The sequence below is a fragment of the Candidatus Magnetobacterium casense genome, from assembly GCF_000714715.1.
GTDB classification, from domain to species: Bacteria; Nitrospirota; Thermodesulfovibrionia; order Thermodesulfovibrionales; family Magnetobacteriaceae; genus Magnetobacterium; species Magnetobacterium casense.
In genome coordinates, this window is the sequence record NZ_JMFO01000025.1 from 1 (window position 1) to 45154 (window position 45154).

Sequence of the window (45154 nt, forward strand, 5' to 3'; positions counted from 1 at the left end):
CTGATGGTATATCTTGTATTTTTAGCAAAATCCACATTATCTTTTCTCAGATTTTGGCATCGTTTTTAGAGATTCTATCAAAAGACTTGTCGTAGGGTAATTATAGACAACTTTGGCTACAAACGCTCTGCCAATTGCATACCTCTCCTTGAGTTTACGACCTATGCATTGACTGTCTACCCACCACATATGTCTTTCTATCTGAACTATCTCCAGGATTGTAACTAACTGCTTTTGTTTCTTGGTTATTGGATCGGTAAGTATTTCTTCCAACTCTGGGAACAGTACCCGTTGTATATTTCCTGCTAACCATGATATACTCTCTAATAACATTATGTTCTCCTTTTAATCTATTATATTTAGGTGTTATATTATAGCACAAAGAGAACTAAAAAAGGTTTAGTTTAGGAGTTTTGCAAGAGGCTCCTATAACTGCCTTACCGCCTATATCAACACCAGATACTTCAAGACGAGTAGCATCTTCCAGATCATCCGTTGTTTTTCCATAAGGAGCTACGTAATAGTCAGCGCCCGTGAGAGTTTCAGCTCGTGAAAAAGCGTAAAGCCTTTCAAATATTTCTACCGCTGCAAGAGCAAAGGCATATGCACCTTGTTCAGTAGTGTCTGTCTCATTTCTCCAGGCCAAACGGGTTTGGTTATTGGGAGGATGCCAAATAGCCACAACTTTGTTGCTAGCAGTTTTGTTGTTGACAAAAAATCTTTTAGGAGTTTTATGGTGTCTGTTAAGACATACCCTGGCTGCTTCAGCATAAGCATTTGCTAATGGCTCTGTTACTCCACGGTGCCGTATTGACAAGTTTTCAAAAGGCAAAAAAGGAAACATTTAATCTACCTCCAATTTATATACCATGTAAAACATGGTTTTTGCCACCTTCTATACTATATGATCAACAGTTTGGTAAAAACAAGAGAATTTTTGTTCACATGTGAAGTGTTGTTCACATATTAATGGTTGCATATGACATTTCCTGTCTTTACACACGCTATTTACCTCAAGATATTTGGCCAAAAGTATAGGGCGTTTTGGGGTGCATAAGTTTTTCATGGGTATCAGGTAATCATTAGTTAACTACACGGTATAGTTGCTTTAATATTTTGGGATGCAATACTTTATTACCATGAAAAGGGATTATTATCCTATGTGAATTTTTAACATAAACCCTGTGAGCAGCTTTACTTCTTATCATTTTATATCCGTTGTTAAACAGCAAGCTCTCTGCCTCCTATGCATTTAAACGTGGCAATTTAGGCAATAGATACCTCCAATAATGTTGTAGTAAGTTGTCTCTTTTCTTCATCCGTTAATGTTTCAAGATAAAGTTCAACTGCCTCTTTTATGTTGAACATTGTTTCTTCAAATGTCTCACCCTGGGTATGACAACCTTCTAGTTCAGGGCAATAGGCATAATAACCAAAATCATCTTTCTCTATTACAATACTGATCTTATATGACATCTCTTACTCCATTAAACAGATGGTTTTTGATTTGACAATGGCAAAAATAAAGGTAGTTCTGCACAAATAGTATGACCGCAGACCCAACCCTTATTAGGCGAGAGTCAAAACATTGAAAATTACTATCTCCGCAGGACTACCTGCGGTTAAATCTATGGCTTTGCTTCTATCTCTCCGCCGGAAACACCCGTGCCAGCCACAGCAACCAGCCATCGGCCAGGTGGTCGGTTACCAGCGATGACAGGACGTCGTTGGCCTTGACGTTTAACTCCTTGATTTCGGCGCTCATGGGCGACAACAGTTCCACGACCCTGCCGGAACTGGAGAGGAGTCTGGCAAAGGGGTCGCCTCCCTTTACGTAATCGAGGTTCCTGATGAAGTCCACGTACATGAGTTCACCGCAGGAGACTTGGTCGCGCAGGTCGCAGCCCATCTCCCAGAGGTTATCCCCCATGGGTCTTGCCCACACGCCTTCCTTATAATAGATGTGAGGGTTTTCCGTGCCACGCAATGGCACTATGTAGTCCCTGAACTCGTTGATGTAGGACTGACGCAACACCCAACCCTTTTGGTCGAATATCTTGTTGGCGATGTTGATCATAAAGTCCGGGGTAAAGGGCTTTTCAACGTACTCAAACGCACCGAGCTTGATACACGCCCTGGCATCCTCAAGGGTTGGATAGCCGGTTATCATTACGACATCGGTCTTTGGGTTGATGATCTTTGCCTCCTTGAGGACGCCTATGCCGTTTATATCGGGCAGTCTTATGTCCGAGATCAAGAGGTCGAATTGGTCTCTGCCGAGCTGGTTGAGTGCCTCTTCCCCCTTGTTGGCCGTGACTATGTCAAATCCCTCGGCACCAAGAATGCGCTTGCAACTCATAGTTATGACGGAATCGTCATCAAGTATCAGGATCGAACCTTTTCCCATTATCTTACCTCCGTGGCTTGTATATGTTTATCACTTTTAATGTTTGAATTGTAGTAGTTGTTGTGATTTGAGGGGGCGAGCATATTGTTCAGTCATCAAACAAGGTACTGCCGACTGAACCGGCAACGGCAAGCAGTTGTTCGGGCAGGAAAGGTTTCTTCAGGAAGATGGCCGCCCCTAACTCCACAGACTTAAGCCTGGTCTCATCCGTCCCATAGCCCGTCATGACAACGACCTTGATATGAGGCCATTCCTCTCTCAGCACCTTGATCAACTCAAATCCGTCCATCTCAGGCATCATCAGGTCGGTGATCACGAGGTCATAGTGTCCGTTCTCTATAGAGGCCAGCGCCATTAGTCCCGATGATGCCAGTACCACATCATAGCCTTCGGTCTCAAGGACGCGCTTGCAGCTTATCCGTACTATTTCCTCGTCATCAATTACCAGTACCCTCTTCTTACCCATCGTGGTATAGTACCATCGAGGGTTTTTTCAAGTTTACAGCCACCATCGCTGAGATTAGCACTCCGTAGTTGCTGCTTTTCATATCGATGGCGGCCAAGTTTCGGTTACCTGGATGTACCATAGTTGTCACAATACTGTATCGTCAATAGAACTTGCTTGTGTTGCCTACTTCTTTTCCGTAATCTTGACGGAAAAGTCATAGACCCTCTTAACAGATTCCAGTACGCCGCCAAGGTAAGATTTTGTTTCCTCAGATAACTCTATGCCTCTTTTCTGCAGCTCTTTGAGGAATATCTCGGCGTCCCTTTGTTCCCAGACTCCCTTTGTCTTTTTAATGAACTCCACCGTTTGTTCGGATATATCCAGCAGTGCGTTTCTAACGCTTTCCGTGGTAGCGGAGGCGTTGTAGAGCTTTTTCATGGCTTCAAGCATAGAACCAATATAACGCTGTACGTCCTCAGACACATCCACTCCCTTTTTTTGCACACCGGATAAGAAATCCAACCAGGCCGAGTGATCCCATGCTCCCTTCTGGCGCTCGACAAAACTGCCGGCAATTCGTACCAGCTCATCAAACAGTTCAGTTACCTTTGCTGCCATACATTGCCCTCCACATTAAGATTTTTTTTTATAATCGTACTTATAAAGTACACGATACTTATTATACACCAGTAAGGATATTTTTTAAAAGCAACCCGTGTCTGTCAATCAGCAATCGTCAGTTAAAAAACGCACCTCAAAATAATCGTAATCGTATCCTCCTTAAAAAGCATGGTAAAATTAACATCATGGCTTAAAGACATAGATTCCTGGTCAAGGGGACTGGTCCTCTTGGTCTGCTTTATCACAACACGGCAGGTTCTAACTCTAATTCCTTTATCCTTGATGACGCCTTGGGACTAATTTCCTTTATCAATACATAGATTACTTTAGTTCCTTGGGCTTCTATGTCTTTACCAAGTTTAAGATTAAAACTCTTCAACTCTTTGTCGAACTCTGGCAGAAGCACAATCTCAGCACCGATAGGAATCTTGTCTTCAATCTCCGGGTGTTCAAACATATATCTGCTAAACTCTGCGCTAAGTTCAATATTACTCTTGATCATTTTGTTTTCTATATTCATGGTTTCTCCTCTAAGAATTTTTTCTTATAATACTCCCAATTGTTCTTCAAATCATTTTCAGCAAACGTTAGTGCATCATTAAAATCTTTGTCAAACAAAGGAGTCTTTTTTATCTCCCCTTTAATGTTCAATATATCCCTATGAGCAAATCCGTGTGCAGTATCATACCTCACAACAGGATACCAAGTATTATCAATCCATGTTTCATATTGAACTCTGAAAAAAACAATCTCCCCTCTTTTTTTAATATGAGAATGTCTGTATCTGTCAGACACCCCAATTCTTATAACATATTCAGTCCTCATTCAAGTAAAAGATTAATTTTTTCAAATAGTCTCCTGATACTATTTTGACGACGTCAAGCCGTTTATCATATCAGGACTATTCTGCCCTATTATGATGCCGACGTATGCCTCGACGGCCTTTGTCAGGTCCTCTTGTTCAAGGATACCGGAGGCGACGGCAACGGCACTGGCACCTGCATCAAGGACAGCACCCAGACTATCCTCGCTGATGCCGCCGATTGCCACTATGGGGATTTTTATCTGCGCCAGGAGTTCCCTGATGGCATCAACGCCCTTGGGACTACCGGCATCCTTGGTCTGTGTGGCAAAGATGGGGCCAAATCCGATGTAGTCTGCCCCGCCCCTCTGTGCCTCCAATGCCTGGTCAAGGCTGTGGGTTGAAACCCCGATGATCTTATTGTCGCCCATGAGCCTTCGTACCTGCTCAACAGGCAAATCATCCTGCCCCAAGTGTACGCCATCGGCATCAACGGCCAACGCTATATCGGGATAGTCGTTGATGATTAGCGTGACATCGTTTGCTATCGTCAGCGCCCTCAACAGGCGGGCGGTCTTAAACATTTGCAGTCTCGACGCCTCCTTGTCCCTGAACTGGAGCCACTTCAACCCACCGCTAATGGCGTCCATGGCCATGTCAAAGGCCGGTTTGACACGACTGCCCCTGTGCAACAACAGGCACAATCCGCCCAGGTACAGGGTGCTATGCCGGTTGTCCATATGGTCGCTCAAGGTAACCGGTGTCGAATCTGCCCGCCAGGAAATCGGCATTGGAAAGGAGCGTCCTGTGAAACGGGATGGTGGTCTTTATGCCCTCTATCTTGAATTCACTCAAGGCCCTGCGCATCCGCTCGATGGCCTCATGACGGTTGCTGCCATAGGTGATCAGCTTTGCTATCAGCGAGTCGTACTGGGAGGGGATGGTGCATCCGCCGTAGGCGTAGGTATCGACCCGAACACCGGGGCCACCGGGTTGATAGTAAAACCCAATCTTTCCAGGTGAGGGGATAAACGTAAAGGGGTCCTCGGCGTTGATCCGACACTCGATGCTGTGTCCGACAAGTTTGAGGTTTTTCTGCTTAACGCTCAGGGGAAGCCCGGAGGCAAGACGAATCTGCTCCTTGATGATATCTATGCCGGTCACCATCTCCGTCACGGGATGTTCCACCTGGATGCGTGTGTTTATCTCCATGAAGTAGAAGTTTTCGTCCTTGTCAAAGATGAACTCTACGGTGCCGACGTTTTTATATTTTAATGCCTCGGCGGCCTTTATGGCGTACTTGCCTAGTTTTTCCCTGAGTCGTTCGTTTATGACAGGCGACGGGGATTCCTCGATCAGCTTTTGATGTCGCCTCTGGACTGAACAATCACGTTCGCCAAACTGCAGGGTCTCTCCCTTGTTGTCCACGGCTATCTGTACCTCTATGTGCCTGATCAGCGTGAAATATTTTTCGATGTATAGTTCACCGTTGCCAAATGCGGCCAGTGCCTCGTTCTGTGCTGCGGCAAACGCCTGGGGCAGTTGAGACTCCTCATGCACCACCCGCATCCCCTTTCCGCCGCCGCCGGCTGAGGCCTTGATGATCACGGGAAAACCGATCTTTCTGGCAATCTTCAACGCCAACGACATGTCTTCCAGGGCGCCGTCGCTGCCAGGTACCACGGGGATACCGTGCCTCTTCATGATCTGTCTGGCCCTGGCCTTGTTGCCCCCCAGGCGGATGTTTTCCGGGGTTGGCCCTATAAAGACGATCCCGGACTTCCTGCAGGCATCGGCAAACTGCGGATTCTCCGACAGGAAACCATACCCCGGATGAATTGCCTCAGAATCCGTCACCTCGGCAGCACTGAGGATCGCAGGGATGTTGAGATAGCTGTCGGAGGCCCGCGCAGGCCCCACGCAAATAGCCTCATCGGCAAGTTTGACGTGCATAGACTCCCTGTCTGTCTCCGAGTACACCGCAACAGTACCGATCTCAAGCTCCCTGCATGCACGAATCACACGGATTGCTATTTCACCCCGGTTGGCAATTAATATCTTTTTAAAAAGAGGCATCGTCTGTCCCCCCTCACACCGGCTCAACTAAAAACAACGGCTCTGCATACTCAACAGCCGTTGCATTTTCAACCAGTATATCCACGATGATGCCATCGACTTCGCTCTCTATTTCGTTCATCAGCTTCATTGCCTCAATGATGCACAGCACGTGTCCCTTCTTTATCCTGTCGCCCACCTCCGCAAACGGCTTGGATTCAGGCGACGATGAGCGATAGAAGGTCCCCACAATAGGGGATTTCACCGTAATGAGGTTTCTCTTCTTATCGTCCACTGCGGGGGAGACACACTCGGGTACAGCCACTACGATGGGTTGCGACGGTGCAGCGACTCTCTCCGATGGTGCCCGATGGCGCCGGAGCTTTATCTTTAAACCGTCGTGTTCGTAGAACAGCTCCGAAATATCGGTCGCCTTGAGGGTTTCGATAAGCTCTTTAATCAGGTTGATGTCCATTACTTAGCCCTTTCGATATATTCCAGCGTCCTTGTGTCGATCTTTATCACGTCGCCCTCGTTGATGTGGAAGGGGACCTTGATGCCGGCGCCGGTTTCAAGGATGGCCGGCTTGCTGCCTCCTGATGCCGTATCTCCCTTGAAGCCTGGGTCGGTCTTGGTCACGGTCAGCTCGACAAAGATAGGCGGTTCCACGGCAAGGGGCTGTTCCTTATGATAGAGGATTGTGACTATCATGTTTTCCTTTATCAGTTGCTTAACGCTGCCTAGCTGTTCCTCTGTCAGGGGCAGTTGCTCGTAGGTCTCCATGTCCATAAAATAGTATTGATTATCCTGATTATAGAGGTACTGCATCTGTTTTGCCTCGAGGTTGGCCTTGGGAAACTTCTCCCCCGAGTTGAAGGTATCCTCGATGACCTTGCCACTCTTAAGCCCCTTCATCTTTGCCCTGACAAAGGCGGCGCCCCTGCCCATCTTGACGTGCTGGAACTCTATTACCTCATAGGGTTCACCCTTGTACTCTATCTTGGTACCTCTTCTAAAGTCATTTGTTGCTATCACGTGGCCTCCTAAACTTACCAACTGCTATTGTCATTTTAACAGATATATGCATATATATTAAACTATTTCCAAATCTCTTGGAAGTGTTGTTATCCTCTGCGCCCTTGCGTCTGAGACAACAACCATGTCCTCAATCCTGACGCCGCCAAGGTCGGGGATGTATATGGCAGGCTCCACGGTAAAGACCATGCCATCGGTTATGACCGTTTTTGGGGACTTTAACGATATGCGGGGTCTTTCGTGTACCTCAAGCCCTACGCCATGTCCGGTGCCGTGTCCGAAGTATTGACCAAACCCTGCATCCTTTATGACCTTCCTGGCGATGGCGTCCGTCTCTGTACCGGTTAATCCGGCCCTTGCTCCCTCAATGGCACTGGTGTTGGCCCTGAGCACGACGTCGTATATCTCCTTCTTTTTCTCAACGTCAGTGCCTTTAACAAGAAACGTCCTGGTCATGTCCGAAAAGTATCCGCCGCTTTCCCCTCCCCAGTCGATGACAACAAGGTCGCCCTTTTCGAGCTTTTTCTCTGTGGGCTTGATATGGGGCAGGGCCGAGTTCCGCCCCGAGGCCACTATCGGATAAAAGGGGAGTTTGTCCACGCCGCCTTTCCTTAGGGCATCCTCAAGACGCAGCGATATTGCTCTCTCCGTAACACCGGCCTTTATGTAGCCCTTTATGGCGGCCAGAGCGTCTTCGGCCCTTTGTATGGCCTGTTTGATCAGTTCTATCTCGGAGGCATCCTTGATGGCACGTAGTCCCTCTACCGTCTCTGGCAGTGTGGTGAGTTCAATGTGTTTTGACAGTGCCTTGTACTGTCTGTATGTGATGGTGTCCTGCACGGACAACGCCCTGATGCCAAGGCTATTAGCGTACTTGCCCAGGACAACAGCGATGTCCTTGCTGATTATTTCGCATCTGCACACGGAGACCTCCCGGGCAGACTGCTCCTTGTATCGGAAGTCCGTAAACAGTACATCCTCCCTGCCCGATACCAACAGATAAGCGTGAGACCCCGTAAAGCCCGTCAGGTATCTTATGTTGGTGATATCGGTGATAAAAAGGGCCTTCTTTTTTTCTTCCTTAACTCGCCCTTGAGTCTTAATATTCTCTCTGCTAACATACAGTGCAAAACAATTGAAGTTTACGACAATACTGTCGGCGATGTCAATAGAAATGTTTCAGTACGGTATGGTATAGCGTGTAAAGTGTAAGCAAGGTAATACACAATGCCTACCCTAAATAATACCAACCGACCACAAAGGAGTGTGAAGACGGCAAATTAGTCAAAGATACCCGTGAATACGCTACATTTCGCCATAATTTAAAGAAGTTAGCCTCATGGCTGAAGAAATAAGAAGTAGAGATGGCAGTAATGGAGAGTACTGGGATATATTGGAGGACAGTGCAAAAAAACTGTCATAGACGGTGAGGGGTAGCTTTGTGTCTTAACTCAATAGAATTTTCATGGTAAATCTGCTATAATACACTCGAACATGGAAACACTGACAAAGCCGGAAAGCCGGGCAAAAAATTACGCAATGACTATGAGGGTTTTCGGTCACTATAGTCTGTCTATAATAATCATAAGCATTTACAGTGCCAGTGTGTGTCCTTTTCTTGCGGAATTCTTTATCGGACAGCGATTATTACTGTTTGCGGTGGCGTTTGGGATAGCGCTTGTCCTGCGTCAGGGTTTGATAGGGCTTGGAGTCTTGGATGAGAACTATCTCCTTAGGATAAAGCGTCAGGCGGGCCTTGACTACGGACTGTTTATGTTGTCTGGGATAGGCGTTGCGCTGTACAACTTCCATGTCTATGGCTTCCCGGCAGGCAGTGGCTTGAAGGTTATCGTGGGCAGCATGACGCTTGGCTTTTATACCGCCATTGACCTTGCACTTGAAACAGAGAGAACTATAAACTCGGAGATCAGAAAAACCGGAAAACACATAACCGTCTCAGAAAACTTTGTAAAACTGACCACAAAGATAATCATGGTTGCCACCTTCAGCATGTTTCTTATGATGATGGTAGTGTTTTTGATTATATCGAGGGATATTAGCCTGTTTACACACAATGGAGAGGTCATTGCCGGGTTTTCTACCGGAAAGGTACTGATTGAGATCGTCTTTGTGATCCTGGTGGTCATAGCCGAAAACATTAACCTGATAATCTCGCATTCCAAGAACCTGAGCCTGTTCTTTGAGAGCGAAAAGAGGGTATTGTTAGCCGTTGCCAATGGTGATATGAGCCAAAAGGTGACAGTCAGCACAAACGACGAGTTCGGAATCATCGCCACATACTCCAACAAAATGATAGACAAGCTCAGGGAACGCACGGAGGAGTTACAAAAGACCCGGGACGTGACAATTTTATCTTTGGCCGGCCTTGCCGAAACCAGAGACAACGACACTGGTACACATATCCTGCGCACACAGCGATATGTCAGGGCCCTTGCCATGTCGCTGAGACATAACCACCGATTTGCCGCTTACCTGGTTGATGAAACCATCGACATATTGTATAAATCCGCCCCTCTGCACGACATAGGGAAGGTTGGTATCCGTGATGCCATCCTCCTGAAACCCGGGAAACTCACGGACGAAGAATTTCAGGAGATGAAGATGCACGCCGTCTATGGCAGGGATGCCCTGTTAAAGGCAGCAAAGACGCTTGGCTCCAACTCGTTTTTGGACATCGCAATGGAGATCGCATATTGTCATCATGAAAAGTGGGATGGCACCGGCTACCCTGAAGGGCTTACCGGCGACAGCATCCCGTTGCCAGGACGACTGATGGCACTTGCCGATGTCTATGACGCACTAATCACAAAGCGGGTGTACAAGGACGCCTTTTCCCATGAGGTGGCCAGGGATATTATCCTCAAAGGGCGCGGCAGTCACTTTGACCCCGACGTTGTTGATGCCTTCATGAGCGTGGAACATGAGTTTGTTGCCATTGCAAGTGAATTCAAAGACGAACACTGAGCAGTTTTGTATAATGCTTCTTGTGTATAATTTTATCCGTGCACTCAGTTGAGTCGCCCCGTTCTTTTTTTATTCTGCCATGTGGTGCCTGAACATTTATGTTGTCAAATCGGTATCGGACATGCTATTGTAAAGAATACGGAGTACGATGCAAAGATCGTTGAAAGAAATACCCTGGGTGCCAGAGGGTCTGGCCAAAGAGTCTGCCATAGAGCTTGCCAGAGAGCTTAAAAGGGTGCGGCGACGGTAACTTTGGAGATACCCCTGGAGACCGACAGGGACCTGGACTTCCTCAAGAGGGACCTCAACAGCTCCCTGAAACTCATCGAGGATGCCCTTGGCGTCATCGTAAGCACCAGGGGCAACAAGGTCTTCATCCAGGGCGATGACGACAAGGTCGGGATTACCCAAAAGCTAATCCTCGACATATACAACCTCAAAAGAGAGGGCTGCATGCTCAGGACGGAAGACATTGTCTGCACACTGAACAACCTCAAACGGACCGGCCACATAAACCTCAGGGACGTCTTTGCCCACTACATCCCCGTGGCATCGAAGGTGCGATATGTCATCCCCAAAACGGAGACACAGATGGCATACATAGACGCCATCAGAGGGCATGACATCGTGGTAGGCATCGGCCCTGCCGGCACCGGTAAGACGTACATAGCAATGGCAATGGCCATACATGCATACATGAAAAAACAGGTCAGCCGTATCATCCTTGCGCGTCCTGCGGTTGAGGCCGGCGAGCGGCTTGGCTTCCTGCCGGGGGACATCCAGGAAAAGGTTCACCCATATCTCAGACCCCTGTACGATGCCCTCTATGATATGATGGACAGCGACAAGGCCGCCGTGCTGATAGAAAAGGGACTCATTGAGATTGCACCCCTGGCATACATGCGAGGCAGAACCCTCAAAGACGCCTTCGTCATACTCGACGAGGCCCAAAATACAACCACCGAGCAAATGAAAATGTATCTGACCAGGCTCGGCGTTAACTCCAGGACCGTCATCACCGGTGATGTTACACAGATAGACCTCCCCGCAGACAGGGCCTCCGGCCTGGTGGAGATCGGTCATGTCCTGAGGGGCATCGAGGGCATACGATTTGTCTACTTCAACGACAAGGACGTGGTCAGACATAAACTTGTACAGGAGATAATTAAGGCTTATGAAAGGCACGAAAAACGAGAAGACTAAAAAGAAGAAAAAAATAGAGATAGACCTCAGACATCTCTATCTAATCTTCATTCCCTCAATTATTGTGGCGATAACAATAGTGCGGGGTTTTGATGCAGTCGATTTCCTGGCTGTACTGTTTGTATGCCTAATATTGATGTCAATTGTGCTGATGGACATATTTCGTTACAGACCGGCATACACGAAGAAAAACAAGATGCTGATCCTGCTGATGCTGTTGCTGATTGGCACCATTGTCTTTGGCAGGGGGGTGGAGTATCTGTTTCTGAATTTCTCCAAGGGGATGGGGTTTATCAGTCACAAGGCCATCATCTACGGGATACCGTTAGAGGTGGGGCCAATGCTCATATGCCTGTTGTTTGACTCACACACGGCCATAATATTCTCATTTATCATAAGCATGATAAGCGGCATATGGCAGGGGGATGCCTTTTATGGCTTTTACGTTTTTACGGGCTGCATTGTTGCCGTTTTCAGTGTGCTCCGGTGCAAGAAGCGCACCGACCTCATCAAGGGTGGCATGTACATCAGCGGTGTGAATATCATATCGGCCATCGTGGTCTCCTTGCACGAGCGATATCTGACGCAACACATCCTGCAACCCATTATCTTTGCCGCGACATCGGGGATAAGCGTGGCGGCATTTGTGTCGATCATCCTGCCCGTGCTCGAGTACACGTTTAAGGTAAACACCGACATAACGCTCCTGGAACTGCTGGACCTCAACCAGCCGTTGATGAAGTCTCTGATGATAAACGCCCCCGGCACCTATCACCACAGCGTGATCGTGGGCAACCTCGTGGAGACGGCGGCTGAGGACGTGGGTGTCAATCCGCTCCTTGCCAGGGTCACCGCCTACTACCACGACATTGGCAAGATCAAGATGGCCGACTACTTTATCGAAAATCAATCAAACGCCGTAAACAAACACGAAAAACTCACCCCGCACATGAGCAGTCTCATCCTGATCTCACACGTCAAGGAGGGCCTGGAGCTGGCCGATGAGTACAACCTCCCCGAACCCGTAAAGGACATCATCACGCAACACCACGGCAGAAGCATAATGATGTTCTTCTACCAGAAGGCAAAAGAGGAACAGTCCGAGCCGCCCAAAGAGGAAGACTACAGGTATCCGGGGCCAAAGCCGCAGAGCAAGGTGGCGGCACTGGTCATGATAGCCGACGCCATTGAGGCGGCCTCACGCGTGCTGAAGGACCCAACGCCATCCAGGGTTGTCGGACTCGTAGACAAGATCGTCAATAACATCCTGATAGACGGTCAACTCAGCGAGTGCGACCTCACACTGAGGGACATCAACATAATCAAGGAGCGTTACTCCTACATACTAAACGGCATATTCCACAAGCGGATCGAATACCCGGGATTCAACTTCAACAAACCCCACCCATCAGGCGGTGACGGAGACAAGAGCAACGGCAAGGAATCTGCCCCGAAAGACAGGGACAGACACACTGCGGTTAAAGCGCACAGTGAGCCAGGACATGAGATTTTCGACGTCAGAAAAGGCTGACACTCAGCCTTGAGAGCTGTCTTAACGCCCGATGATGCTTGAGTGTCGCCATAAATTCAGCAAGGAGGATAAGCATGAGCAGTTTTAAATGTGAAGTTGTACAAATCAGGGCCATATTGCCTCACCCCAATGCCGATAACCTGGAACTGGCTATGGTTAAAGACTGGACTGTCGCAGTCAAAAAGGCCACATATAAAGAAGGAGACAAGGTTATCCATGTCCCTATAGATGCCGTGTTACCACTTGAATTATCGGATAAAATAGGAATCACGGCATATCTGTCCAGGCAGAGGGTAAGAACTGCCAAAATACGCGGCTTGTACTCTCAGGGGCTTATTATAGACATAGGCATAGTGGGGGCGGATACGGAGATTGGTACTGACGTCTCTGCCGTCTTGGGCATAACTAAATATGAGCCACCAATACCTGCCGACCTGATTGGAGAGGTAAGGGCCTATGACTCACGCTTTAAGGAATACACACAGATAGAGCACATTGAAAACTATGCCGGCATTCTGGCAGGTCTGGATGACGACGTCGTAGTGACTGAGAAGGTTCATGGCGTTAATGCCCGTTTTGGGCGTTTTGATTCGGATTTCTTTGTAGGCTCGCATACGCTTTCGTTGAAAGAGAGCGACAGCAATCTGTACTGGCGGGCGTTTAATCAGTACAAGATGAGGGAGATTGTCCAGGAGGATATGATAGTGTATGGTGAGATTTATGGCTCGGGGGTTCAGAAGCTTAACTATGGACTATCCCGGGATGTGATAGGTTTTGTCGTATTTGACATTTGCAGGGATTCCAGGTACTTAAACTGGAACGACATTGTAGCGTTTTGTAAGTCAACGGGGCTTGCCGTTGTCCCTGAACTATACAGGGGGCGGTGGACTACTGACGTGCTGAAGCTCACTGGAGGGAAAACAGCTATGGCCGGAGACAATATCCGTGAAGGGATTGTTATCAGACCCGAGACTGAGAGATATGATTTATCCGCCGGCCGGGTCATCTTTAAGTCGGTAAACAAGGCGTTTCTGATAAAAGATTACGGTGATCTTCGTTGATGATTAATGTTACGGGACGTCAAGGGGACTTCTTCGTGCCCGGGGTGGCTCACCCCTCCCCTTGCAGGGGGTTCTAAAGGGGGGCGGAGCCGCCCCTTTCTTTCTTGTATCACACGCAATCGAAACGTGCTATAACTGGTTGTTTAAAAATTTTCTTGACATCGCCCTGCTAATTATTTAATCATAAAGCTATGAGGCAAACTTTAACGCACACTAAATTCAAGCCAAAATAAGGAGGTTGGACATGGCGAAAACTATCAGAGCCAGATTTATGGGAGGTCAGGTTGAATTTTTGGAAAAATTGGAAATCCCGGAGGGAACAGAACTAACAATTACTTTTGAAGAAAAACTTAAAAAAGAAGGAGAATCCAAACCAGGAAAATGGGTACGGGTGGCTGAGGAAATCAGTTTACAAGGTAATTTAACGGGAAAATCTGAAGAAATTAACAAGTTCGCCAGAGAGTTTAGGGATACTTTTTCTTTTTAATTTATGAAAACATACCTGCTTGATACTAATATTATTTCTTATCTGGACGATCCCCGCTCTCGTTTTCATAAACCGGTTGTTAATAGGCTTTCAAGTCTTTGCAGCGATGATACCGTTTATATATCCATTTTGTCATTCTATGAACTTCAATATAGCATTTTTCGTATCCTCTTAAAAAAGCAGGGTAAACTTTATTTCCCGATTAAAAGGCATGGATTCCTGCTTGCGCAGGAATGACAGTTATAGCTGTTTTTCAAGTGTGTCATTCCTGGCTTGACCAGGAATCCATGGTGCGTAAAAGTATAGTTACCGTGGAATATAAAGAGGATACAGAGAATGAACCAAAACTGTCAAAACTCCGTCTGATTGTGTTAAAATGAATCATGTGGTATGGCACGACGTAGAATAACCCTGTATGCGGATGTAACGCTGCTCTACATACTGCTGTGGAGCTACTTGGGGTATGCAATGGCTGCGGGCAATTTCCATGCGATTACCCCAGGTAAGGCCTACCGCTCCGCACAACTTGACCAGGCGCAACTGCAATACTACACCGACAAGTACAAGATCGCAAGCATCCTGAACCTGCGCGGCAAAAACCCCGGGGTTCAGTGGTACGTGGACGAACTCAACTTCAGCGACAAGCACAACATCGCCCACTATGACGTTGCGTTGTCCTCATCAAAGGAGCCTGCTGCCACGGATGTTGCCACCCTGATGCGTGTCTTTGACCAGGCGCCACGTCCCATACTTATACACTGCTGGGCCGGGGCCGACAGGTCGGGGCTTGTGTCGGCCATGTGGAAGGTCGCCGTGGAAAACGCACCAAAAACGCAGGCAAAACGACAGTTGTCAATCCTCTATGGGCACTTGCCATTTGGAGATGCGATTGCTATGGACAGATTCTTTGACATATGGAGTTCGGCCCAAGGTGAGATTATTTATTAAACGGGTTGTTGTAAGTTCTGCGGTGGTGCTTTCCGTGCTGATCACGTATATTGCTGCGGGGATATTTATGCCCCTGCGGTTTAACGGGGAGACGGCGGAGATATACATCCCCCGCGGGGCAACGCTCAGACAGGCCATCAACATACTGTCGCAGGCATGTGGTATGCGCAACCTTACCGCCCTGTACCTGGTTGGCCGTATGCAGGGAATTGGCAGACGTTTAAAGCCGGGCTACTACCTGCTCCATGATGCCATCGGACCGCTTGAGGTACTTCAGAAGTTCAGCGACGGTGATACGATAAAGACCAAGGTCACTGTTATCCCCGGCCACAGCCTGCGCGAGATCAGACCGGCCATGACCGCTGCCGGCATCGTTGACTTCGACGGCAAGTGCAACGACCCTGCTGTGATGGTACAACTGAAGATAGATGGCCCTTCGCTGGAAGGTTACCTGCTGCCGGAGACCTATATAATCGAAAAGGGGACGCCGGCAATGGAGGTCATTGCCATGATGGTGCGTCTGTTGCGGGCGCGCTATCCGCAGGACTTTGCAGTCAGGGCAAAAGACCTCGGAATGTCCGAACACCAGGTGCTGACACTGGCATCGATCATCGAAAAGGAGGCGCAACTCGATACGGAACGACCAATCATATCCGCCGTCTACCACAACAGACTCAGACTGGGAATGCCCCTGCAGGCAGACCCAACGGCCATCTACGGCCTCAAGGGTTTTGGTGAAGGCGTCAGAGCCACAGACCTTCGACTCGACACCCCATACAACACATACAAAATCGTTGGCCTGCCACCGGGGCCTATTGCATCACCGTCGTTGGCCTCCATAAGGGCAGCGATACATCCCTCCGGTGTCCCATACTTGTACTTTGTGGCAAAAAAAGACGGCTCACACCACTTCTCCACAACCTACAGGGAACACCTCAACGCTATACAAAGATACAAAAGACAAGGAGTACACTAAGATGATAACAGACCAATCCGGGCAGGAGCGTCCTGCAGCGATAAAGAAGCAGGAGCGTCCTGCAGCAACAAAGACAAGGCAGATATCCATAGGCGGAGTTGCCATCGGAGGTGGCGCCCCCATAAGCATTCAGTCGATGACCAAGACCGATACCACCGACGTGGCAGCTACGGTGGCTCAGATACGGGAGCTTCAACAGTCAGGCTGTGAGCTGGTCAGACTTGCGGTGATCGATGAGGATGCCGCTCGGTGCCTTGCCGCCATAAGGGCACAGGTTGACATTCCGCTGATTGCCGACATACACTTTGACTACCGCCTGGCATTGACGGTCATATCCGGAGGCATAGACGCCCTGCGTATAAACCCTGGCAACATCGGTGCCACCTGGAAGGTCAAGGAGGTGGTTACCGCCTGCAAGGACAGGGGGATTCCGATCCGTATAGGTGTCAACGCCGGTTCGTTGCCCAAAGACCTGCTGCAAGAGTACGGTGGTCCCACCCCGGAGGCCATCGTCCGGAGCGCCACGCGCCACATTGATATCCTCCGGGAATTGGATTTCGCTCTGATCAAGGTATCGCTGAAGGCGTCCAATGTTCCGATGACGGTTGATGCCTACAGGCAATTTTCGGTCACCTACGACTACCCGTTGCACATAGGCATATCGGAGGCCGGGCCGCCGTCCACGGGGATTATAAAGAGTGCCGTGGGGCTTGGCATCCTGCTTGCGGAGGGGATAGGCGACACCATGCGCGTTTCGTTGACTGCCCCGCCACAGGAAGAGGTACGTGTTGCCTACGAAATATTGAAGTCGCTTGGACTCAGACGTCGCGGCATAGACATCGTATCCTGCCCTACATGCGGTCGCACGAGGGTTGACCTGATGAGGCTCGTTGCGCAGGCGCAACCGCGCTTGGCTGCCATCAACAGCAACGTCACCGTGGCAATCATGGGATGTGAGGTCAACGGTCCCGGCGAGGCAAAGGAGGCAGACTATGGCATTGCAAGCGGTTCGGGGATGGGTTTGTTGTTCAAGAAGGGGCAACTCGTAGGCAGGGTCGAGGAGGCACGACTGATAGATGCCCTCATCGACATGGTTCAGGCGGGGTAGAGGGGGGCAAGGGGACGTCTTTCTGGCCGGGGCGCCTCGCCCCTCCCCTTGCGGGGGGGTCTGAAGGGGGGCGGAGCCGCCCCTTTCTTTTCTTCTGTTGTTATAGCTACTTATACTCTTCTGCTTAAAGGATCTTTTATGTGTTTTTTAGCCCACCTTGAAATATTCCATTATATCATCGTCATCAAAAAATAGCGTCATATCTATCTGTCCTTTGTATTTTCCCAGCTTACGTTTCCTGTTGATATCAACATGTACGGATTCAACCTTATCGGTGCTAGTTGTTTGTTCAACAACTCTTCCATTGTCATGTACATTCGATTTCAATTCTGACAGATTGAGCTTAATATCATACTGGTTTACTCTATGCATTGTACACCCACATGCTTCTACAATTTCATACTTATCCTCTGCTTATATAGTATATCAAAGCTATATGTCCTGTCAATGATAAAATTTAGTATGATGTGGTATTAGTGCATGACGAGAACAAATTAACCGTGCCCCGGGGGGTTTGCATTATACAGAGATTCATGTTATTATTATGAATAAGGGAGGATTGACTTGTATGTATAGATGTATGCTTAGGGCCAAGTTGCACATGGCAATGGTGACGGAGGCCAATATCAATTACAGTGGCAGCCTGACCGTGGATGAGGACCTGATGGACCTCACGGGGATGGTCGCATATGAAAAGATCATGGTCAGCAACGTGACCAACGGTGAGAGATTTGAGACCTACATCATCCCTGGCGAGCGCGGCGCCAGGCAGATATGCCTCAACGGTGCAGCCGCAAGGAAGGGTGTTGTCGGTGATCGGGTCATTATCTTTAGCTTCTGTTACGTCAAAGAGGAAGAACTGGCTGACTACCATCCTAAGATCGTGGTGCTGTCACAGGAGAACAATCCACTGCCTGGTTAATATAGCAGTTTTGCCTGTGCTTTCGTGTACCATGTAAACGCCAGGTAAACGGTACCGGTACCATCGGTGAACCACAGCGTAACCATTACGCACATACCGTGGAAACTACCAAAGGAAACAGGCAGTAAACGATGTGGATGAACTATTAAATAATTAATAATAATTAATACAAACAAAGAGATAAATAACCATCCGTACAAGAGCCGTACAAGAGATAAATTAAATAACTCTCTATCCGTATATAGTTCATACACACATCGTTATACACTGCACACAAGTTGGGGGACAGCGTCCCCTGGCTTAATGTTGTGTTGGCAGACAGTACTTAGTACCTTACAACTTTGGCAATGATTTTGCCGATAATGCGCAAGGTTTTTTTGTCCTTGTTTGCGATTTGGATATCGTCGTAGTCTGTATTTAGCGGTTTTAGTAGTACCGCTGTATCAAGTGTTTTTAACCTCCTTATGACTACCTGATTTCCGCTCTTGGCCAGAACAAAGTCACCGGTGTCCGATGGCACCGACGGGGAGACGATCAAGATATCTCCGGGTCTTAATTCCGGTTCCATTGCGTTGTCCACAACTCGCAGTGCAAAGGCATGTGGGTCGGAGGCATCATATGCCATCCACAGTTCGGCATAACCTTCCTGGAAGATATCCACCGACTCATGCCATGCACCGGCATTGGTCCACGACAGAAGGGGTACCTTTCTTGCCTTCTTTAGCCGCGAACGGTTTGCCGTCGGGTCGGAATAGAACGACTCCTCCGGGATGTTTAATGCCTTGGCGATCCGGGCAATGTTCTTCTTACCGAACCCACGCTTACCTGTCATGTAGGCATTAAGATTCTGGGGCATTACCCCGATCATCTCAGCAAGTTCACGTTGCTTTATGCCGCGCTGTTCTAATATCCGTACTATCTTGCCACGTACACGTTCATCTATTATTGAATTCATACTTGATAGTATAATACAGGCAATATTAGAATTTAAAGTATTCACAAAGATTTATTGAAATAAAAAATTGTAATGTAAATTCTACAAAACATGTCACTGCAATACGGCATAATTTTTTTCAAAAATGTCACCCGGGTGACATTTTTTTTTGACCAAACAGGTTAATATAGTATAAAATATAGGTGAAGAAATCGACAGGGAAGGAGGCATATGATATGTGATAGTGTTATGACTATCACAGTGGGGTGGATTCGCCCCAGGGATGAAGGTAATGAAAGGGTTAGAGGACAGAAACCAGAATTCTCAAAGCAATGGAGGACAGTTTATGAGTCATGTCAGAAGTTTAAGAGATGTTAAGTTGTCGTATGTGTTTGCCGTGTTTGCTGTACTGTGTGGAGTATTAATGTTTTCGGTGCAGCCAGTGTATGCAGATGGAGGCACGCAGGTTAAGCTGACTGTGGAGAAGGCCGGTGATGGCTCCGGTATGGTGGGGAGCACCCCGCATGGTATAAATTGTGGCGATACGTGTTCGTCCAACTATCCTGTTGGTACGGTCGTACTATTGATGGCCAAGGCCGATCCGGGTTCAAAGTTTGGCGGCTGGAGCGGATGTGACATCGGTCATGACGATTCAACATTGAGCCGGGGGTCGCTGACCCCATCCAGCGGTGGTGATGACCCTGCCAAGTGCAAGGTGAAAATGCCGGCGTCATCGGACAACACTACGGCGGTCAAGACGGTAACGGCAACGTTCAACAAGGTGACGGCTCCGGGTATTACGCTGACCGTGCGCAAGGCCGGCAGTGGCAAGGGCACCGTTGATAGTACCCCTGCCGGTATCAGTTGCGGTGCAACGTGTGTTGCCCCCTACGACAAGGACACGGTTGTCACCCTGAAGGCTACGGCAGATACGGGTTCGACATTTGGTGGCTGGTCGGGCTGCGACCCCGCAAGCGATAACGCAACAGGCAATGACTGTAAGGTGACAATGGCTGCAAGCAAAATGGTGACTGCCACCTTTATGGGAAGCGGACCTGCCGTACGCAAGGTCATCCACGACTATAACGGCGATGGCATGAGCGACATCCTCTGGCACAACCAGAAGACTGGCATGGTTGCCATATGGCTGATGAACAGTGACAACGTAACGAGCTACGGTACACCAGGCACCGTACCGCGCAAGTGGCAGATAGATGGCGTCGGGGACTTTGACGGCGACGGCAAGGCCGACATCATCTGGAGAAACACCAAGGACGGTTCGCTGCACATCTGGTTTATGGATGGCCTGACGCTGGCCAGTCATGCCCCCGTGCAGGCAAACAAGTCAGAGAGGAAGATACAAAAGAAGGACTGGTACCTCAAGGCAGTTGGAGACTTCGACGGCGATGGTAAGGCCGATCTGTTCTTCAGACACAAGGGCGATGGTAAGATGGCCATCTGGTTTATGAATGGTGCCGACGTTGTAGACTCAAAGATGATCGACAGTAAAGTGGGCAGAGATTGGGAAGTAGCCGGTGTGGCCGATTTTGACGGCGACGGCAGAGATGACATTCTCTTCAGACATGAGGGCATTGGAAAGCTGGCCATGTGGCTGATGGATGGCTCCACGATCAAGCGTCCTGTAATCGTATCAGATTTGAAGGACCCCAAGTGGCGTGTAGCCAGGGTAGGAGATTTTGACGGCGACGGTAAGGCCGACATCCTCTACAAGAACGTTAGAACCGGAGAAGTGGCCATCTGGTTCATGGATGGTGCGACGGTAAAGGGCTACCAGATGGTTGCCACTGTAGGCGATGACAGTTGGCACATAGTCAGGGTTGGAGACTACAACGGCGATGGCAAACTTGACCTGCTGTGGCAGAACGAAATGACGGGTCAGCTCTTCATGTGGCTGATGAATGGTGCTACGATTGAAAGCGGCCTCTCTTTGGGTGCGATTGATGACCCCGATTGGTTTGTCATTGGCAGCGGACGAGTGCAGGTAGCTCCGGCAAGTGCGACACTCACGGCACCGGCAGTGGGCGATACCACCACGTTTGAGGTCGATGGCGGAGAAGCCCCATACACGACAAAGGTCAGCAACCCATCCCTGCTCAGTGCAGAGATTGACGCCGACGGTGTGCTCACGGTAACGGTGCTCAAGGCCGTCACCGGCGAAGTTAAGGCAGTCATAACCGTGATGGATGCCAACCATGAAACGGCATGGGTGTTTGTGACACTGAAACCATAACACACCACACTTAGCCCACAGCGGCAAGTGAGGGATAAAGAAGGGAGGGCGGTTCTGCCCTCCTTTTTTTTTATAGAGCGTTTCGATTGTGTGCAATACAAGAAAGAAAGGGGCAGCCACGAAGAAGTCCCCTTGACCCCATTAAACAACAAGATACCTCTTTGGATGCAACTTGGTATGAAGTAAGAAGAAACCTAAAATTTCATGCCGGAGTTTGGGAAATCAAACGCTATTGACTGCATACCTGTCTTTGCTGTAACATATGTCACGGTGTTTTTAAGAACTAAAAATTACAGAACTGGAGGCAGGCAAGATTATGACAGTGTAACGACTATTGCAGACGATGCAAGGGCATTAAGGAAAGGGCTTAAGGACAAGAAACAGCATAAAAAAACTTTTAAAGCAGTGAGGATATTTATGGATTATGCGATAAGGTTAACGAATAGTCGTTTGTGGCATATTGTTATAATATTTAACATAATGCTTGCGTTTTTGATTTTGTCGGTTAAACCGATGTACGCCGATGGAAATTTTACGCTGACAGTTAATAAGAATGGCCAGAGCGTTGGTAGTGTATGGAGCAACCCCAAAGGTATAGATTGTGGTTCAATGTGTAAGAATCCATATCCCTCTGGTACGGAGGTGACGTTAAATCCCATCCCCACACTGGATTCTACGTTTGCCGGCTGGAGTGGTTGTGACTCCATTGACACCAATGACCCTGTGCCGTGGTGTAAGGTTAAGATGTCATCAGACAGGACGGTTACGGCCACGTTTAACAAGAGTACGGCAGCGCACGTTAAGCTCAATGTAGGCAAATCCGGTGATGGCAGCGGTATGATACAGAGCTACCCCCCGGGTATGGATTGTGGCTCAAGGTGTGATGGTCTCTATCCCCAGGGGGCAAAGGTGAGGTTGATGCCCATGCCATATTCAGGTTCCACCTTTGGCGGCTGGAGCGGTTGTGACGCCAATAATGCCACTCCGGGTCCAAGCCCAACGCCGCCTCCAACTCCTAAGCCAAGCACAACCCCGGGACCAACCCAGAGTCCGCCTCCTGGTCCAACTCCAACCCCGGGGCCAAGCACAACCCCAGGCCCGACCTCAACCCCGGGACCAAGCCAGAGTCCACCACCACCTCCTCCTCCACCTCCTTCGTCGCCTCCGTCTCAAGGCAAGGCTTACTCAGGCCCGGGTAATCCCAATGAGTGTACGATTACAATGTCGTCGGATAAGACGGTGACGACCACCTTTAGCAAGAGTTCAAACGCCCTTACGCTGACCGTGAGTAAGGCCGGCGATGGCAGTGGTATGGTGATGAGCAACCCCCCCGGTATGGAATGCGGCATGATATGTAACGGCCCCTATCCCAAGGACGCTGTGACGATGCTGATGGCCAAGGCCGATCCACTTTCGACGTTTGTCGGTTGGAGCGGTTGTGACGCCGATAGCGACAATACAGTGCCAGGTGACGGCAATGACGTTGCGCTGTGTAAGGTGACGATGTCTGTTGATAAAACGGTTACGGCCACTTTTAAAAAGAACACTATCCCAGGCATTTCGTTGGTTGTGCATACCGCCGGTAGTGGGATTGGCTCCGTCTCAAGTCTCCCATCGGGTATAAGTTGTGGATCAACGTGTACTACCACCTATGACGCCAATACGCTTGTCACCCTGGTTGCTACGGCCGGTTCGGATTCAGTCTTTAGTACCTGGTCGGGTTGCGATAACAGCGACAGTTCTACAAGCGCCAAGTGTAAGGTAACGCTTGCCTCCGGCAAGTTGGTAACGGCTACTTTTATGGGAAGCGCCTCTGTCAAGCATAAGGTGCTCCACGACTATGACGGCGACGGCAAGAGCGATCTATTGTGGCATAACCAAAGTACGGGCACTGTTGCCATCTGGCTGCTGGACGGAAACAAGGTCAAGAGCATCGGTTCTCCCGGCAGAGTACCACTTGATTGGAATATAAACGCTGCAGGGGACTTTGACGGCGACGGCAAGACCGACATCCTCTGGAAAAACAGCAAGGACGCCTCACTACATATATGGTTTATGAACGGTATGACAATAGCCGACCACACCCCCTTGAAATTAGGCAGTATAAGCAATAAAGCCAAGAAGTTAGTTACAAGAGGCAACGCTGACTGGTATTTCAAGGCGGTTGGAGACTTCAACGGCGATGGCATAGCCGATATCCTCTTCAGAAACAGGGCCGATGGCATGATGGGCATCTGGTCAATGAAGGGCGCCGGTTTTGTAGACGCCAGGCTTATTGCTCAAAACCCTGGTATGGAATGGGAAATAGCCGGTATTGCAGACTTTGACGGCGATGGTAAAGACGACATACTCCTCAGACACGAAGGCCTTGAGGTGCTTGGCGTGTGGCTCATGAATGGTCCGACGATCAAGACTGCCACGATGGTGTCGCCATTAGCCGACCCTCAATGGCGTATCGTCAGGGTGGGGGATTTCGACGGCGATGGCAAGGCCGACATACTTTACAAAAACGTCAACACCGGCGATGTGGCCATGTGGTTTATGTATGGGCCAAACGTGGAGAACGCAAAGATGGTTGCTACCGTGGCTGATGCCAACTGGCAGATCGTCAGGGTTGGCGATTACGATGGCGACGGTATGCTTGACCTGCTGTGGCAGAACGTCTCTACGGGTCAACTCTATGTGTGGTTTATGAATGGAGCGACGATCAAGGATCAGGCATCTTTGGGCGCTGTTGGCGATCCCGATTGGTTTGTGGTTAGCAATGAGCGGGTGCAGGTATTACCGGCAAACGTGGTGCTTACCGCGCCGGCGGTTGGAACGACTGCCACATTTGCCATCACTGGCGGTGAAACTCCATACACGTTCAATGTCAGTGCTCCTGATCTGGTGAGCACGTCATTTGATTCCGCAAGCAAAACGCTCACGGTAACGGTGCTCAAGGCCGTCACCGTCGCAACACAGGTAGTCATCACCGCTCAAGACGCCAACAAGGAGACATCATGGGCATTCTTGACGCTTAATCCGTAAGAAGGGGAGAGAAAAAGGAGGGCGGCTCCGCCCCCTCCTCAGACCTCCCTGCAAGGGGCCGGCCCCCTTGACCCCATCTTTGGTGGGTGGTGGCTTTTGGGTCAAGTTTTGAAACACCGAATTAAGAAAAAGAAGGAGATTTAGCTTTATGAATAAAGAACGACAAAGATTAACTGTACTCCGGTTGTTGTTGGCAATGTTTACAGTGTTGTGTGTGTTTGGTAACGTGGGAGTAGGGTTTGCGGATGAACCAATAGTGCCAAAGAGCACTTACAACCCCCGTTTGTCATATACCCTTACGGTAACAAAATCCGGTACTGGTACTGTTAAAGTCTCATCAGGCGCCCTAAGCTGGAGTGGAAACACCGGTACAGAGACATATACCGCAGGTACATCACTTACCATTACGGCAACACCCGCCACCGGCTACGTCGTCTCTTGGGGTGGTGCCTGTTCCGGGGCGAGTTCAACCTGTAATGTTACGATGTCAACGAACAGGAACGTGACGGTGACGTTTAACCCCGGATACAGCCTTACGATAACGAAATCACCAAATTCTGGTGGTTCTATTTCACTCTCTACGGGCTCGTTAAGTGGGAGCAACCCCTATACTGCTACATATGACAGCGTTACGTCAGTTACCATTACGGCAACAGCCTACAGTGGCTATGTCTTTACAGGCTGGAGTGGTGACTGCTCAGGTACTAGCTCAACCTGCACGCTGACAATATCAAAAGATATGAGCGTGACGGCGACATTTAGCCTCCCATCATATGCCCTTACGGTAACAACATCCGGTTCCGGTACTGTTACAGCCTCAACAGGCACACTAAACTGGAATGGAAGCACCGGTACAGCTACATATACCGATGGTACGTCAGTTACCCTTACGGCAACAGCCTCTACTGGCTATGGCTTTGCCGGCTGGAGTGGCGACTGTTCAGGGACGAGTTCAACCTGTACGCTAACTATGTCGGCGGCAAAGAATGTGACGGCTACGTTTACTACTTTATATACCCTTACGATAACTAAATCCACCAACGCTGGTGGTTCTCTTTCAGTCTCTACGGGTTCGTTAAGCGGTAGCAATCCCTATACTGCTTCATACTTAAGTGGTACGTCAGTTACCATTACGGCAAAACCCTTATTGGGCTATGCCTTTACCGAGTGGGGTGGCGACTGTTCTGGGACGAATTCAACCTGTACGCTGACTATGTCAAAAGATATGAATGTGACGGCTACGTTTACGTCTCCACGTACCCTTACGGTAACAAAATCCGGTTCCGGTACGGTTACGGTTCCAGGCTCAATAGGCAGCCTAAGCTGGAGTGGAGACACCGGTACAGGTCAATTTTACTATGGTACGTCAATTACCCTTACGGCGACAACATCATCAGGTTACAGTGCAACCTGGGGTGGCGATGGCTCCAGTTGCGGGACGAGTTCAACCTGTACGGTGACGATGACAAAAGATTTGAATGTGACGGTAACGTTTAGCCTTATATACACCCTTACGGTCACAACATCCGGTTCCGGTACTGTTACAGCCTCAACAGGCACCCTAAGCTGGAGTGGAAGCACCGGTACAGCTTCATATCCCAGCGATACGTCAGTTACCCTTACAGCAACAGCCGCTTCCGGTTCAACCTTTGCCGGCTGGAGTGGCGACTGTTCAGGGACGAGTTCAACCTGTACGGTGACGATGTCGGCGGCAAAGAATGTGACAGCAACGTTTACTACTGCATATACCCTTACTATAACGAAATCCCCCAATTCTGGTGGTTCTGTTTCAGTCTCTACGGGTTCGTTAAAGGGGAGCAACCCCTATACAGCTACATATGTCAGCGGTACGTCAGTTACCCTTACGGCAAAAGCCTACAGCGGCTATGTCTTTACCGGTTGGAGTGGCGACTGCTCAGGTACTAGCTCAACCTGCACGCTAACGATGTCTGAGGGCAAGTCTGTAACTGTTAAGTTTGAATCAACAGCATGTAAGAGTTCTACCACTGCTTCAGTAAACAACACATATAGCGATTCGTTGAGCAGTCGTAGTAGTTGCTACTCTCCGCATATGGCAGGAAGTTATGCCGCTTACTATATCCTTACCTTGAGCAGCTCAACAAACATACAGATTAAATTGACGTCAACCTCCGTGGATGCCTATCTTGTCCTGCTCTCTGGCAGTGGTACAAGTGGCACCGTAGTGGCATCCGATGACGACAGCGGTGGCGGCACAGATGCACAGATAAGCCAATCAGAGCTAGCAGCCGGTACATATACAATCGAGGTAACAACCTCTGACCCTGCAACGGCAGGGATGTATACGCTGACGATAACATCCTGGTAGCAGACAATCTCCCCTGGATGGCTTAAGACGGTGATTGTGTCTTTGACGGAGTAGAGATTAGTCCGATCGAGGGAGGATGAAAATGGCGGGGGCTTTCTGAGGGTATACCTTGGCAGGCCCCTCTGCCTGTCTTTTTTTTATAGAAGATACATAACATATAAAGTATCAATTTAAGGCAAAAAAGGAAACGTAGTTTTATGAAGAAAGAACGACAAGGATCAATTGTAATTAGGTTGTTGTTGGCAGTGTTTGCGGTGTTGTGTGTGTTTGGCAATGTGGGGTTAGGGGTTGCTGATGACGGTAGCAATGGTGTTACACCGTTAGTTACGGCAGCCAATGCCATTGCAGAAGTCGATATGGAACCAAAAGGTGCACAGTGCCTGTTTCTACCCTACTCCTGCACCCTTAGTGTAACTAAATCCGGCACGGGTACCGGTAATGTTGACGCCTCGCCTGAGAACCTAAGCTGGAGCGGAAACACCGGTAAATACAATAAATACGACCAGAGTAAAACGGTTACCCTTACGGTAACAGCCGATTCAAACTCATACTTTGCCGGTTGGAGCGGCGAATGCACCCAAGCCAATAAGAACGAGCCATGCACTTGCAGTGGAACAATGTCGCCTTGCAAGGTGGCAATGAATGACAACAGGTCTTTTACTGCGACATTTACCCTGAGCAACTCCCTGACGGTAACGAAATCCGGTACAGGTACGGGTACTGTTACATCCTCTCCAACTGACCTGACCTGGAGCGGCAACACCGGTAAGGTTGAATTTACGGCGTCAACAACGCTTACCCTTACGGCAACAGCCGATTCACCAAACTCATACTTTACCGGCTGGGGCGGTGATTGTCTGTCTGCAGGGACAAATTCGACATGTACGATAACCACAAACTCATCGCCAAAGACCGTGACGGCGACGTTTACCGCCAACACTCTTAGCATAACAAAGGCCGGTACGGGCACGGGTACCATTACGGACGATCAAGGCAAACTAAGCTGGAACGCAAACACAGGCACGGCTACATATCCACTTGGTACGTCCGTCACCCTTACGGCAACGCCTGATTCAAACTCATACTTTGCCGGTTGGAGTGGTGACGGTTCCTGTTCCGGGACAGATTCAACCTGCACGGTAACGATGTCGGTGGCCAAGGTCGTAACGGCAACGTTTAACCCCATGTACACCCTTACGATAACAAAGGCCGGTGCAAACACGGGGTCTGTCGCTGTTGATACGGGCACGTTAAGCTGGAGTGGAAGTACCGCCACGGCTATATACAAAAGCGGCACGTCTGTCACCCTTACGGCAACAGTCGATAACGGCTATATGCCCAACTGGAGCGGCGACTGTTCCGGTACGGGTTTAACCTGCACGGTAGCGATGTCGGCGGCCAAAAACGTGACGGTGACGTTTGTCCCTGGATATATCCTGACCTTAACAAGGACCAGCGGCGGTTCTATTGGAGTTGACTCCGGTGCGTTGGCCAGTAGCGGATACACCTTTACTGTCGGATACTCCATCGGTTCGTCCGTTACGATTACGGCAACAGCCGAAACACTGAATAGCTATCTGCTTACCAACCTGGGTGGCGACTGCTCCTGGACTGGTATAGGATCATCTAAAGGAAGCTGCACGGTAACGATGTCGCAGAACAGGTTTGTAACGGCGGCGTTTTCGGAAGTTGCTGGCATGGGATTTACCCTTGCCGTAACAAAATATGGCACAGGTTCGGGTACCGTTACACCCTCGACAGGCTCGCTAAACTGGTGGGGAGACAACTTCGGGACGGCTAAATATAGTACCGGCATGAGTATTACGTCAGTTACCCTTACGGCCACCGCCACCGCCGGCTCAGTCTTTACCGGCTGGAGTGGAGCCTGCTCAGGGACGAGTTCAACCTGCACGGTAACGATGTCGGCGGCAAAGAATGTAACGGCGACGTTTAGCCATGTATACAGCATTACCGTAACAAAATTCGGTACAGGTACTGGTTCCGTTACGGCCGATACAGGCACAATATCCTGGAGTGGAAACACCGGCACGACTACATACACCTCCGGTGTCTCCGGCACGGATGTTGCCATTACTGCAACCGCCGACGACAACTCATACGTTGCCTCCTGGAGTGACGACTGCTCAGGGTCAACCTTAACCTGGCCAAGTTCGACCTGTTCGTTGTTAAAGATGACTCGTGCCATATCTACGACTGTGACTTTTAATCCTGCATACACCCTTACCGTAACAAAATCCGGTACAGGTACGGGTTCCGTTACAGCCAGTACAGGTACGCTATCCTGGAGTGGAACCACCGGAAAGTACACTCATTACCCCAGCGGTACAAATGTCACCCTTACGGCAACACCCGACGCCGGCTATGTATTTGCCGGATGGGGTGGCGACTGCGCCGTCATTGGCAGTGCAAGTTTAACCTGCACGATATCGATGTCGGCGGCAAAGAATGTGACGGTGACCTTTAACACCGGTAACACATACACCCTGACGATAACAAACTCATCAAGTTCGGCTGGTTCAGTTACGGCCTCAACAGGTATACTAAGTTGGAGTGGAAACACGGGGACGGCTTCATACACCAGTGGCACGTCAGTTACCCTTACGGCAACACCTAACGACGGATATTACCTTTACAGTTGGGGTGGTGCCTGCTCAGGGACGAGTTCAACCTGTACGCTGACAATGTCGGTAAACAAGTCCGTGACGGTGAAGTTTAGTCCAGGATATGCCCTTACTGCAACTAAAACCGGTACAGGTTCGGGTGTTGTTGCACCATCTACGGGTTACATGACCTGGAGTGGAAACACCGGAAGGGCCATATACTTCACAGTAACATCGGTTAACCTCAATGCAATAGCCAACTCCGGCTCGGTCTTTACCGGCTACAGTGGCGACTGCTCCGGCAAAACATGCGCATTAACGATGTCGTCAAACAAGTCCGTGACGGCAACATTTGCCTCAACTTCATGTACCGGTACCAGCGCTATTGCTTTAAGCACTCCGGCTACCGGTTCCTGGAGTAGCAGCAGTTGTTACTCTACACATATGTCGGGAAGTTATGCCGCTTACTATATCCTTACCTTGAGCAGCTCAACAAACATACAGATTGCTTTGACATCAACCTCCGTGGATGCCTATCTTGTCCTGCTCTCCGGCAGTGGTGTAAGTGGCACAGTAGTGGCCTCCGATGACGACAGCGGTGGCGGCACAGATGCACAGATAAGCCAAACAGGGTTAGCAGCCGGTACATATACAATCGAGGTAACAACCTCTGACCCTGCAACGGCAGGCATGTATACGCTGACGGTAACATCCTGGTAATATTGGATCAATCGTATCCTCTTAAAAAAGCATGGTAAAATGGGGTCAAGGGGACTTCTTCGTGGCCGGGGCGGGTGCGACTTTTGGCCGGGGGCACTGAGCGGGGGGTTGCCAACCCCTTGCCAACCCCCCGCTGCGACAAGATTGCGCTTTGCCCCTCCCGGTGAGGTAATTATTTCCGGGTGGATAGAAACGGCAAAGGAGTCAGGACGTTCTATACCAAAGCCCAATGGACGACTTATGTTTGCGTAGGTTATGCAGTTCAATGCAAATGTGTTTACTTAAGTCTGGCGAAACTTTTAGAAAATTTGGTAAACTTAAGTTTGAAAAAGATGCTGATTTCATAGACAATTAAGATTTCCTGGGAGGTTTTTATTGGCATTTAACATAGTACAGAAGATATTCAATGCTCACCTGACTTACGGACTATGTGAGCAAAGGGTCAGCCATCGGACTTCGGGTTGACGAGGTCTATACGCAGGATGCCACGGGGACAATGGTTTGAGGCGATGGGCGTGGATAGGGTAAACTATGACAAAGTTTAAAAAACTGATAAGCCAAATCTTAAGTGGTACATCAGATGCAAATATCAGCTTTAACAAAATACGTGCACTAATACAATATTTAGGATTTAAAGAAAGGATAAATGGCTCACATCATATTTATAGCAGAGATGATATTGAGGAAATTCTTAATATTCAACCCAAATATAACAAAGCTAAATCCTATCAGGTTAAGCAAATTCGTAATATTATCTTAAAATACAAATTAGGAGATAAACAGGATGAACAAATATGAAATCATCATATATTGGAGCGAAGAAGATCAGTCGTTCATAGCCGAGGTCCCTGAACTTCCTGGATGTATGGCAGACGGATTGACCTACCAGGAGGCACTTTCTAACATAGAGGTAATTATTTCCGAGTGGATAGAAACGGCAAAGGAATTAGGACGTTCTATACCAAAGCCCAAGGGACGACTTATGTTTGCGTAGGTTATGCAGTTCAATGCAAATGTGTTTATTTATAGCAGGTTTCGATTGGATTAAATACAAAAAAATGTGGCATTACGGGGTCAAGGGGTCAGCGCCCCCCGGCTCAGTGGGGGACTGGCCCCCTTCGGGGTGGGTCTGAGGGAGGGTCTGAGCCGCCTCCCTTCTTTCTGCCTTCACCTTGTAAGTGAGCAGTTGAGCACGAAACTTACCGCGACGTTATCGGGGTTGGCGGCTTTGGTGTATTGAAGTACGTCTTGAGGACGCGCTTTACGTAGTTTCTGGTTTCGTCGTAGGGGATGTCTTTGACGAACTCGTCTATGGCACTGAAGACGGATCGGAAAAAATTTTCCCACGACCACTTGACAAACACATCAGGGGTAATGTTAGCATATTTGATGGGAGAGTTATATATATTTGACGTGCGAAGTATAACGGTCGCAGGGGAATTGGCCCCCTTCTTGCACTTACTTACTTACTTACTTACTTACTTACTAAAAATGAGCGGACTAATAGTTTAATAACTTATTTTACCATAACCAACCCTTCTATCTCTGTCCTTATGTCTTTCTTCTTGCTGTGTGAATATTGCCTGATTGTCGCCTATAACTATTACCCTTATTTTAGCCGTTTAACGCAATCAGTTGATAGAATAAGCAGGCTGGTTTTACCGGTCGTGCAGTGGACAAAATCAAGACGTAACGTTTGTAACATAGCAACAACGAGGGGGTGATAGAGATGATTAAGTGCAAGTAAAATCTAATGGTTGTGAGGTGAGTCTTAGGTTCAGGATTATTATTAACGTTTAAAACGTCCAAAAAATTGAACGGAGGATTTAGAAATGAAAGGAAATTTAGTTACCAATATTTACAAAAAGAGCTGTTGTACCTTGCGTTGTATGGCAGAATCGATGTTACTAACTTTGTTGACGGTTGCAGTTATGCTGTTAGGCATGGGATTTGGCACGATTGCCGAGGGTGTGCCTGCTGATCAGACAGTTTATAAGATTGTTCAGCCAGATGGCAGTAGTTTTGAGGCAAGAACATTAGGTGACGAGTGGCACCATTGGGTTGAGACCGTTGCTGGCTATTCGATCAAAAAAGCTGATGACGGATATTGGTATTATATAGGCCCGTATAGCGGTAAGACGCCTGTTTTAACAAATAACAGGGCTGACAAGCTACCGCCTCCTACCTTAGAGAGACACGTAAATTTGCCCAAAGAAGAGTTAAAGAAAAAGCGTGCCTTGAGGGATCATATCAACCCAAAATTTGCTCCCAAAGGCAAGTTTAGTACTAAGATTTTATTTATCCTTGTTGATTTTGAGGATCCACCTCATGCCTATAATCCGAAAGACTTTGCAAATTTTATTAAAAAGCAGGCTACAGACTCAGATCAAAGGAGTATTTATGATTTCTACAAGAAGGCATCTTATGGTAAGGTAACTTTAGAGCTGGCTGAAGAAACTTCTGGAACAGTCAACGATGGTGTAGTTGGCTGGCTACGTATGCCCGGTAAACACCCTAACGTGGGTCACGTAGATAAAGAAGATCATGAGGTTATTATCAATTTAGTTAATGAGGCTATATCGGCTGCAGCTAGTTCTGTAGATTTTGCTGCCTACGATACTAATGGTGATGGATATGTTGACACCGATGAACTTGCTGTCGTAATCGTAGTGGCTGGATATGAGGCCAGCTACCCTGATGCTGAAGAACCTAATATATGGGCTCATTATTCGGGCTTATCAAAAAAATCTGCTCCTGTGGTGAATGGTGGTATTGTAACAGTGGGGGCATATCATGGTGGCGCAGGAGGTTATGCCATGTTTGGTGAAGTCTACAAAACAGCAAGGAGTTTTTCTAACCCTTTTCCTAACGACAAACACATGACTACGATGGGGGTTATGATACACGAGTTGGGACATCTTATCTTTAAATGGCCTGACTTGTATGATAGAACAGACGATGCTAACGGCGTACGTTCTGCAGGCTTAGGTGCATATGACCTTATGTCCGCGGGAAACTGGGGGAAGTCAAGTACAGATACCTGGCGTGGAGAAACACCAGTTTTACCCTCTGCCTACCTCAAGCTATGGAGCGATTGGGTCGATGGTGCGATACCGATAAAAACTGATCCTGTATCTATTACGGCAGCAGGGACTGATAGCGCGGCCCGTAACAATACCGTCTTTAGGGTAACACCTGGTAGGGATGGTATTAGTAGTTCAACTAAAGAGTACTTTCTTGTGGAAAATAGACAAAGTAAAGGATATGACAAGGGGCTTGAGAGATGGTTAGGGGCAAACTTTGGTGGACTTGCTATATATCATATAGATGAAGCTAAAGTAAATAATGATTACCCGAATGGTGATGATAATAATCGTTTGGTCAGTATTGAGACAGCCGATAACTACCAGATGACACCGACATTTAATGATGGTCAAAATACCAACCTTTGGTATGAAGGTAATAATGCCGAGGGTTATATAAACATGTTTGTTGGTAGTACAACACCCAACAGCAATCTCTACTCCGGAGAACTATCAGGTGTATCAATCGTGAGAATATCTAAACCTGGAGATACAATGACGGCTCAATTATCACATACATCAACCAACTACACACTAACTGTAAAGACAAGTGGTGGAGTTGAAGAAGTATATCGAAATGGAAGCGAAATCGGAAAAGAAATAGGTATTAGCTGTGGCTCAAGATGTTCATACCAGTATGTTAAAGGCACGTCAGTAACACTTAAGGCATCTGCTGACTCTTGGAACGGCTGTGATACAGTATCAGAAGACAAAAGCAAATGCACGGTATCGATGACGTCAGACAGGACAGTAACGCCTTATTTTAACTCAACCTCTATTTCTGGCCCAGGTAGTTATCCTTCTTTCACTAGCGATTTAGATGGCGATGGCATTAGCGACATCCAGGGGTATCATACTAGCCCATTAGGCGTCTGGTTACTGAACAGCGATGGTGGTGTTGTTGCTAAAAAAAACGTAGGATACGCAATAGGGTGGTCAGTTTTAGGGACAGGTCATTTTAACGCGGCTGGTAGAAGCAATATCCTATTAAGACACTGGGCTGGTGCTATAACAGTTTGGACAGTTGGCAAGGGTGGTACTTCACTCTACCATGGAGATCGTGTAGAAGAAATCGATCCTTCGTGGGTCTTCAAGGGAATTGGGAACTTTTACGGTAACAAAAAGGATTGCGTAATATGGCAATGTCAGAATGAAAAGGGCTGCACAAACGGAAAAAAAGATGGACAGATAGTTATATGGCGTATGACAACCGATTCAACCTCAAACAAAGTATCAATATCCTCAAATAAGGTACTTATTGACAACCTTGGTTCAAACTGGCATCTCAAAGCTATCGCTGATTTTAACGGTGACGGATTTGACGATATGCTATGGTACGAAACCGGTAATAAACAGTTTGTAATTTTCTTTATGAAAAATGGTGAACTTATTGATATACCATCTGTAACATTTGCCAATGGAAAACCAGTTGATCTGAAATCACACTGGTTGCTTCTGGAAGCAGCTCGGTTTGACGGTGATTCAAAGGCCGACATTCTATGGCGGAATACAGATACCGGTGAAGTAGCAATGTGGCTGATGAACGATTCAACGATAGTGAGCTTTGGTCCTGTGAAGGGTCCAAATGGAAAAAACATGGTTCTTGGTAGTGACAGCCAGAAATGGCTTTATGGGGGGTATGGTTCACTCGGTCCAGATTCTATTGCAAACGTACTATGGAACAATAGTTATATATGGAAGATGAATGGAGCAACTGTATCAGAGATAATACCAATTAGTGAATTTGAGTAGAGGCACCAATTAATGGGGTTAAGAGGGCGGGGCACGATTTGCTCACAGCCGGGGGGCGGGCCGCCCCTGGCTCAATTGTCGCACCCGCCCCGGCCACAAGACGCCCCCTTCTTTTTTGCAAGCGACCTCATGATTTTCCTCTGCACACATTCTGTTACTTTTGGCCTTCAAACTCTATTACCACGCTATTGTTATTACTTTATTATTTTAAGCCTTTTTAAATCCTCTTCTGTCCATTCGGCTTGTATTTCTATCATAGACCTCAGTATTTTGGGTGTAAAGGTCTCACCGGACTTATGATAAGATACCGTCACCCTGCGACCATTGCTGTGTAGGTATTGTTGATGGCTACCTGTTTGATGACGCAGATAAAAGCCGTCCTTCAGTATGGCATTGACCAAATCTCCGGCTTTTAGGCTCCGCAGTTGCTTGTAGTCAATGGGCATGGATTAGACGACAACGGCAACACGTATATCGGGTAATATCTCTACTGCTGCATCTTCGTTTTCCGGAATGGGTTCGTTGTCTTGCGTCAATGTCCCAATCACCATTTCTACTACTTCCTTGATATTGCTGATAGCCTCTTGCCGGGTGTAGCCCCACGTGGCCGCTCCCTGCTTGTGCAAAGCCGGACAATAGGCAAACCATCGGTCTTCGTCCGGTTCAACTACTACGGTGAAGGTACAGACCCTGTGTTTGGTTAAATTAACCTCGCTATTTGTCATCACTTTTATTATAACTGACTTTAAATTTTTTCTTCCTGTAAATATTTTTGTTCAGACTGCCTGTGATACAAAAAAAAGCATTTGTATGCTATAATAATATTATGGAGACGCTATAAATACCAGCAATCAATAATGAAGGAGGTAACAGGATGACTAAAACCATTAACGCCAGAGTAGCCAATGGTTTGCTTGAACCTTTGGATGATATAGACTTGCCGGATGGATTTGAAGTAACAGTTACCATATCGGAAGGGTCTATTACTCCACCTAAAAAGAATTTCATCGATGTACTAAATACAACTGCCGGGGCATGGGCAGATACAATTGATTGCGACCAGTTACTAAACGATATATACGAAAACAGACAACGTTGTAGTCGCCCGTAAATAAAAACTTGAAGTACCTGATCGATACAGACTGGATAAATAATGGAGCATAAATGCTTAGAACATTAGGGTTAAGAATAATGGGGTCAAGGGGACTGGTCCCCTTGCAGGGGAGGTCTGAGGAGGGGGCGGAGCCGCCCTCCTTCTTTCTTTTTTGGGGTATGTTACTTAATCACCCACGGGGCGCCTGCCGTCCCTGGTATGGCCGGACCGACAACAGAGGCGTTGTTTATCATCCAGATGGTCACGGTACCGGTGTTTGTGTTCTGCCAGAGGACGTCTGATGTGGCGTCGCCGTTGTAGTCACCAACACCCTTGAACTGCCAGGGTGTACCGGCAATGCCCATTGCGGTGGCACTTTTTATGACGCCCTTGTCCAGGAGCCAGACTGCCACCTGACTGGTCTGGGAGTTCTGCCAGAGGATATCAGCCACGCCATCGCCGTTGAAGTCGCCCACGCCCAGGGGGTGCCACGCCTGGGCAGTCATCCCCACAGCTTGCACGGTGGAGAGCCTCTTGCCATCCAGGAGCCATAACACCACCTCACCGGTAGCACTGTTGTACCAGAAGACCTCATCCTTGCCGCTGCCATCGGAATCACCAACACCAAACATCTGCCACTGCGGGTCTGCCCCCCCGGGGGAACTGCCCGAAACCAGTGTCGAACCGTTGTTGATCAGCCAAACGCCTGCCTGACCGGTATCGGTGTGCTGCCAGAGGATGTCGTTGTTGCCATCGCCGTTGAAGTCGCCCGTGTATCGAATTTGCCATGCGGGGTCAGTAACGTGGCCGAGGGAGAGGGCTGCGGTTATGGTTCTGTTTGCGTTGAGCATCCAGAGGGCTACCTCTGCTGTTTCGGTGTTTTGCCAGAGGATGTCGCTGTTGCCGTCGCCGTTGAAATCGCCTGTAGCCTGTATCTGCCACCTAGTGCTAACTGCTGCCAGGAGGGCCGTATCGGAGATCATCCCATTTTTGAGCATCCAGAGCGCAACCTCTCCGGTGGTGGCGTTGTGCCAGAGGATGTCGCTGGTGCTGTCGGAGTTGAAGTCGTTTTTGGTGGTTGCTCCCTTTGCCTGGCCGGAGTTTACGTTTAACATCAGGGCGGATTCATCTACGGCCTCAAAGTCGGAGCCATGTACCCTGCTGAATTCGCTGACGAGCGTATCGTTGTTCCAGCGCGGATCAGGCACACCGGAGATGTACCAGGAGGAGCCGTTATCGGCAATGATCATGCCGTACTTTTTCAGTGCTTCGAGGATAACCCTTGTGTCGTGTGAAGAGCCTGATGTATCAAACGACGCCTTCAGACGGAATCGTTGTCCCATTGGGGGATAGTTGGTGCCGGTCAGGGAAGACGCCTTGTGTCTGGCCGGCCACAGGTAGGTGTTGCGAGTCTGCGGGACGGTAAACCGGATGGCGTGATTGATTTCGCCGGCGGCAACTTCGTCGTAGCGCACCAGCCCAGGCAAGATCGGCAGTCCCGCAGCATCGGCTGACGTCCATGTCTGAGGTCTGAGGGCATTGGAGCGCAGGTCAAAGATAGCCCCCGATCCGGCAGTCCAACTGCCATCCGTCTGTGGGTAGACCGCGTAGAGTTCGTACAGCATACAGTTGTCCTTGTCAACGACGAGGATGTGACGGTCACCGGTTGATTGATCACCGCCTTCGATCAGCGCACCAGGTGGGATAGGGTAGGGGCCGGGGTCACTCTCATCGGCATAGTCGAAACTCACGCTGACCTTTGTCTGAGTGCCGGAGACAACGTTGTAAGGAATCCCGATTGGACGTCCCTCCCACGTGCCACTGCCGAAGTCCGGATGCACCCCCCTGCTTGCGCCGATCGTTGTGACGTAGTCTGCCGAATTGGCGTCAAGGGGCAGCTTGTCCACGGGCGTGTTCCAGATGTTGTTGACAGGAAACATCCCGCATCCCTCCAGCGTCGGCATCGCAAATACCGGCCTGATCAGTAAAAGCAATAAGACAAAGGATAAGCATAAGACAGGGAAAAGAAGGGGGAGGGCTCTGCCCATCCCCCTCAGACCCCCTCCTGCAAGGGGACCAGTCCCCTTGACCCCATTATGCTCAACCCTATTGGTGTAGAAACTATGCTTTTTCATTTTACTGCTCCTTAATACATCGTAGTTTATAATGAATTCAGACCAAGTCTATCTTTAGAGCTAACCCATAACTTCCTTTTAGTTATTATGCTTAAAAACAAAGTCTTCCCTAAACTCCTTTACGGCTCTTTAATATAAGTTTAACTTGCTTTGTATCTTTCGTAAAAATCTGTAAACCCTGCCCGTCTAAAATCCTCATCAAACGAAAAATACTCTAAGACATTTCTCTCCTTCATCACAACAAAACTGGTACAATCGGTAAAGGAATAAATTTTATCGCTATACTTCTTAAAATACTCCCAAGATAACTTTTTTATGACATCATCCAACCAAACCAGCTTAATATATAGAGTGGGTTAAAAGAAACTCACCAACTCGAACAGCGGTTTTATGGTCAACTTTAGCACGAATAGCAGTAATAGTCTCATCAAAGATATAATCCGACATTAAAAGTTTTATTTTCTGTTCTTTAATTAGATGAAATCTGGTAATTGCTTCCTGGTAATGTTTGTCAGAATCATCAAATAAAGCTATCCATGCACTAGTATCAACAAAAACTGTAGACATGGCGATGTTATTTCTTTAAACCATAAAGGTATTTATCATGGTTTTCTGATAAATCACACAAGCCGCTATTCATAATTCCTGCCAATTTTAGAAGTTCGTTGTACTGGTCTTCTTCCGGTTGACTGCTCTCTGTTTCATCTAACGGGATAACCTTAAACTTTTTACCCTCTGGTAAGTCCACTGGCTCCAGCGGTTCCAGGACGCCGTGAAAAACCCTCACTTCAAATGTTGTTATCATCTCGTTCCCTCCTTTTCGCTCAATTTATGAGTGTTTAATGCTTTTCATACAATGAGAGTTAAGGTTTCTACTTGTAGTTTAGCATGTCAGCTATCTCAAAGTCATTTAAGCATTCTAAATCACCACCTAAAAATAGCATTACATCTGACCTTATCATACCGTTATCAACGTAAACACACAAGTTATTAACAATTGTTAGTAACTTGTTAATAGTGTTTACATCTTTTTGACCTTGAAGACGTCTACCAGGTTTAATACGTCAAGGAGGTTAAAGAGCTTTTCGTCTTTGACAAGTATTGAAATATCGAGTTTGTTTTCAAAAACGAGCTTAAGCAGGTATCCTATAACCGATGACGTCATCGTGATCGACTCCGGGATGCTTATCGTAATCTTCTTCCGGCCATCTGCAATAACAGAGTTTAGTGCTTGTTTTATTTTTTGATAATCCTCGATAGTCTTTATGTGGCCGTTTATATTGACCTCCGAGTTACTTACAACTGTTATCTCCATTGTTTAATCCTTAATCAATGTTTTCATTAAGAGGGCCTGATTGCCCGCCCTGTTATAAAGTAGCACGTCCGAGGTATTTTTAGCAACCTTGATTCCCCTGCCGCAGAGGAGGTGGTTGTCTACGTTGAGAGTGCTTAACTTTGACACATCAAAGCCCTTTCCTTCGTCTGTTATAGTGGCCAGGAGGAAGTCCCCGCCTCCTGATGAACCACTGAAACCAGGAGTGTGGATTATGTTTAATTCAACAATTATCTTCCTGTCGGTATCCTTTTGCTTATCTGTCAGGTATGATTCATAGGTACCCTTTGATGTCAGTTCATGTTTCAACTCAAAATCGAGTTCCAGGGAGCCATGCTCATAGGCGTTCATAATGATTTCGGAGAACGAGTTGATAAACAGTGCGCTGCACCTGTCATTGACATGCAATTGCTGGAGATAGCTCTCAACTTCGGTTGTTACGGTCTGGACGTCGTCGAGGGTGCTGTTGATGACCATCGTTTTGGATTTGCAGTCCTTGTAATCGAACTTGTTTAAAAGTATGAAGGTCACGTCATCTCCAGGTGTACTGACGTGTTCGCTAAAGCGCTTGTATAGGTCGTCTTTAAAGTTGGAGTCCATAAAGTCTCTTGCCAGGAATTCCTGGTACAGGGTCTGGCCGTTGTCGCACCAACTCTCACTCAGTCCGTCGCTGCCGATGAGTATCCTGGTGAAGCCTGTCATGTCGTAGGTGTCAATGGTGCCTGGTATGCGGTGCTTCATAATGGGGATGTTGTTGCTCTTGATCTGGATCAGTTGACCGTCTCGCCTGAGGACCAGTATGGGGGGCATGGAGTACATGGAGGTGTGCATCTTGTGGTTGTTGAAGTCTATGTAGACGAAAGAGGCACAGACGATCTCCTCGTTGAGCAGCTCCTTGGCTATGAAGTCTGTGTAGAGGCGGAGGAATTCGCTAAAATCAAAGCAGCCCTTGTCGATGGCTCCGTCTATGAGGTGGTTGACAAACGACGTCGTCAGGATTGAGGTTACCGATGCAGAGAGTCCCTTGCCCATGGCGTCAACGATGAAGAGTATTACCTCGCCGGTGCTTAGTTCTCTGATTGAATAGCTGTCGCCGCTAAGTATATCCAGCGGCATGTAATGTATATCGATGCACCAGAGGCTGCAGACGTCGTCGTTGTCATTGATAGTGTTTATTCGTTTGAAGCTGAAGTCGTTTTTTATTATCCGCAGTTCCTTCAGGAAGGCCATTTCTTGTTGTGTGAAGTGGTATTTTTCTCTGTAGCGCAACAGTTCCAGTTCCTGTTGCTGTGTTTTTTGTGCCAGGTTTTCCATGACCATCTGGGAGACGGCAATCTCTATGGCTCTTAACAGATTGGGCACTATTATGGGTTTGGTGACAAACTGCGTAACGCCCTGATTTATTGCGTCGATCAGGAATTCCGAGTCTATAAAGCCGGTGATAAGGATTATAGGGGTCTTTCTGTCATGTACCCTGATGCTCTTGATCAATTGGAGGCCGTTGACCTCCGGCATCAGGTAATCGGTCAGGATGAGGTCTACGTTGTTTTGCTGGTATTTTTCATATCCGTCCTTACCGTCTTCGGCCAGGATGACAGTCTTAAACATTTTCTCAAGGCGATTGATCAGTTGGATAGGTCTCTCATCCTCTACGTACAGGGCCGTCAGTTCCCTGGTTATCTTAAGCAGGTTTTCGTATTGCATATATGCACCTGACGTTAAGCCTGTAGTGAGTTCCTATACGGCATTTATTATATCGAGGGCATCTCTTTTAAGGTCCTGGATGTCTTCTGCGGACATGTACAGTTGAGTCGGCACCTTTGGGTGCATTTTTATCCAGGCTTGGAGGTCCTTATAGAAGCCCACGGCCCTTACGTTGTCGTAGCCCTCCCTGAGGTACTCGGCCAGTAGCAGGATGGCGGCCAGCGTGCGAGTGTCCTGACGTTCGTGGATACTGACATCTACGTAGTGATGGTAGCAGACGGCCTCGGCTACAACTTCGGGCAGGTGCCAGGTCTTGGCCATCAGGAAGCTCACAACGCAGTGGTTGGTGTTATATATAGCCTCTTCAAGCCCAATGATGGACTTCTTTTTTCCAGACAGGGCTATTGCCGGTACAATGCCCAGGGCCTGGTCTATGAGTTTTGTGTAATCGGGGTATTTTTTCTTGACAAAGATTGCCACTGCGCTGTCGTGAAACAGACCGCACATATAGGCCATATTGACATCGATCGACCTGGTGGTCTTGGCGATATGCGCAGATAAGGCGGCAACCACCTCGGAGTGTCTCCAGAACTTTTCGAAGTGTACGGTGGTCGCAGCGCTGCACATGGACTCATTCAAGGCACTGGCCAGCACAGTCGTGGAAAACGTGTTTATACCCAGCATGTTTATCGCCTTTTCGATTGAGTCAACCCTGCCCGCCCCAAACATCGGACGATTGGAGACCTTCAGCACCTTGGCCGATAAGCCAACGTCCTTGCTGACAAGATCGATCACCTTGCGGAAGTCCGTATCCTTGCTCCTGACCTCATTATAGACATCGATCACTATCTGTGGGCATGACGGTATCTCAAGGGTCTTGGCAAGTTCTCTTAAGTGTTCGTATTCCTCGTGGACCTTCTTTAACATATATTGCTAACCTTTCCGGCTTACATTAGCTCTGTACTGATACCGTTTTTTTTGTACTCTGTCACCAGTGTATCTCTACCAACCCTCACTATTATGAATATTAACATATTTATCATCAAAATTACAGTGACATTTTTTTATATCAACTATCTTGCTTGAGCCTTACAAACTCCATAGCAATCCTGATGAGGTCTGAATTTGACAGCAGGCTCTTGTACATGAGGGCGTCCTCGGCCAGAGGAAAGAAGAGGTTAAACCACCTCAGCGGCAGTTCACAAAGCAGGAGAGCGTTGATAAACTCTACCAGCGGTCTGTCCATATCAAAGTCGGGATCAAGTTCCTGCAGGACGCCCTTGAGCGTAAAGATGGCCTTTCTGAACAGGAGCAGGTCGCTTGGGAACTTGACCCCCTTGATGGCCAGCCTGTCCAGCAACGTCAGCGATTGCTCGATGAATCCCTCCGATGGTTCGGCAACAAAGCGGTTGATCTCATCCCTGATGACATGCCCCGTACCGACGCCATCTTCGCAGAGCGCAATCGTTGAGTTGTATATGCGTCCTGCATCCCGTGTAAAGATATCCAGGCTGAGTCTCATGATAGCGGCCCGCCGGCTTTTATCCAGTTCACCGGCAAGACTCCAGTCCAGGAGGGCTATCCGGCCATCGTGGTCGCAGTAGTAGATGTTTCCTGCGTGGGGGTCGCCGTGGAAGATGCTGCGATGTTGACCGGAAAACAACGGGTGACACACCAGCGAGACAAAGAGCGTCCTGGCGCACTGTTTCCTCCGGGATGTGCTCAGGGGGGCATCGGTTATCTTTTCTCCCCTGATCAGCTCCATGACCGTTACGGCATCCCTGGAGGCGGGGTCAAGGCGGGGTATTTTGACGTCCCGGATGCCGTCGTAGAGGCAGTGTGCAAGTTTGAGGTTGCGCTGTTCGTTGCGGAGGTCTATTTCGGTCAGGAGGGCGGTTTTTATGTCAGCGAAGGTTTCGATAAACCTGAAGCTGTCAACGTCGTAGTCGTCTCTGTGGGCGTCATAGAAGGCAGCCAGGGCGTCAAGGATTTCCAGTTCTTCATGCAGGCGTTGCGGGACGTCGGGCTTGATGATCTTAAAGACCCCGCCACTGATGCCTGATCCGTGCGGGGTATCGCACGTAAAGTCTACCACGGCGGCCACGCTGGCCTCGTAGCAGACGTTGTAGTTGAGCCGGACGTTGTGGTCGCTCATCCAGTTGCCCAGCGCATCCACAACGATGGCCTCTATGACGTCCGCATCAATCTTCATCACGGAGTTTTCAAGCTCTGCGAGTCTGTTTCTGAATTGCGAGTCGATGTGTTGGTTGCGTGCAATTGTCTGTCCCAGCTTGTGCAGTGTGGGGACCTCCATGGCAAGTCTCACCAGGCGTCCGGGGGCGGTGTCCTCCTCCGACAGGGCATAGACAATGGCCGCAAAACGCTCAGGGGATATCTCCGACAGCAGAAACGACACCCCGTCCCTGACTATCGGCCTGAATCGCTCATAGACGTCCGGTATTATATCGTCAAGCCCCGTAAGCTCTATCACCATGTCAACGTCTGTCACGGATTCAACATCTTCCTCAACTTCAGGGAAAAGACGTAATGAATAAGTCATAGCTTTTCTTCTATTCGTGATTGAAGTTCATCAAGAGTCAGAAGTTTCTTGGGATTGGTTCTGTAATCTTTAAGTCGCTTATCCAATTCCTCAATATGACTCCGTGCAATAGTAATTTCCTGGTTATCAGAAGTAATGCTATCCCAAAGCTCTTCGACTAAAAGAATTTTCTCGGATACGCTCATCCTGTTTATCTCTGGAATATCACATACACGCATAGTTAATCTCCTTATATCTACGCTATGAGTTTTCTCTGTATATGGTATCAAAGTCGGCGGAGGCTTTGATGAAAGCCCTAAGAACGTCCGGATCGAAGTGTGTTGGTAATGTCCTGCCGTCGCCTTTTGTGATTATATCAACCGCCTTTTTGTGCTCAAACGGTGGCTTATATGGTCTCTTCATAACCAGGGCGTCATACTGATCGCAGATTATGACAATCCTTGCCTCAAGCGGTATAGCCTCGCCCTTCAACCCTGCAGGGTATCCTGAACCGTCCCATCTCTCGTGGTGATAGAGGGCTATTGTTTCGGCCATCTGTATACCGTCGTGTGAAGACCCTGAGAGTATGCCGGCACCTATCATGGAGTGCGTCTTTATCACCTCAAACTCCTCCTCCGTAAGCCGTCCCTGCTTTAACAACACGCTGTCAGGTATGCCGATCTTGCCTATGTCATGCAGAGGGCTTGCAAAACTTATTGCTTCAGCAAATCCACCTGACAAACCAAGCTCCTGTGCCAACCTCTTTGAGTATAGACCCATCCTTGATATATGTTCACCCGTATCGGTATCCTTGCGCTCGGAAGCTAATATCAGACGTTGAAGCAGCTCATCGGTCAGGTCCTTTATCTTCCTCTGCGCACTTTTTAGTTCAAGGGTCTTCTTCTCAACCGTACTTTCGAGCATCTTCTTGTAGGTACGGTCTAACTTCGCATACCACAGGTAATCTACAATACTACTCAAGGCCCCCACAAAATGCCTTGTATCAAGGGGTTTGATGAGAAA

Annotated in this window: 45 protein-coding genes and 1 pseudogene; 18 read left to right on the forward strand and 28 right to left on the reverse strand. The window is 48.3% G+C overall.

The window, feature by feature from the left end:
• Positions 1-36: 36 nt before the first annotated feature.
• The 14 genes from Mcas_RS12030 to Mcas_RS12090 form a co-directional block, all read right to left on the reverse strand.
• Entirely contained in the window at positions 37-333 is a 297-nt protein-coding gene (locus Mcas_RS12030) for a hypothetical protein (RefSeq protein ID WP_040335797.1), read from the reverse strand.
• A gap of 55 nt (positions 334-388) precedes the next feature.
• Complete coding sequence (locus Mcas_RS12035) at positions 389-844, reverse strand: hypothetical protein (RefSeq protein WP_052567346.1); 456 nt, start codon at positions 842-844, stop codon at positions 389-391.
• Positions 845-1082: 238 nt separating this feature from the next.
• Positions 1083-1232, reverse strand: a complete 150-nt coding sequence (locus tag Mcas_RS19280) for a type II toxin-antitoxin system HicA family toxin (protein ID WP_200873693.1) — start codon at positions 1230-1232, stop codon at positions 1083-1085.
• Positions 1233-1266: 34 nt separating this feature from the next.
• Positions 1267-1476, reverse strand: coding sequence for a type II toxin-antitoxin system HicB family antitoxin (locus Mcas_RS12040; protein WP_040335798.1), 210 nt, complete (start codon positions 1474-1476; stop codon positions 1267-1269).
• Between the two features lie 166 nt (positions 1477-1642).
• Positions 1643-2407 carry a response regulator gene (locus tag Mcas_RS12045; protein WP_040335799.1) on the reverse strand — a complete coding sequence of 255 codons (765 nt, stop codon included), beginning with the start codon at positions 2405-2407 and terminating at the stop codon, positions 1643-1645.
• An 88-nt stretch (positions 2408-2495) separates the two neighbouring features.
• Entirely contained in the window at positions 2496-2873 is a 378-nt protein-coding gene (locus tag Mcas_RS12050; RefSeq protein ID WP_040335800.1) for a response regulator, read from the reverse strand.
• 165 nt (positions 2874-3038) lie between these two features.
• Positions 3039-3473: a hypothetical protein gene (locus Mcas_RS12055; RefSeq protein ID WP_040335801.1), complete on the reverse strand. Its 435-nt coding sequence runs from the start codon at positions 3471-3473 to the stop codon at positions 3039-3041.
• Positions 3474-3717: 244 nt separating this feature from the next.
• Entirely contained in the window at positions 3718-3996 is a 279-nt protein-coding gene (locus tag Mcas_RS12060) for a DUF5647 family protein (RefSeq protein ID WP_040335802.1), read from the reverse strand.
• The gene (locus Mcas_RS12065; protein WP_040335803.1) at positions 3993-4301 is read right to left on the reverse strand and encodes a DUF7718 family protein; all 309 of its coding nucleotides are present in this window, start codon (positions 4299-4301) and stop codon (positions 3993-3995) included. Before Mcas_RS12065 ends, Mcas_RS12060 begins: the two co-directional genes overlap by 4 nt.
• 39 nt (positions 4302-4340) lie before the next feature.
• Complete coding sequence (gene thiE / locus Mcas_RS12070) at positions 4341-5018, reverse strand: thiamine phosphate synthase (RefSeq protein WP_081853829.1); 678 nt, start codon at positions 5016-5018, stop codon at positions 4341-4343.
• Positions 5002-6354, reverse strand: a complete 1353-nt coding sequence (gene accC / locus Mcas_RS12075) for an acetyl-CoA carboxylase biotin carboxylase subunit (protein WP_040335804.1) — start codon at positions 6352-6354, stop codon at positions 5002-5004. The genes thiE and accC overlap by 17 nt, the downstream gene beginning before the upstream one ends.
• A gap of 13 nt (positions 6355-6367) precedes the next feature.
• Complete coding sequence (accB, locus tag Mcas_RS12080) at positions 6368-6808, reverse strand: acetyl-CoA carboxylase biotin carboxyl carrier protein (RefSeq protein WP_040335805.1); 441 nt, start codon at positions 6806-6808, stop codon at positions 6368-6370.
• Positions 6808-7368: an elongation factor P gene (efp, locus tag Mcas_RS12085; RefSeq protein WP_040335806.1), complete on the reverse strand. Its 561-nt coding sequence runs from the start codon at positions 7366-7368 to the stop codon at positions 6808-6810. Before efp ends, accB begins: the two co-directional genes overlap by 1 nt.
• 57 nt (positions 7369-7425) lie before the next feature.
• Positions 7426-8544: a M24 family metallopeptidase gene (locus Mcas_RS12090; RefSeq protein ID WP_320408701.1), complete on the reverse strand. Its 1119-nt coding sequence runs from the start codon at positions 8542-8544 to the stop codon at positions 7426-7428.
• A 318-nt stretch (positions 8545-8862) separates the two neighbouring features.
• Here Mcas_RS12090 and Mcas_RS12095 point away from each other — a divergent pair, with 318 nt between their 5' ends.
• From Mcas_RS12095 to panD, 10 genes are all read left to right on the forward strand, one after another.
• Positions 8863-10353: an HD domain-containing phosphohydrolase gene (locus tag Mcas_RS12095; protein WP_081853830.1), complete on the forward strand. Its 1491-nt coding sequence runs from the start codon at positions 8863-8865 to the stop codon at positions 10351-10353.
• 252 nt (positions 10354-10605) lie between these two features.
• On the forward strand, positions 10606-11556 hold the full coding sequence (locus Mcas_RS12100) for a PhoH family protein (protein ID WP_081853831.1): 951 nt from the start codon (positions 10606-10608) through the stop codon (positions 11554-11556).
• Entirely contained in the window at positions 11528-13087 is a 1560-nt protein-coding gene (locus Mcas_RS12105; protein ID WP_052567352.1) for an HD family phosphohydrolase, read from the forward strand. The genes Mcas_RS12100 and Mcas_RS12105 overlap by 29 nt, the downstream gene beginning before the upstream one ends.
• A 74-nt stretch (positions 13088-13161) precedes the next feature.
• Positions 13162-14148: an RNA ligase (ATP) gene (locus tag Mcas_RS12110; protein ID WP_040335808.1), complete on the forward strand. Its 987-nt coding sequence runs from the start codon at positions 13162-13164 to the stop codon at positions 14146-14148.
• Positions 14149-14392: 244 nt separating this feature from the next.
• The gene (locus Mcas_RS12115) at positions 14393-14635 is read left to right on the forward strand and encodes an antitoxin AF2212-like protein (RefSeq protein WP_040335809.1); all 243 of its coding nucleotides are present in this window, start codon (positions 14393-14395) and stop codon (positions 14633-14635) included.
• Positions 14636-14638: 3 nt separating this feature from the next.
• Entirely contained in the window at positions 14639-14872 is a 234-nt protein-coding gene (locus Mcas_RS19285; protein ID WP_353740390.1) for a type II toxin-antitoxin system VapC family toxin, read from the forward strand.
• Between the two features lie 153 nt (positions 14873-15025).
• Positions 15026-15583, forward strand: a complete 558-nt coding sequence (locus tag Mcas_RS12120) for a dual specificity protein phosphatase family protein (protein WP_052567354.1) — start codon at positions 15026-15028, stop codon at positions 15581-15583.
• On the forward strand, positions 15567-16559 hold the full coding sequence (gene mltG / locus Mcas_RS12125; RefSeq protein ID WP_052567356.1) for an endolytic transglycosylase MltG: 993 nt from the start codon (positions 15567-15569) through the stop codon (positions 16557-16559). Before Mcas_RS12120 ends, mltG begins: the two co-directional genes overlap by 17 nt.
• Before the next feature lies 1 nt (position 16560).
• Positions 16561-17667 carry a flavodoxin-dependent (E)-4-hydroxy-3-methylbut-2-enyl-diphosphate synthase gene (ispG, locus tag Mcas_RS12130; protein WP_081853833.1) on the forward strand — a complete coding sequence of 369 codons (1107 nt, stop codon included), beginning with the start codon at positions 16561-16563 and terminating at the stop codon, positions 17665-17667.
• Positions 17668-18235: 568 nt separating this feature from the next.
• Positions 18236-18589: an aspartate 1-decarboxylase gene (panD, locus tag Mcas_RS12140; protein ID WP_040335811.1), complete on the forward strand. Its 354-nt coding sequence runs from the start codon at positions 18236-18238 to the stop codon at positions 18587-18589.
• A 325-nt stretch (positions 18590-18914) separates the two neighbouring features.
• Here panD and Mcas_RS12145 read toward each other — a convergent pair whose 3' ends face one another.
• Complete coding sequence (locus Mcas_RS12145; RefSeq protein WP_040335812.1) at positions 18915-19544, reverse strand: XRE family transcriptional regulator; 630 nt, start codon at positions 19542-19544, stop codon at positions 18915-18917.
• A 271-nt stretch (positions 19545-19815) separates the two neighbouring features.
• On the opposite strand from Mcas_RS12145, the gene Mcas_RS12150 reads away from it, so the two are divergent.
• From Mcas_RS12150 to Mcas_RS12180, 6 genes are all read left to right on the forward strand, one after another.
• A complete protein-coding gene (locus Mcas_RS12150; protein WP_156033346.1) occupies positions 19816-21774 on the forward strand; it encodes a VCBS repeat-containing protein in 1959 nt (652 codons plus the stop codon).
• Between the two features lie 417 nt (positions 21775-22191).
• Positions 22192-24804, forward strand: coding sequence for a VCBS repeat-containing protein (locus tag Mcas_RS16940; protein WP_156033347.1), 2613 nt, complete (start codon positions 22192-22194; stop codon positions 24802-24804).
• Positions 24805-24952: 148 nt separating this feature from the next.
• A complete protein-coding gene (locus tag Mcas_RS17790; RefSeq protein ID WP_081853834.1) occupies positions 24953-27151 on the forward strand; it encodes a beta strand repeat-containing protein in 2199 nt (732 codons plus the stop codon).
• A gap of 197 nt (positions 27152-27348) precedes the next feature.
• Positions 27349-30492 (forward strand): beta strand repeat-containing protein, encoded by a 3144-nt coding sequence (locus Mcas_RS12170; RefSeq protein ID WP_040335817.1) that lies wholly within the window; start codon positions 27349-27351, stop codon positions 30490-30492.
• A 531-nt stretch (positions 30493-31023) separates the two neighbouring features.
• Complete coding sequence (locus tag Mcas_RS12175) at positions 31024-31290, forward strand: type II toxin-antitoxin system HicA family toxin (protein WP_040335818.1); 267 nt, start codon at positions 31024-31026, stop codon at positions 31288-31290.
• Positions 31277-31486, forward strand: a complete 210-nt coding sequence (locus Mcas_RS12180) for a type II toxin-antitoxin system HicB family antitoxin (RefSeq protein ID WP_040335819.1) — start codon at positions 31277-31279, stop codon at positions 31484-31486. The genes Mcas_RS12175 and Mcas_RS12180 overlap by 14 nt, the downstream gene beginning before the upstream one ends.
• 205 nt (positions 31487-31691) lie before the next feature.
• On the opposite strand, the gene Mcas_RS18270 is transcribed toward Mcas_RS12180, so the two are convergent.
• Positions 31692-31856 (reverse strand): hypothetical protein, encoded by a 165-nt coding sequence (locus Mcas_RS18270; RefSeq protein WP_156033348.1) that lies wholly within the window; start codon positions 31854-31856, stop codon positions 31692-31694.
• 468 nt (positions 31857-32324) lie between these two features.
• Here Mcas_RS18270 and Mcas_RS12185 point away from each other — a divergent pair, with 468 nt between their 5' ends.
• Positions 32325-35327 carry a M6 family metalloprotease domain-containing protein gene (locus Mcas_RS12185; protein ID WP_040335820.1) on the forward strand — a complete coding sequence of 1001 codons (3003 nt, stop codon included), beginning with the start codon at positions 32325-32327 and terminating at the stop codon, positions 35325-35327.
• Between the two features lie 194 nt (positions 35328-35521).
• On the opposite strand, the gene Mcas_RS19290 is transcribed toward Mcas_RS12185, so the two are convergent.
• Together Mcas_RS19290 and Mcas_RS12195 are read right to left on the reverse strand one after the other, a co-directional pair.
• Complete coding sequence (locus tag Mcas_RS19290; RefSeq protein ID WP_040335821.1) at positions 35522-35773, reverse strand: type II toxin-antitoxin system HicA family toxin; 252 nt, start codon at positions 35771-35773, stop codon at positions 35522-35524.
• 3 nt (positions 35774-35776) lie between these two features.
• A complete protein-coding gene (locus tag Mcas_RS12195; protein ID WP_052567362.1) occupies positions 35777-36052 on the reverse strand; it encodes a type II toxin-antitoxin system HicB family antitoxin in 276 nt (91 codons plus the stop codon).
• Positions 36053-36201: 149 nt separating this feature from the next.
• On the opposite strand from Mcas_RS12195, the gene Mcas_RS12200 reads away from it, so the two are divergent.
• Positions 36202-36438, forward strand: a complete 237-nt coding sequence (locus Mcas_RS12200; RefSeq protein WP_040335822.1) for an antitoxin family protein — start codon at positions 36202-36204, stop codon at positions 36436-36438.
• A gap of 164 nt (positions 36439-36602) precedes the next feature.
• Here Mcas_RS12200 and Mcas_RS19295 read toward each other — a convergent pair whose 3' ends face one another.
• From Mcas_RS19295 to Mcas_RS12245, 10 genes and pseudogenes are all read right to left on the reverse strand, one after another.
• A complete protein-coding gene (locus tag Mcas_RS19295; RefSeq protein ID WP_353740391.1) occupies positions 36603-37418 on the reverse strand; it encodes an FG-GAP repeat domain-containing protein in 816 nt (271 codons plus the stop codon).
• Between the two features lie 87 nt (positions 37419-37505).
• A pseudogene (locus tag Mcas_RS19300) lies at positions 37506-38468 on the reverse strand (hypothetical protein); the annotation flags it as partial.
• 426 nt (positions 38469-38894) lie between these two features.
• On the reverse strand, positions 38895-39122 hold the full coding sequence (locus tag Mcas_RS19305; protein WP_040335823.1) for a PIN domain-containing protein: 228 nt from the start codon (positions 39120-39122) through the stop codon (positions 38895-38897).
• A gap of 7 nt (positions 39123-39129) precedes the next feature.
• Positions 39130-39360, reverse strand: a complete 231-nt coding sequence (locus Mcas_RS12215; protein WP_040335824.1) for an antitoxin family protein — start codon at positions 39358-39360, stop codon at positions 39130-39132.
• 216 nt (positions 39361-39576) lie between these two features.
• On the reverse strand, positions 39577-39870 hold the full coding sequence (locus Mcas_RS12220) for a hypothetical protein (RefSeq protein ID WP_040335825.1): 294 nt from the start codon (positions 39868-39870) through the stop codon (positions 39577-39579).
• 3 nt (positions 39871-39873) lie between these two features.
• A complete protein-coding gene (locus tag Mcas_RS12225; RefSeq protein WP_040335826.1) occupies positions 39874-41592 on the reverse strand; it encodes a response regulator in 1719 nt (572 codons plus the stop codon).
• A gap of 33 nt (positions 41593-41625) precedes the next feature.
• Positions 41626-42519, reverse strand: a complete 894-nt coding sequence (locus Mcas_RS12230) for an HDOD domain-containing protein (RefSeq protein ID WP_040335827.1) — start codon at positions 42517-42519, stop codon at positions 41626-41628.
• A 142-nt stretch (positions 42520-42661) separates the two neighbouring features.
• The gene (locus tag Mcas_RS12235) at positions 42662-44152 is read right to left on the reverse strand and encodes an AarF/UbiB family protein (protein ID WP_040335828.1); all 1491 of its coding nucleotides are present in this window, start codon (positions 44150-44152) and stop codon (positions 42662-42664) included.
• On the reverse strand, positions 44149-44370 hold the full coding sequence (locus Mcas_RS12240; protein WP_040335829.1) for an addiction module protein: 222 nt from the start codon (positions 44368-44370) through the stop codon (positions 44149-44151). The genes Mcas_RS12235 and Mcas_RS12240 overlap by 4 nt, the downstream gene beginning before the upstream one ends.
• 22 nt (positions 44371-44392) lie before the next feature.
• The coding region (locus Mcas_RS12245) for an HD-GYP domain-containing protein (protein WP_040335830.1) at positions 44393-45154 on the reverse strand (762 nt) is incomplete at its 5' end.

What these genes read in the sequence shown, in the direction of transcription:
- Mcas_RS12030 (WP_040335797.1), bottom strand. Translation starts at nt 333, where the DNA reads ATGTTATTAGAGAGTATATCATGGTTAGCAGGAAATATACAACGGGTA.
- Mcas_RS12035 (WP_052567346.1), bottom strand. Translation starts at nt 844, where the DNA reads ATGTTTCCTTTTTTGCCTTTTGAAAACTTGTCAATACGGCACCGTGGA.
- Mcas_RS12040 (WP_040335798.1), bottom strand. Translation starts at nt 1,476, where the DNA reads ATGTCATATAAGATCAGTATTGTAATAGAGAAAGATGATTTTGGTTAT.
- Mcas_RS12045 (WP_040335799.1), bottom strand. Translation starts at nt 2,407, where the DNA reads ATGGGAAAAGGTTCGATCCTGATACTTGATGACGATTCCGTCATAACT.
- Mcas_RS12050 (WP_040335800.1), bottom strand. Translation starts at nt 2,873, where the DNA reads ATGGGTAAGAAGAGGGTACTGGTAATTGATGACGAGGAAATAGTACGG.
- Mcas_RS12055 (WP_040335801.1), bottom strand. Translation starts at nt 3,473, where the DNA reads ATGGCAGCAAAGGTAACTGAACTGTTTGATGAGCTGGTACGAATTGCC.
- Mcas_RS12060 (WP_040335802.1), bottom strand. Translation starts at nt 3,996, where the DNA reads ATGAATATAGAAAACAAAATGATCAAGAGTAATATTGAACTTAGCGCA.
- Mcas_RS12065 (WP_040335803.1), bottom strand. Translation starts at nt 4,301, where the DNA reads ATGAGGACTGAATATGTTATAAGAATTGGGGTGTCTGACAGATACAGA.
- thiE (WP_081853829.1), bottom strand. Translation starts at nt 5,018, where the DNA reads ATGGACAACCGGCATAGCACCCTGTACCTGGGCGGATTGTGCCTGTTG.
- accC (WP_040335804.1), bottom strand. Translation starts at nt 6,354, where the DNA reads ATGCCTCTTTTTAAAAAGATATTAATTGCCAACCGGGGTGAAATAGCA.
- accB (WP_040335805.1), bottom strand. Translation starts at nt 6,808, where the DNA reads ATGGACATCAACCTGATTAAAGAGCTTATCGAAACCCTCAAGGCGACC.
- Mcas_RS12095 (WP_081853830.1), top strand. Translation starts at nt 8,863, where the DNA reads ATGGAAACACTGACAAAGCCGGAAAGCCGGGCAAAAAATTACGCAATG.
- Mcas_RS12105 (WP_052567352.1), top strand. Translation starts at nt 11,528, where the DNA reads ATGAAAGGCACGAAAAACGAGAAGACTAAAAAGAAGAAAAAAATAGAG.
- Mcas_RS12110 (WP_040335808.1), top strand. Translation starts at nt 13,162, where the DNA reads ATGAGCAGTTTTAAATGTGAAGTTGTACAAATCAGGGCCATATTGCCT.
- Mcas_RS12115 (WP_040335809.1), top strand. Translation starts at nt 14,393, where the DNA reads ATGGCGAAAACTATCAGAGCCAGATTTATGGGAGGTCAGGTTGAATTT.
- Mcas_RS19285 (WP_353740390.1), top strand. Translation starts at nt 14,639, where the DNA reads ATGAAAACATACCTGCTTGATACTAATATTATTTCTTATCTGGACGAT.
- Mcas_RS12120 (WP_052567354.1), top strand. Translation starts at nt 15,026, where the DNA reads ATGGCACGACGTAGAATAACCCTGTATGCGGATGTAACGCTGCTCTAC.
- ispG (WP_081853833.1), top strand. Translation starts at nt 16,561, where the DNA reads ATGATAACAGACCAATCCGGGCAGGAGCGTCCTGCAGCGATAAAGAAG.
- panD (WP_040335811.1), top strand. Translation starts at nt 18,236, where the DNA reads ATGTATAGATGTATGCTTAGGGCCAAGTTGCACATGGCAATGGTGACG.
- Mcas_RS12145 (WP_040335812.1), bottom strand. Translation starts at nt 19,544, where the DNA reads ATGAATTCAATAATAGATGAACGTGTACGTGGCAAGATAGTACGGATA.
- Mcas_RS12150 (WP_156033346.1), top strand. Translation starts at nt 19,816, where the DNA reads ATGAAAGGGTTAGAGGACAGAAACCAGAATTCTCAAAGCAATGGAGGA.
- Mcas_RS16940 (WP_156033347.1), top strand. Translation starts at nt 22,192, where the DNA reads ATGGATTATGCGATAAGGTTAACGAATAGTCGTTTGTGGCATATTGTT.
- Mcas_RS17790 (WP_081853834.1), top strand. Translation starts at nt 24,953, where the DNA reads ATGAATAAAGAACGACAAAGATTAACTGTACTCCGGTTGTTGTTGGCA.
- Mcas_RS12170 (WP_040335817.1), top strand. Translation starts at nt 27,349, where the DNA reads ATGAAGAAAGAACGACAAGGATCAATTGTAATTAGGTTGTTGTTGGCA.
- Mcas_RS12175 (WP_040335818.1), top strand. Translation starts at nt 31,024, where the DNA reads ATGACAAAGTTTAAAAAACTGATAAGCCAAATCTTAAGTGGTACATCA.
- Mcas_RS12180 (WP_040335819.1), top strand. Translation starts at nt 31,277, where the DNA reads ATGAACAAATATGAAATCATCATATATTGGAGCGAAGAAGATCAGTCG.
- Mcas_RS12185 (WP_040335820.1), top strand. Translation starts at nt 32,325, where the DNA reads ATGAAAGGAAATTTAGTTACCAATATTTACAAAAAGAGCTGTTGTACC.
- Mcas_RS19290 (WP_040335821.1), bottom strand. Translation starts at nt 35,773, where the DNA reads ATGCCCATTGACTACAAGCAACTGCGGAGCCTAAAAGCCGGAGATTTG.
- Mcas_RS12195 (WP_052567362.1), bottom strand. Translation starts at nt 36,052, where the DNA reads ATGACAAATAGCGAGGTTAATTTAACCAAACACAGGGTCTGTACCTTC.
- Mcas_RS12200 (WP_040335822.1), top strand. Translation starts at nt 36,202, where the DNA reads ATGACTAAAACCATTAACGCCAGAGTAGCCAATGGTTTGCTTGAACCT.
- Mcas_RS19295 (WP_353740391.1), bottom strand. Translation starts at nt 37,418, where the DNA reads ATGCTCAAAAATGGGATGATCTCCGATACGGCCCTCCTGGCAGCAGTT.
- Mcas_RS19305 (WP_040335823.1), bottom strand. Translation starts at nt 39,122, where the DNA reads ATGTCTACAGTTTTTGTTGATACTAGTGCATGGATAGCTTTATTTGAT.
- Mcas_RS12215 (WP_040335824.1), bottom strand. Translation starts at nt 39,360, where the DNA reads ATGATAACAACATTTGAAGTGAGGGTTTTTCACGGCGTCCTGGAACCG.
- Mcas_RS12220 (WP_040335825.1), bottom strand. Translation starts at nt 39,870, where the DNA reads ATGGAGATAACAGTTGTAAGTAACTCGGAGGTCAATATAAACGGCCAC.
- Mcas_RS12225 (WP_040335826.1), bottom strand. Translation starts at nt 41,592, where the DNA reads ATGCAATACGAAAACCTGCTTAAGATAACCAGGGAACTGACGGCCCTG.
- Mcas_RS12230 (WP_040335827.1), bottom strand. Translation starts at nt 42,519, where the DNA reads ATGTTAAAGAAGGTCCACGAGGAATACGAACACTTAAGAGAACTTGCC.
- Mcas_RS12235 (WP_040335828.1), bottom strand. Translation starts at nt 44,152, where the DNA reads ATGACTTATTCATTACGTCTTTTCCCTGAAGTTGAGGAAGATGTTGAA.
- Mcas_RS12240 (WP_040335829.1), bottom strand. Translation starts at nt 44,370, where the DNA reads ATGCGTGTATGTGATATTCCAGAGATAAACAGGATGAGCGTATCCGAG.